We start from the raw sequence: 57,671 nt of genomic DNA, 5'->3' as shown, positions 1-57,671 counted from the left end.
CACCAGGCTGAACGCTGAGATGATCACACCGGCACCGGTATTTTTCGGCATATGAATTTCTTCATATTTTGCCGGTTTGCGATAGGCTTCGCCTTTTTCCTTGGTTTCCCAGAATGCATCACGTTCCTGAACATGTGGTACGATAGCAAAGTTGTAGAACGGCGGCGGCGAGGAGGTTGCCCATTCAAGAGTACGGGCATCCCACGGATCGCCGGTCAGATCGCGGTTCTGGTTACGGTCGCGGATACTGACGGCAAACTGGATAACCTGGCATACCACTCCCAGTGCAATCAGGCCAGCACCAATAGAGGCCACGACTAACAGTGGATGGAATTCCGGGTTGATCTGTTGGCTCAGACGGCGGGTCATTCCCATGAAGCCCAGTGCATACAGCGGCATAAAGGCAACGAAGAAACCAATGAGCCAGCACCAGAAGGCACGCTTACCCCAGGTTTCATTCAACTTGAAGCCAAACGCTTTCGGGAACCAGTAAGTGATACCGGCAAAGCAGCCAAATACTACGCCGCCGATGATGACGTTATGGAAGTGGGCGATTAGGAACAAACTGTTATGCAGCACAAAGTTGGCGCCCGGCACAGCCAGCAGTACCCCAGTCATACCACCGATGGAGAAGGTAATGATGAAGCCTGTCGTCCACAGCATGGCGGAGTGCGGTTGAATGCGCCCCTGATACATGGTGAACAGCCAGTTGAAGATTTTAACCCCGGTCGGGATTGAAATAATCATCGTCGCTATACCGAAGAAAGCGTTGACGTTGGCTCCTGATCCCATAGTGAAGAAGTGGTGCAGCCAGACGATGAACGACAAAACGGTAATGGCGATAGTTGCCCATACCAGCGAGGTATAACCAAACAGACGTTTCTTACAGAAGGTCGCCACCACTTCGGAGTAAATACCGAAGACCGGCAGAACCAGAATGTACACTTCCGGATGGCCCCAGGCCCAAATCAGGTTGATGTACATCATCATGTTGCCACCCATATCATTGGTAAAGAAATGGGTGCCGAGGTAACGGTCCAGCGTCAGTAACGCAATGGTCACCGTCAGAATCGGGAACGCAGCAATAATCAGTATGTTGGTGCACAGCGCCGTCCAGGTAAACACCGGCATTTTCATCAGGCTCATGCCAGGCGCGCGCATTTTCATGATAGTGGCGAAGAAGTTAACACCAGTCAGCGTGGTACCTACGCCGGAAATCTGGAGACTCCATATCCAGTAGTCTACCCCCACACCGGGACTGTACTCCTTACCCGACAACGGCGGATAGGCCACCCAACCGGTCTGGGCGAATTCCCCAATCCCCAACGACAGGTTGATCAGGATAACGCCGGCAACAAACAGCCAGAAGCTCAGTGAGTTCAGGAAGGGGAAGGCCACATCACGTGCGCCTATCTGCAATGGCACGGCCAGGTTCATCAGACCGACAACAAACGGCGTCGCCACGAAGAAGATCATAATCACGCCATGCGCGGTGAAGATCTGGTCATAATGGTGAGGGTTAAGAAAACCTGCCTCACCGGCAGAAGCCAGTACCTGCTGTCCACGCATCATGACGGCATCGGCGAAGCCACGCAACATCATCACCAGACCGACGATGATATACATGATACCGATTTTCTTGTGGTCCACCGAGGTGAACCATTCGGACCATAGCCATTTCCATTTACCAAAGTAGGTAACGGCAGCCAGCAGCGCTAATCCGCCTAGAATGATTGCTGCCACCGTGACCATGATAATCGGTTCATGGTAGGGGATCGCATCAAGAGTTAATTTTCCGAACATCGTTTATCCCTCGGCTCCTTTTAATGAGAGGAGTGCTCGCTCATGTTCATGCCTTGGTGGTTCTGCATACCTTCTACTTTCTTAGGCTCGCTTTCTGCACCGTGCTGCATGTTCATGTTGTTGCCAATGAACTTGGTAATGATCTGGCTAAACAGTTCAGGTTGAACCTGAGAGTAGTACTCTACCGGATGGTACTCGGTAGGTTGCGCCAGTTTGTTAAAGTCATTCATCGTACTCAGCGTCTTGGATGACTTGCGTACATTTTCAACCCATTGGTCAAACGCTTGCTGATTCGGGGTCGCAATGGCGGTGAATTTCATGCCAGAGAACCCTTTACCGCTGTAGCCGCCGGAGATACCGTCATACTTGCCAGGTTCGTTGGCGATTAAGTGTAACTGCGTCTGCATCCCTGCCATGGCGTAAATCTGACCACCAAGACGTGGAATAAAGAAGGAGTTCATCACCGTATCGGACGTAATCTTGAAGTTGACCGGAACGTTGGTCGGGAATGCCAGTTCATTAACCGTGGCAATGCCAAGATCCGGGTAGATGAACAGCCATTTCCAGTCAAGAGACACCACTTCAACATTGATGGGTTTGACATTGGAGTCCAAAGGCTTGTAAGGATCAAGCGAATGGGTGGTCTTCCAAGTGATTGTCCCAAGGATGAGGATAATGATGATGGGAACCGTCCAGACAACGGCTTCGATTTTGTTAGAGTGCGACCAATTTGGCGTGTACTTCGCTTTTTCGTTGGAGGCTCTGAACTTCCAGGCGAAGGCAATCGTCATAATGATCACCGGGATAACAACGATCAACATCAAACCGAGTGCTGTCAGTATCAACGAACGTTGCTCTAACCCGACTTGTCCTTTGGGGTTTATTAATGCCATATCGCAACCACTGAGAAGCAGTGTGGTGGCGATTAAAGACAACATCCCAAAAATTTTATTGTATTTCCTGAGTCTCATCTAGCGACCTCAATTACAAGGGCTCTATTGTCATTTCACGCGAGCGGGCATTTTACGGGAAGGTTACCACACTGTAAACATCATTAAAGAGATGTCAGTCTGTTGTTTACAGCTTTTGCCTGACATATCACATTTGAGATGCATTTCTTAAAATTACTTTTAAAAACAGTGGGTAAACCGTCTATAAAAAAGTATGTATCGCTTTTCAGGAATTACAACTATTTCTGAACACTATTTTGTTTTATGTTAATGCTTCGTTTCTGTAACGTTGCATGAATTAACGTAATTGGACTGAATTATTAAAGGCGATAAAATAAATGTTTCTGAATCATCAAGAGTTGGGAAGAAAAATAATTTAATAAAGTGATAATAAATGACGAGGCTACGTTTTTTATCGATAGCCTGTTTTAATTGAGTTAAACCATCGGATTTAATGGCGATGCCAAGACAGATAGTCAAGCAGACCGCCAAGCAGAATCGCTATTGTTGCAAGTGTCGCTCCTGCAGTCATCAGCATGTTTTTTATATGGGTATTTTCTAGCCAGCCCAGACCTAGCATTCCCCAAAGAAGCAGACCGCCAGCAAACAAAATACAACCGACAAAAAACAGTCGGGAAGCCAGCATATAAAAATGCGGATAGGCATGTCGGCGCAGAAAAGTGCTGCCTGATTGCGCCAGTTCCAGCGATGATCGGCAAATGTTCAGCACAAGCAACCCCGGAATGGCGATGATGATAGATGACAGGTAAAACCATGCCCATCCGTACAGTTCCACAAACCAGCCGGCAATCGGGCCGACATAAACGCGTCCTACGGCTGAAAGTGCGGATAACAAAGCAAATTGGGTTGCTGAAAATGACTTGTTACAAAGTGTCATTAATAATGCCACAAAGGCAGTGGTTCCCATGCCGCCACATAGGTTTTCCAGAAATACCGCTGATGCCATGGTGAGCAACTGTTTGTCTGTGATAGCCAGTAACCAGTAACCGGCATTCGATACTGCCTGGAGCAGGCCGAACACAATCAGAGACCGGAACAGCGTCCAGCGCTGCATCAACACTCCGCCGTACAACGCACCGATAATTGTGGCGAACAACCCCAGCGTCTTGTTGACTAACCCTACCTCACCTGGATTGAAGCCGACTCCCCGAATCAAAAAAGTGGTGCTGAGGCTGACGGCAAACGCATCTCCCAGCTTGTACAATACAATCAGCATCAGAATCAGCCAGGCATTGTTGCGGCTGAAAAAATCTTTCAATGGTGCGATGACCGCCTGTTCAAGGGTGCGCGGTGCCGGCTCGCTGACGATGGGTTCTGGTGAAAGCAAGGTCGCTATTGTGCACAGCAACAAAAGACCGGCCATCAGCCAATACGTAGCGTGCCAGCCGAGAAAACGATCAGCAACCCATAATGCCAGACCGCCGGAAACCAGCATGGCCAGGCGATAACCCAGAACAGAAATGGCGGCGCCGTTGCCTCGTTCTTCAGGTGGCAATAAATCGGTTTTGTACGCGTCAAATACAATGTCTTGTGAGGCAGAGCAGAACGCAATGATGACAGCCAACAGCGCCAGCCACCATAGATGTTGAGATGGATCCAACGTGCCGATAAAGGCAATGGCTGCCGCCAGCAACAATTGCGTTACTAAGAGCCAGCCGCGGCGACGCCCCATAAATGGCGGCGTGTAGCGATCCATCAGTGGTGACCACAGAAATTTGAAAACATAAGCCTGCCCTACCAGAGAAAAGAATCCGATGGTTTTTAGATCCACATTTTCCACGGTCATCCATGCCTGCAACGTACCGGAGGTCAGTGCCAGCGGTAAGCCTGAGGCAAAACCCAGAATCAGAAGAATGGCTCGGTTGCGTTCACGGAAAGGCGAAAAAAAGCGGCTGAGCATATGAGGTCCTTGTTCCCTTGCCCTGTGGAGGGCAAGGGAGGTACGGCAGAATATACCGTTAGCGAGAGTTAGTTTTGATGAATGTGCTGATGCTGGTGTCCTGGGCCATATCATTGATAACATCACTCAGCACCTGATTAACCGACTCGGTAATCTTGCTGTTGGTGGCGGTAAGTGCGCCTTGTACATTATAGCTGGCGCGGTAGTTTTTGATTTGCTTATTGCCGTTGGCTGCCTGTGCGATGATGGAGATATCCGCTTTGGTGGTAATGTTGTAGCGCAAATTGCCTTCGGCGACATCGGCATACAGCGTGTTAACCACCACCTGCAGTGCGACTGGACCACCAGTGCCAATCATATAACCTCTGGCTGACATCTGTTTCTCCAGCACCTCTTGCAGCAGGAATCGCAGATCGCGCGATGGTGTCAGGGTAACCAGTTGACCATCTCGGTTGACTCGTGCCAGTGACTGGTCGGCACGCTGGTCGACGCCATTGATGCTAATGGTCACGCCCATTAAGGTTGGGTCCTGCGAGGGCAGTGTTATTTTTGGCGTGACATCCAGCGTGTTGCTTTTACTGGCGCATCCCGCCAGCACGAGTGCGGCGAACAACGGGAAAATAAATTTTTTTAACATGTGTGTCTTCTCGTCATAAAACGGTGGTTGGCTGATAAACATAGGGCAGTATAATAACATTGTCTTGGACAAGGGAAAGAGCAGAAAGTAGTCAGTATCCTGCTGAGCTGCATTCATTTTTTCCATTGAATCTGGCGTGAATGCGGTCTGAAATCGGATAATGTCGTACTGGAGTGACGTCTCTGCCGTCGCCGCGTATCCTGACGATCAGTTCTTCTCCATTAATAATCAAAAAATGACTAAAATTGAAGTGGATAAGTGCGCAATTCATGATAAAAACCGTTTTGTTGAGATTAATTTCACTAATCTCTGAAAAGGTAACCCTATGATTCGTGAAAAGATAGAAACTAAGTTGCGTGCTGAATTCGAACCGCAACACCTTGAAGTTACTGATGAAAGTCATCGCCACAATGTACCGGTCGGTTCTGAGAGCCATTTCAAGGTGGTGTTGGTTAGCGAGCATTTTTCTGGTGAACGGGCTATCAGTCGTCATCGCGCGATTTATCGCGTGTTAGCTGATGAGCTGGCTGGGACAGTACATGCACTGGCGTTGCATACTTATACGCCGAAAGAGTGGCTGGATTTGCAAATGACGGCGCCCTTGTCTCCTCCCTGCGGCGGTGCGGGGCTACAGCGCTGAATGCTGAATATAGCTCACTCACAGCATTTGCGGCGATTTACAGGTGACCTGCGGTGATTGAAGACAGAAAGTGTGAAAGTCCTCTGCCAATAGTCTGGTTACTCTCCTCGACTCGCTCTATTGATGCCGCTATAATGCTGCGTCTTATTTTCCGGAATGTATTCGGGACGCTTCTGACTAACTATAGGGAACTGGTCCGGTAAAGTGGCCATCCTGGTTCTGTGAGACTGTGATCAACAAGGTTGCCCCTGGGCGCTTTATGAAAACGGCCTCTGGGGTTGACCGAGCACTGTGATTTTTTGAGGTAACAAGATGCAAGTTTCAGTTGAAACCACTCAAGGCCTTGGGCGCCGCGTAACGATTACCGTTGCTGCTGACAGTATTGAGAATGCTGTTAAGAGCGAATTGGTCAGTGTGGCTAAAAAAGTTCGTATCGATGGTTTCCGCAAAGGCAAAGTGCCGGCGAAAATTGTTGAACAGCGTTATGGCGCCTCCGTCCGTCAGGACGTGTTGGGCGATCTGATGCAGCGTCACTTCGTTGATGCCATCATCAAAGAAAAAATCAACCCGGCTGGCGCGCCGAACTATGTTCCGGGCGAATACCAGATCGGTGGCGATTTTACTTACACTGTAGAGTTCGAAGTTTATCCGGAAGTTGAACTGAAAGGTCTGGATACCATCGAAGTTGAAAAACCGTTGGTAGACGTATCTGATGTTGATGTGGACGGTATGCTGGATACTCTGCGCAAGCAGCAGGCAACCTGGAAAGAAACTGATCGCGCTGCGGCAGCTGAAGATCGCGTAACCATCGATTTCAACGGTTCTGTTGGCGGTGAAGAGTTCGAAGGCGGTAAAGCTTCCGATTTCGTTCTGGCTATGGGTCAGGGCCGTATGATCCCTGGTTTTGAGGACGGAATTGTTGGCCACAAAGCGGGTGATGAGTTCACTATTGATGTGAAATTCCCAGAAGACTACCACGCTGAAAACCTGAAAGGTCAGGACGCCAAGTTCGCTATCGTACTGAAGAAAGTGGAAGAGCGTGAGCTGCCGGAACTGACTGCCGATTTCATCAAGCGCTTCGGCGTTGAAGACGGTTCTCTGGAAGGCTTGCGTGCTGAAGTGCGCAAAAACATGGAGCGTGAACTGAAAGGTGCGATTCGCAACCGTGTGAAATCTCAGGTTATCGACGGCTTAGTCAAGGCCAATGAGATTGACGTGCCGGCTGCATTGATCGACAACGAAGTTGACGTTCTGCGCCGTCAGGCGGCTCAGCGCTTCGGTGGCAACGAAAAACAAGCTCTGGAACTGCCGCGTGAACTGTTCGAAGAACAGGCTAAACGTCGTGTGGTAGTTGGCCTACTGCTGGGTGAAGTGATTGAATCTAACGAGCTGAAAGCGGATGAAGGTCGCGTCAACGCTCTGATCGATGAAATCGCATCTGCGTATGAAGACCCGCGTGAAGTGGTAGATTACTACAAGAAAAACAAAGAGATGATGAACAACATGCGTAACGTCGCGCTGGAAGAGCAGGCGATTGAAGCTTTGTTGTCCAAGGCGAAAGTGGTAGAGAAAGCGGTTAGCTTTAACGAGCTGATGAACCAGACTGCGACTGCCTAATCCCGATTTTTATCTAAAGTCGTCTCTTCAAAAGCCCACAGCTTGCGCTGTGGGTTTTTTGTTCCCTGAGGCGGCGAATTGCTCAGCGTATCGCTAGCGAGCTTCTGCTAAATCTGCACTATGATTAATAACGATTAATGCGTGATAGCCGTTAAATTAATCAGAGTGTAATCCAACCGGCTTTCGGTGCAGGATATCGCTTTAACCGACATGAATCGCTGGTGTAAGCTTGAAAGAAGATGCATCGGTCCCCAACTGGTTAAATAACCGCGTAGATTGCATCGTCAGGGAAATTCGCCTGATTCCGACAACGGCGAGATGGCTAACTGCGTGTCAGAGCATGGTCATCACTTTCTATCTCAAGTAGAATCAGGCCTTATGCGCCAAATGCATTTTATCTAGGAGACGTTAATGTCATACAGTGGCGAACAAGAAAAATTGGCCCCGCACATGGCTTTGGTGCCGATGGTGGTTGAGCAGACTTCGCGTGGGGAGCGTTCTTACGATATCTATTCCCGGCTTCTGAAGGAGCGAGTGATCTTTCTGACCGGTCAGGTAGAAGATCATATGGCTAACCTGATTGTGGCGCAGATGTTGTTTCTGGAAGCCGAAAACCCTGAGAAAGATATCTACCTGTATATTAACTCTCCGGGGGGCGTGATTACCGCCGGTATGTCGATTTACGACACCATGCAATTTATTAAGCCGGATGTTAGTACCATTTGTATGGGACAGGCAGCGTCAATGGGAGCGTTCCTGCTGACCGCAGGTACTAAAGGTAAGCGTTTCTGTCTGCCGAATTCCAGAGTGATGATTCATCAGCCATTGGGTGGGTTCCAGGGGCAAGCAACGGATATTGAGATTCATGCCAAAGAGATCCTCAAGGTGAAAGCTCGAATGAACGAGTTGATGGCCAAACATACTGGTCAGCCTCTTGAAGCGATAGAAAGGGACACGGAGCGTGACCGTTTCCTCTCTGCTGCCGAGGCAGTAGACTATGGGTTAGTGGATTCCATACTCACCCATCGTGAATAACGCCGTAGATACGAGATAGCCCGATGACGCGGGTTGCCGGCCATATGGCAGTAGGCTGGTTTTGTTGTGGCGCTATTGCTATGTGGTTGGCCTGCGGGCAAGAGACTAGAGAAGAGGTTTGACTCATGACAGATAAGCGCAAAGACGGTTCAGGGAAGCTGCTGTACTGTTCTTTCTGCGGCAAAAGCCAGCACGAGGTTCGTAAGCTGATTGCCGGGCCGTCAGTGTATATCTGCGATGAATGTGTTGACTTGTGTAACGACATTATTCGCGAAGAAATTAAAGAGGTTGCGCCACACCGTGAGCGCAGTGCGTTACCGACGCCACACGAAATCCGCCGTCATCTTGATGATTATGTCATCGGCCAGGAGCAGGCGAAAAAGGTGTTGGCGGTTGCGGTTTATAATCACTACAAACGTCTGCGTAACGGTGACAGTAATAGTGGTGTCGAACTGGGCAAAAGCAATATCCTGCTGATTGGGCCGACCGGTAGCGGGAAAACATTGCTGGCGGAAACCCTGGCCCGTTTCCTGGATGTCCCTTTCACCATGGCTGATGCCACTACATTGACCGAAGCGGGTTACGTTGGCGAAGACGTTGAGAATATCATTCAGAAGCTGTTGCAAAAGTGCGATTACGATGTGCAGAAAGCGCAGCGCGGTATTGTCTATATTGATGAAATCGACAAGATTTCCCGTAAATCCGACAATCCGTCCATCACTCGTGATGTGTCTGGCGAAGGTGTTCAGCAGGCGTTACTGAAGTTGATTGAAGGCACGATCGCCGCTGTTCCGCCGCAAGGTGGCCGTAAGCATCCGCAGCAGGAATTTCTGCAAGTTGATACCTCCAAGATCCTGTTTATCTGTGGTGGTGCATTTGCCGGGCTGGACAAAGTTATTGAGCAGCGTACGGATACCGGTCGTGGTATTGGCTTCAATGCGACAGTCAAAGGTTTGTCTCAGAAAGCGACAGAAGGCGAGTTGCTGGGGCAGGTGGAACCGGGCGATTTGATCAAATTTGGTCTTATCCCAGAGTTTATTGGTCGTTTGCCGGTAGTAGCCACGCTCAAAGAGCTGGATGAAGAAGCCTTGATCCAGATCTTGCGTGAGCCGAAGAATGCACTGACCAAGCAATATCAGGCACTTTTCAAACTGGAAGGTGCGGAATTGGAATTCCGTGACGAAGCGTTGACCGCCATTGCTAAAAAAGCGATGGCACGCAAGACTGGTGCGCGTGGTTTGCGCTCTATCGTGGAAGCGGCGTTGTTGGAAACGATGTACGATCTGCCTTCACTGGAAAACGTGGATAAAGTGGTGATCGATGAGTCTGTTATTTCGGGGCAAACCGAACCGCTGCTGATTTACGGTAAGCCCGAAGCACAGCAAGCATCTGGTGAATAATTAGCCTAAAAAACAACGGTAAACGACAAAGTGGGGGGTTTTAGCCCCCCATTTTTTTTTACACACGTTCAGTCGTTGAATGTGAGGTATTTATCCCCATATACTCGAATACCTATAGGCGAAAACCGTGATGCCCGCGTTTCACGGATTCCCTTAACCTGGCGGAAACGAAACTAAGAGAGAGCTCTATGAACCCTGAGCGTTCCGAACGCATAGAAATCCCCGTATTGCCGTTGCGCGATGTGGTGGTTTATCCGCACATGGTCATTCCGTTGTTTGTTGGGCGGGAGAAATCAATTCGGTGCCTTGAAGCGGCTATGGATCACGATAAAAAGATCATGCTGGTGGCACAGAAAGAAGCCTCAACGGATGAGCCTGGTGTTAACGATCTTTTCTCGGTAGGGACGGTCGCCTCTATTCTTCAAATGCTGAAACTGCCTGATGGAACCGTTAAGGTGCTGGTGGAAGGCTTGCAGCGAGCACGCATCACGACACTCTCTGACAGCGGAGAGCATTTTGCGGCTCAGGCCGAATACCTGGAGTCGCCGGCAATTGAAGAGCGTGAGCAGGAAGTGCTCATGCGCACGGCTATTAATCAGTTTGAAGGCTACATCAAACTGAACAAGAAAATTCCCCCTGAAGTATTAACATCGCTTAACAGTATTGATGATGCCGCACGTCTTGCCGATACCATTGCCGCGCACATGCCGCTGAAGCTGGCGGATAAGCAATCGGTACTGGAAATGTCCGACGTAACCGAGCGTCTGGAATACCTGATGGCGATGATGGAATCCGAGATTGATCTGCTACAGGTGGAAAAACGTATCCGTAGTCGTGTCAAAAAGCAGATGGAAAAAAGTCAGCGTGAGTATTACCTGAATGAACAGATGAAGGCCATTCAGAAAGAGCTGGGCGAAATGGATGATGCACCTGACGAGCAGGAAGCGCTGAAACGTAAAATCGATTCTGCGAACATGCCGAAAGACGCGCGCGAAAAAGCCGAAGCGGAGTTGCAGAAACTGCGCATGATGTCACCGATGTCGGCGGAAGCGACCGTGGTACGCAGTTACATCGACTGGATGGTGCAAGTGCCGTGGCAGGCGCGTAGCAAAGTGAAGAAAGATCTGGTCAAAGCCCAGGAAATGCTGGACAGCGACCACTATGGACTGGAACGAGTCAAGGAACGCATCCTTGAATATCTGGCGGTACAGAGCCGGGTCAGCAAGATAAGAGGGCCGATTTTGTGTCTGGTTGGTCCGCCGGGGGTAGGTAAAACCTCTCTGGGTCAGTCGATTGCCAAAGCTACCGGTCGTAAGTATGTTCGTATGGCGCTGGGCGGTGTACGCGATGAAGCGGAAATCCGCGGTCATCGTCGTACCTATATCGGTTCCATGCCGGGCAAACTGATTCAGAAGATGGCGAAGGTGGGCGTAAAAAACCCGTTATTCTTATTGGATGAGATCGATAAGATGTCTTCCGATATGCGCGGCGATCCTGCTTCTGCCCTGTTGGAAGTACTGGACCCGGAACAGAACGTGGCATTTAACGATCATTATCTGGAAGTGGATTACGACCTGTCCGACGTCATGTTTGTGGCAACGTCCAACTCCATGAACATTCCGGCACCGCTGCTGGATCGTATGGAAGTGATCAGGCTGTCCGGCTATACCGAGGATGAAAAACTCAATATCGCGCGTCAGCACTTGCTGCCGAAGCAAATTGAGCGTAATGCCCTGAAAAAAGGTGAGCTGACGGTCGAAGATAGTGCCATTATCGGCATCATTCGCTATTACACCCGCGAAGCTGGGGTGCGTAGTCTGGAGCGTGAAATCTCCAAGCTGTGCCGTAAGGCGGTAAAAGCGCTCATGATGGATAAGGCTATCAAGCATATCCTTATTACTGGCGACAATCTGAAGGAGTATCTCGGCGTTCAACGCCACGACTATGGTCGTGCAGACGAGGAGAATCGTGTTGGTCAGGTAACGGGGCTTGCCTGGACGGAAGTCGGTGGCGATCTGTTGACAATAGAAACTGCCAGCGTACCGGGCAAAGGTAAGCTGACTTACACCGGTTCTCTGGGTGAAGTTATGCAGGAGTCGATTCAGGCTGCACTGACTGTGGTACGAGCCAGAGCTGAAAAGCTGGGAATTAATTCCGACTTCTATGAAAAACGTGATATTCACGTTCATGTGCCTGAAGGGGCGACACCGAAAGATGGTCCGAGTGCCGGTATTGCAATGTGTACCGCATTGGTGTCTTGTTTAACCGGTAACCCGGTGCGTGCTGATGTAGCGATGACGGGTGAAATCACGCTGCGTGGGCTGGTGTTGCCAATTGGCGGGTTAAAAGAAAAATTGCTGGCTGCACACCGCGGCGGGATCAAGACCGTGCTGATTCCGGAAGAGAACAAGCGCGATCTGGAAGAAATTCCGCAGAATGTGATTGCCGATTTGGACATTCACCCAGTCAAACGCATTGAGGAAGTGCTTACTCTGGCCTTGCAGAACTCACCTTATGGCATGGATGTGGTAAAGTCGGTGGCTAAAAAATAGTGACCTATAGCAAAAACCACTGAGAAAATAAGGGTTGGTAAGTAAATTGGTGCTTGCCAGCCTTTTTTCGTGCCGCTAAGTTAGAGCACTGTCGAGACTGCAGGCCGGTAACCGGGGTTTTGACTGAATTAATAAAGCTACATGCTGCGCTGGACACCCTAGCGTAATGACAGTATTTCAGAGGGGATGATAGTGTGAACAAGTCACAATTGATCGACAAAATTGCCGCAGATGCTGATATTTCCAAAGCGGCAGCAGGGCGTGTGTTGGATGCAATTATTGGGTCTGTTACCGAATCTCTGAAAGCAGGGGATGACGTTGCTTTAGTTGGTTTTGGTACGTTTTCTGTTCGTGAGCGTGCGGCGCGTACTGGCCGTAACCCGCAAACCGGGAAGGAAATCAATATTCCTGCCGCTAAAGTGCCGGGTTTTCGCGCTGGTAAAGCACTGAAAGATTCAGTGAATTGATGATTAATTAGCAAAATCTGAGTCGGGACGACTTTCCAGTCCAAACACTACCTGACTCAATGTGATGGGTAAGGTAAGATATGAGGCGCATCATGGCATGATGTGCCTTTTTTTACAGCTAATTGAGATTACTGTTATCAGGCAAATACTTGAATGCGCCCTAGCCGAAGACGGCTATAGCAATAGCAGGGAAGTATGGCTACGGCCTGCGCAGGGGAAGTGTTATCCATTCTACAGCGGAGTGTTGTCACATTATGATGGACAATTTACGCGCGGCCGCTAACAACGTCGTGCTGAAAATTATTCTTGCCTTGATTATTGGTTCATTCGTGTTGACCGGTGTGGGAGATTACCTGATACGAGGTTCAGGTGATTACGCGGCCAAGGTAAATGGCCAGGAGATTACCCGGTCCCAGCTTGAGCAAGGGGTTCAGAATGAGCGTAGTCGCCAGCAGGAGATGTTGGGAGATAATTTCTCTGCACTGGCCGCTAATGAGGGGTATATGCAGCAGTTGCGCAAGCAGGTGCTGTCACAGCTCATTGATGAAACGCTGGTTGTGCAGTATGCCCATACCTTGGGGCTGAGTATCAGCGACGATCAGGTCAAACAGGCGATTTTCGCTGTGCCTGAATTTCAGACCAATAACCGTTTCGATAATGACAAATACTTGTCACAGGTGCGTCAACTGGGGCTGACGACAGATGCTTATGTGCAATTTCTGCGTAAGCAATTGTTGACTCAACAATTGATTCGCGGGTTAGGTAACACTGACTTCGTACTGCCGCAGGAGCTTAATAATCTGGTGGCGATGGCAGCACAAGATCGCACCATTCGTACGGCAACTATCGATCTCAATGCCAGAGCCAGGAATCAGACGGTTTCTGATGAGGAAGTGAAAAACTTCTACGATCAGAACAAGGGCCGTTATCTGGCGCCAGAGCAGTTCAAAGTCAGCTATATTATGCTGGATGCTGCTGCCATCATGGACAAAACCAAGGTGGATAGTAGTGATACCGCCGCGTACTACGAGCAGCATAAGAGTGAGTTCACCCAGCCGGAACGCAAAAAATACAGCGTCATTCAGTTAAAAACTGAGGCGGATGCTAAAGCAGTACTGGAGCAGTTGAAGAAAGGCGCTGATTTTGCGGCGCTGGCTAAGGAAAAATCTACCGATATTGTTTCCCGTCGTAATGGCGGTGACTTGGGTTGGATGGATGATGGCTCTACAGTCGATGAAATCAAACAGGCTGGTCTGAAGCAGAAAGGCCAATTGTCTGATGTTGTTAAATCTTCGGTAGGTTACCTGATTATTCGACTGGATGATATTCAGGCTCAGCGTGTTAAAGCGTTGGATGAGGTTCGTGCTGATTTGGCTGAAAAGGTAAAACGTGAGAAATCGCTGGATGCGTTTTACGCTTTACAGCAGAAGGTGAGTGAAGCGGCCAGCAATGATAATGAATCGTTGATTTCTGCTGAGAAAGTCGCCAACGTCAAGGCAGTTCAGACAGACTGGTTCACGCGTGACAACGTACCTGCCGCATTGAACTTCCAACCGGTGACTCAGGCTATTTTGGGTGGTTCGCTGGTTGGCGAGAATGGCACGCCGGGTAACAATTCAGATGTGATCAGCGTCGAAGGTGATCGTGCGTTCGTATTGCGCGTGACTGACCACAAGCCGGAAACGACTCAACCGTTGGATCAGGTGCGCGAGCAGGTCGTTCAGGCGTTGAAACGTCAAAAAGCAGAGCAACAAGCCAGAGTTGACGCTGAAAAGATTCTCGCTGATCTCCATCAGGGTAAAACCGACAGCATGAAAACCGCTGGCCTGAGTTTTAGTGCAGCGAAAGAGATGTCCTCTGTTGGTCAGACTGATGCGCTGGCGGAAACTGTGTTTGCGATGCCGCAGCCGAAGAAAGACCAACCGTCTTACGCAGTGGCTCAGGATCAGGCTGGTAATATTGTTTTGGTTGCATTGAATGCTGTGAAGCCACATACCTTGTCTGATGAACAGAAGAAGCAGTTCGGTACCCAGATTGAGCAAAGCTCTGTGGGGGCGTTGTTTGATACTTTGCTGACCAGCTTGCGTAGTCAGGCGAAGATTAAGTTCGGTAACGCTGCACAAGAAGTGCAATAACCCTCGCAGAGTTTTGCAAATCACTGCAACATTTAAAGGCCGCTTTCGCGGCCTTTTCCACATTTTCAGTTTGCTGTTTGTCGTGTGTCTAGTGCTCAGGCATTGTAGCCGTGCTGTCAAACACAAGGAGGAAACAGCATGAAAAACTCAGGAATCAAAGCGTTATGTCTTATTGTCGGGATGAGTCTCTCCGGTGTCTCAACGTGGCTTCATGCCTCGCCCGGCACTACCACGCCGGAGAAAACCGCGGCAACTGCAGTGAAACCCTCTTCGCCGGAGCAGAAAACTGAAAAATCGGCTAAGCCCGCTACAACGTCAGATGAAGAGGAAGTGAGCATTAACACCGCAACGGCAGAACAACTGGCTGCAGCACTTAATGGCGTTGGGCTAAAAAAGGCTCAGGCGATAGTGTCTTATCGTGAGCAAAATGGTCCGTTTACCAAGATCGAGCAGCTACAGGAGGTTCCGGGAATTGGCAGTGCGCTGATCGAACGCAATCAGTCCCGCTTGCGTCTGTAACTCGTTTTATCGTTGGGGAAAGCTGGCGAGAATGCCATTCCACAGCGGCAGGCAGGATAAAATGTGAAAGGCCAGTACCAGACAAGCATTGTCTTGTCTGGTACCCGGTGGGTCTACTTCAGCCCGGTTTTGTGTTTCAACGAAGCCATTACGGCTGATGGATTATGCTGGTACTCCGCCAGCCCTTTTGCCCGCAGATGACACGCAGCACATTGCCCACACCCCGTTCCTTTGATGCCGTTGTAACAGGTGAGTGTATGGTTTTTGACGATATCAAGCTGTTGATAGTAGTCCGCCAGCGCCCAGGTTTCAGCTTTATTGAGCCACATCAGCGGCGTCACGAAGCGAATGTCTTTGGCCAACCCCAACGCTACTGCCTGATTCAATGCCTTGACGAATTCATCGCGGCAATCAGGATAGCCGGAAAAATCGGTTTCACAGACGCCGGTAATAACAGTATTGGCTCCCACCTGATAGGCATAAATCGAAGCCAGTGTCAGAAAGAGGATATTGCGACCGGGAACAAAGGTACTCGGCAAACCATCACTCGTAGCGTCAAATTCGGGCACAGGGATATTGTCGCGGGTCAGGCTGCTGACCGCCAGTTCGTTGAGCAAACTGACGTTCAGTACTTTATGCGCTTTTGCTCCCAGCGTTTGCGCCAGTTCAGCGGCAACATCGATTTCAGCGCGGTGGCGCTGCCCATAGTCAAAAGTGACGCAATGGACGTCATCGTACTGCTGCAATGCTTGTATCAGACAGGTGGTAGAGTCCTGACCACCGCTGAAAACTACAACTGCGCTTGTCATTCTTGTTTACCCTCATGCGTGGGAGCCGCCAGTTGGCCGCTGTTCGTCAAACCTATTCTGGCGCTTATGGTACCTGAAATCCCGGTGCGGTTCAGTGCAAGGAGCGTGCAGCCGCTCAGGATGTCATCATGGAAGGCGATATTTTTCGGTCAGTTGCTGGAGATAGGGCGTGACATCACCGATGTGGCTTTTTACCCAATCCTGATTGTAATAAGTATCAAGATAGCGCTCACCACTGTCGCACAGCAAGGTAACGATTGCCCCACGTCGTCCTTCTGCCACCATTTTTGCGGCCAGTTGCAGCATACCCCAGACGTTAGTCCCTGTGGACGGTCCGACCTTGCGCCCCAGAATCTGTTCCAGCCAGTACAAGGTAGCAATACTGGCGGCATCAGGTACTTTTATCATGTCGTCGATAACGCCAGGAATAAACGATGGCTCGGCGCGCGGGCGACCAATGCCTTCAATAAGACTGCCGCATTTTCCGGTGAGTGTGCGATCCTGCTGACGATAGCAGTCGTAGAATACCGAGTTTTCAGGGTCCACCACCACCAGTTGCGTATCCAGTCCTTTGTAACGGATATAGCGCCCCAGCGTAGCGGAGGTGCCGCCTGTACCAGCGCTCATCACCAGATAATCTGGTGTTGGGAATGGTTCGCGCTCCATTTGTCGGTAGATGCTGTCTGCAATGTTATTATTGCCGCGCCAATCGGTGGCACGTTCTGCATAAGTGAACTGATCCATGTAGTGGCCGCGCAATTCTTTGGCCAGTTCTTCGGAGGCCGCGTAAATCTGGCCGGATTGTTCGACGAAATGGCAATTCCCGCCGTAGAACGTGATCTGTTCAATTTTTCGTCTGGCTGTACAGGATGGCATCACGGCAATGAACGGTAGTCCTAGCAGGCGGGCGAAATAGGCTTCCGATACGGCTGTACTGCCGGATGACGCTTCAATAATTGGTGTACCTTCGTTAATCCAGCCATTGCAAAGACCGTACAGAAATAGGGACCGAGCAAGGCGATGCTTGAGACTACCGCTGGGGTGTGTGCTCTCGTCTTTAAGGTAAAAGTAAATACCGGGATAGTCCGGCAGAGTCAGACGAATCAGATGAGTATCTGCTGAGCGTTGAAAGTCGGCCTCAATTGCACTGACGGCATCACGTACCCAGGTGCTGGTCATGTTAGTTGTCCTGCTGAAAAATAGTCATGTTCTCACGCGGTGTTCCACCAACTGATGTAGTACGTACATGAGCTTGGAGGGATATGATTTAGCGTATCGGTTTTTACAGAAAAAAAGATTGCTTTTTTGTCTGTAAAGAGCGCTAACTAGAGAAAATTTTTCTCTTTTATATCACTATGCTGGATAAAACTGATCGTATTTTGCTGTCATTGCTACAGCAGGATTGCACTCTTTCACTGCAGGCGTTGGCTGAGGCAGTGAACCTGACTTCCACCCCGTGCTGGAAACGGCTTAAACGGCTGGAGGATGAGGGATATATCAAGTCGCGCGTCGCGTTGCTGGATAACGAAAAATTGGGGTTGGGGCTAACGGCATTTGTGTTATTGAAGACACAGCAACATAACAGCGCCTGGTATCGTGAATTTTCCCGTTTTGTTTCCGATATGCCTGAGGTGCTGGCGTTTTATCGCATGGCGGGAGAATACGACTATCTGATGCAGGTTCAGGTAGCTGATATGAAAAGCTACGATGCTTTTTACAAACGTTTGGTCAATGGCATACCGGGGCTGGTTGATGTCACCTCCAGTTTCGCCATGGAGTGTATTAAACAAACAACAGCCTTGCCCCTGCAGGTATAAAATTAATTCACTATTCACTTTATGTATAATGACCCGTTTACTGCATTCTACTTTGCTATGTAGCTGATGGACTGAAAACGCGTGAGACTCTTTGTTCAACTGGGATGGTATTTCCGCCGTGAATGGAAGCGCTATATGGGGGCGGTAATCCTGTTGATTGTGATTGCTATCCTGCAATTGCTGCCGCCCAGACTGGTTGGCATTATTGTTGATGGCGTAACACAGCATCAAATGGCCACATCCTCGGTGCTGTGGTGGATTGGCGGAATTCTGCTGGTCGCCTTATTGACCTATCTATTGCGCTATTTCTGGCGTATATGGCTGTTTGGTGCAGCCTATCAATTGGCCGTTGAACTGCGTGAAGATTTCTATCGCCAACTGAGTCGGCAGCATCCTGCCTTTTATCTTCGCCACCGTACTGGAGACTTGCTTGCCCGTGCCACCAATGACGTGGATCGGGTTGTGTTTGCCGCCGGTGAAGGGGTGTTAACGCTGGTTGATTCCATGGTGATGGGATGTGCGGTACTGGTAGTGATGTGTACCCAACTGAGTTGGCAGTTGACGCTAATAGCGCTGGTGCCAATGCCATTGATGGCTGTGATCATTAAGCGTTATGGCACCCAGTTGCATCAACGTTTCAAGGACGCACAGGCTGCTTTTTCCTCACTCAATGACCATGCTCAGGAGAGCCTTACCAGTATTCGCATGATCAAAGCCTTTGGACTAGAAGATCATCAGTCGGGTCGTTTTGCTCAGGTCGCTGCTGACGCCGGACAAAAAAATATGCGAGTGGCGCGTATAGATGCGCGTTTCGACCCGACCATTTATATCGCGGTAGCGATTTCTAATTTGCTGGCCGTCGGTGGCGGTAGCTGGATGGTGATTAATGGTGCCCTGACTCTGGGGGCATTAACCAGCTTTGTGATGTATCTGGGGTTGATGATTTGGCCGATGCTGGCGTTAGCCTGGATGTTTAATATTGTTGAGCGAGGTAGCGCTGCTTACGGTCGAATCCGTCAATTATTGTCTGAAGAACCGGTAGTGGTAGATGGTTTTCAGGCATTACCCGCTGACTCTGGAACGTTGGTTGCCAGGATTGACGCATTCCACTATCCGGGGAGTGCGGCGTTGGTGCTCAATGATGTTCGCTTTACATTGGCGCCGGGAAAAACGCTGGGGCTTTGCGGTCCAACCGGTTCTGGCAAGAGTACGTTGCTGGCATTGCTTCTGCGTTATTTTGATGTTGAGCAAGGGCAGATTACCTATCATCAGCAACCATTGCACCACATTCAGTTGGATGCACTGCGCAGCCGCTTTGCGGTAGTGAGTCAGACGCCGTTCCTGTTTTCGGATTCAGTAGCTAATAACATCGCGCTGGGCCGCCCTGATGCTTCCCAACAACAAATAGAAGAAGCGGCGCGGTTGGCAAATGTACATGATGACATCCTTCGCCTGCCGCAGGGATACCAAACTGAGGTGGGTGAACGGGGAGTCATGCTGTCTGGTGGTCAAAAACAACGCATTGCCATTGCTCGCGCGCTGTTGCTGGAAGCTGAAGTGCTGGTGCTGGATGATGCATTGTCAGCGGTAGATGGACGCACGGAACACCAGATTTTGAGCAACTTGCGCCAGTGGGGGCAGAAACGGACCCTGATTATCAGTGCACATCGCTTGTCGGCACTGGTAGATGCCGATGAAATTCTGGTGTTGCAGCAAGGATATGTGGCGCAGCGTGGCGATCATGCGTACCTGTCGCAGCAGGCTGGATGGTATCGTGATATGTTCCGCTATCAGCAACTGGAAGCCGCGCTGGATGATTCACCCTGTGAGGAACAATCGAATGAATAATCCCCGTGCGTTATGGCCGACACTGAGACGGCTATTGGCTTACGGGCTGCCGTGGAAGAAAACGCTCGGAACCGGTGTGTTGCTATTATGGGTAGCGGCTGGAGCAGAAGTCGCAGGTCCGGTGCTGGTCAGTTATTTCATTGATCATGTGGTGAGTAAAGGCGAGTTTCCATTGCTGATTGCGGCCAGTCTGGCGACAGTATATGTCCTGTTACAGATCATGGCGGCGCTGTTGCACTATATTCAGGCGTTGATGTTCAATCGTGTTGCGGTTGGTGTCGTGCAGCAGTTGCGCATTGATGTAATGGATGCCGCTTTGCGTCAACCCTTGTCGGTGTTTGACACCCAACCCGTCGGGCAGTTAATTTCCCGCGTGACTAATGATACGGAAGTGGTTCGGGATCTGTACGTGATGGTGGTGGGCAGTGTACTGCGCAGCGCCGCGCTAATTGGGGCGATGCTGATTGCCATGTTCAGCCTGGACTGGCGTATGGCGCTGGTGGCCACCACAATTTTTCCGGCAGTAGCAATTGTTATGGCGATTTATCAACGCTACAGCACGCCTGTCGTTCGCCGGATGCGTAGTTACCTGGCGGATATCAATGATGGCTTCAACGAATCCATCAGTGGCATGAATATTATCCAACAGTTTCGTCAACAGATAAGGTTTGGTAAAAAGCTTAGCGTCGCCAGTTGGTCGCATTATGACACGCGTATGCAGACACTGAGGTTGGATGGGTTCCTGTTGCGCCCACTGCTAAGCCTGTTTTCGGCACTGGTGATGTGCGGTCTGTTGCTACAATTTGGGTTTAGTGCTGTCGGTTCTGTAGGCGTTGGGGTGTTGTATGCCTTTATCAACTATTTAGGCCGGTTGAATGAGCCACTGATTGAATTGACCACCCAGCAATCGATGTTGCAGCAGGCCGTTGTAGCCGGAGAGCGTATTTTTGAATTGATGGATGGTGCCTGTCAGCAATACGGTGATGATATTCGTGCGTTAGAGAGTGGGCGCATTGATATCAATAAAGTGACGTTTTCTTATCATAAAGACAGGCCGGTGTTGCATCACATTGAGCTGCATGTGCCGGATCGGGGATTTGTCGCGTTAGTTGGGCATACCGGGAGTGGTAAAAGTACGCTGGCAAACCTGCTGATGGGGTATTACGCACCAGATAGCGGGGAAATTCGTCTGGATAATCGTCTGTTGCCGAGCTTATCGCATCAGGTATTGCGCCAGCATGTGGCGATGGTGCAGCAGGATCCAGTGGTGTTGGCCGATTCTATGTACGCGAATGTCACACTGGGGCGTGACATCAGTGAGGAAATAGTTTGGCAGGCGCTGGAGATGGTGCAACTGGCATCGCTGGTGCGTGACATGCCGGAAGGCATTCATAGTCGGATTGGCGAGCAGGGCAATAACCTGTCCGTTGGGCAAAAGCAACTACTGGCGTTGGCCAGGGTGCTGGTGGCGACTCCAAGAATTTTAATTCTGGATGAAGCGACCGCCAATATCGATTCCGGTACTGAACAGGCTATCCAGCGAGCGTTGCGGCTGGTGCGTTCCTATACAACATTGGTGGTGATTGCGCATCGTTTGTCTACTATTGTCGAAGCAGACAATATTCTGGTGCTGCATCATGGCAGAACGGTGGAGCGGGGAACGCACGAACAATTGCTGGCAAAGGAAGGCCGATACTATCAGATGTATCAACTGCAGCAGGCGGGCAAGGAATTAACTTTTTCGCAGCCACATGACTCCGTCGCACTGATCTCTCAGGCACCATGACTGCCAACGCAGTGCAGCATTTCGCACCATAATTTGGCAGATCATTCCTTGTTGTACAGTGTGTTGCACTGAAACTAAGCGTGATGCACTATTTTTGTGCGTCACGCGCTCCTGTTTTTCCCATTTAGTGTTCATACTTCATCCAGTCATCTTCTTTTCTGTCTTTAAAGCATCACGTTTCATCGCTTTTATATCGGTGTGGGATTTGTGGCACACGATTTGCTTTAAGTGATGCGTGGAGATATTGAGAGTGACGGGCAATAGCCTGAACTTACATGGTTAGGGGGATGAGGATGAAACTGGTTACTGTGGTAATTAAACCGTTCAAGCTGGAAGATGTACGTGAAGCACTGTCTTCTGTGGGCATCCAGGGGCTTACCGTCACTGAGGTGAAAGGGTTTGGGCGCCAGAAAGGGCACGCAGAATTGTATCGCGGCGCAGAGTACAGCGTTAATTTTTTGCCAAAGGTGAAGATCGATATTGCGATCGCTGATGACCAACTGGATGAAGTTATTGATGTGATCAGCAAAGCCGCTTACACGGGTAAGATTGGCGATGGCAAAATTTTTGTTGCGGAACTGCAGCGTGTCATCCGTATCCGTACCGGCGAAACTGATGAAGCCGCACTATAACTATTACCTGATTTAGCCTTATTAAATAGGGATGAATGAAAAAATGAAGAAATTTTCCTTGTCGTTAGGTTTAGGGGCGGCAGCCATGCTTCCAGCATGGGCTATGGCGGATACGCCGGCACCTGTAGTGGATAAGGCGGACAACGCGTTCATGATGATTTGTACGGCATTGGTACTGTTCATGACGCTTCCTGGTCTGGCGTTGTTCTACGGTGGTTTGATTCGCAGCAAAAACGTGCTGTCTATGCTGACCCAAATAACAGTAGCTTTTGCCCTGGTCTGCATCTTGTGGGTGATTTATGGCTACAGTGTGGCATTTAGCACCGGCAGCCCGTTCTTTGGTGGTCTGACTAACTTCATGCTGAATGGCATTGATATCAACTCAGTCAGCGGTACTTTTTACCAGTTTATTCATGTGGCGTATCAGGCGTCCTTTGCTTGTATCACAGTAGGCTTGGTGCTTGGTGCTTTGGGTGAACGCGTGCGTTTCTCTGCTGTGTTGATCTTCTCTGCACTGTGGTTCACGTTGTCTTATTTGCCGATGACTCATATGGTATGGGGTGGAGGTTATCTGGCGGCAGATGGTGCGCTGGACTTCGCCGGTGGTACGGTGGTGCATATCAATGCTGCAGTGGCTGGTCTGGTTGGCGCATTACTGTTGGGCAAACGTGTCGGTTTCGGTAAAGAGGCGTTCAAACCACACAATCTGCCGACAGTGTTTTTAGGTACCGCTATCCTGTATATCGGCTGGTTCGGTTTTAACGCGGGTTCTGCTGCCGCCGCTAACAATATTGCTGGTCTGGCGTTCCTGACCACTGTGGTGGCTACTGCCGCTGCAATCCTGGCATGGGTGCTGGGTGAGTGGGTTACTCGTGGCAAACCCTCTCTGTTGGGTGCCTGTTCCGGTTGTATCGCGGGCTTGGTTGCCATTACACCAGCAGCGGGTACTGTGGGTATCGGTGGCGCAATGGTGATCGGCTTTGCTGGTGGTTTTGCTGGCCTGTGGGGCGTGACCGTGCTGAAGAAATGGCTGCGTGTTGACGATCCTTGTGATGTGTTCGGTGTGCATGGCGTGTGTGGTATCGTCGGATGCTTGCTGACTGGCGTGTTTACTGCTTCATCACTGGGTGGTACTGGTTATGCTCAGGGTGTGACCATGGCTCATCAGGTATGGGTTCAGCTGTTTAGCGTGATTGTTGCTATCGTATGGTCTGGTGTTGCTGCGTTCATCTCTTTCAAGGTTGCGGATATTGCGGTTGGTCTGCGTGTTCCGGAAGAACAGGAGCGTGAGGGATTGGACGTCAACAGCCACGGCGAAAACGCGTACAACCAATAATTTTTCTCGTTCGGTAACGGATATCACTGTTACCCTAATGAACTCAAAAAAACCACCTTGAAAAAGGTGGTTTTTTTACATCTCAAATTAGCGATTATTGCCCATGCCGCCGGATGACGCCTTCCTGTGCACTGGAGGCCACCAGCACACCTTCACGGGTGTAGAAATGGCCGCGTACAAATCCGCGAGCACCAGAGGCTGAGGGGCTTTCAACGGTGTAAAGCAGCCAATCATCCAGACGGAACGGTCGGTGGAACCACATGGCATGGTCAATGGTGGCGACTTGCATACCTTGCTCAAGGAATCCTACGCCATGCGGTTGCAGCGCCGTAAGCAGGAAGTGGCAATCGGAGGTATAGCCGAGCAGATATTGGTGGGTTCTCTCGTCATCAGGCATGGTGCCATTGGCACGAAACCATACTTGTCTGACTGGAGGAGAAACTTCGCCTTTTAATGGGTTATGGAATGTTACCGGACGAATCTCAATCGGTCTGTCAGCAGTAAAAATTTGTCGCATAGCCGGCGGAATCAAATGTTCCATGCTACGGGCAATATCCTGTTCAGATGGGAGTTCTTCAGGTGGTATTACTTGTGGCATCTCATTTTGATGTTCAAAGCCGCTTTGACGAGTCTGAAAAGAGGCTGTCATGTAAAAAATCGAACGGCCATTCTGAATGGCACTGACGCGTCTGGCACTAAAGCTGTTACCGTCTCGCAGTGTCTCTACATCATAAATAATCGGTTTCTGGCTATCGCCAGGGAGCAGAAAGTAGCTGTGAAACGAGTGGACGAAGCGTTCCGCGGGTACGGTTTGTCTGGCAGCTGACAATGCCTGGCCGACTACCTGCCCACCAAATACCTGACGTAATCCCAGATCCTGACTTTGACCACGGAATAGTCCTTCTTCCAGTTTTTCCAGATTCAGCAGATCGAGAAGATTTTGTAATGCCTGACCCATAGTTCAGCCTTTAGAGTAATGTGATTACGTAACTAATTTACCGCAATAAGAAACCGGTTTTCGTCAAAACACCTTGGCAGAGCCTGAGCAGCAAATTGAGATAGTAATGGACAGCGCCATAACTATCGGAATTTTCCACCATAATTGTCATGCTGGTTGGTTCATACTTATTAACAGATGCGGTATTAGCTGACCGTCATCTTGAATAGAATAATATTAAGGAGGCTTAGCCTATGAGATTATGGCATATCTTTGGCGGTATTACGGTATTGTCCGCACTTTCCGGATGCGTGAATAACCATAGTACTGTTTCTGAGGCGGCTGCACCGGCAATAGGGCAGGTTCAGAGGCTTTCCCAACCTGTTAGCGGAATGCCCACTGTGACTGGCACAATCAATATTCGCCAAAAAATCGCGTTGCCACCAGATTCGGTGCTGACGGTAACGGTATCTGATGCGTCTATTCCAGATGTACCCTCAAAAGTTATCTCCCAGCGGGTTATCCGAACTGAAGGCCAGCAGGCACCATTCCGGTTTGTACTGCCTTATAACCCGTCAGAGATTCGGCCTGATGCCCGAATTCTGCTAAGCGCCGCTGTTGCTATTAACAACCGGGTGACACTGATTACTGAACATGTGATGCCAGTGGTCAGCAATGGGGTGAATAATGCCGATCTGACCTTGATACCGGTGCCAGCCGTGCCGGTACCTGCGAAACCTGCTGGGTTTTTAACACCTAATGAGCCGGAGACATCGGGTGATAGTTCTGGTTCATTATTGCAATCTTATTAATGTCTTCTCTCGCTGGCGGTCAGTATTAACGGCCTTGCATGTACCGCCAGCGGAATTTGTCCAGATCGATCTTCCCTTCCGAATTCAATATTATTCCTTCAGATTGAAGGGCTGATTTTTGCCGCTGAAAATCTGGACCTGTAAGTGAAATCTCACCTTTCCGGTTAATTACCCGGTACCAGGGTAACTCGCTGCCAGCGGGTAAGCCCCGTAATATACCGCCAACTTGTCGTGCTGCGCGCGATGAACCGGCAAGGAGTGCAACATCGCCATAGGTAACAACACATCCGTAAGGAATTGCGGCGATAACGTGGATGACGCGCTGTCGAAAATTATCCACCTCAGTAGTCATGGATGGGGTCAACATGTTGGAAACGGATAAAAAAATGACCAATACTAGCAGTATAAAAGCTGATGATGAGTAAGAAAACAGCGGTTAAGCGCCGTTTTCTTGCAATTGCTCAGTCCATCACCGATAATGCCCCCGCTCCACGACAGTGGGGCTGTCAATGGAGGCCCTGTTGGTTCTCCCGCAACACTAACCTGTGGACCCGGTCAGGTCCGGAAGGAAGCAGCCGCAGCAGGCGACGTGTGTGCCGGGATGTAGCTGGCGGGGTCTCCACCACTTCATTTTCTCAAACTTTCCTTTGATGGCGTTGATGCCATGTCAACTATTTAATCTCCTGACACTCATTAGTGCAATAATGGCGCTTTTTAGATGAGCGGGACAGCAGCAAGAATTTTTAGTAAGACAATTAAATTTAATTCTGAGTATCAGGGCAATCAATAAAGAGAACTTTAGGTAGTGATGAACAAAGTTGCAGTGAACAATTTTTGTTACAAACGGGCGATTTTTTCTTGCTGCTAAAAAACAAAGGCCGACGGCATATCGGCACAGTGTCTTTATGTTTATGCATTGAACTGCTGTTTTTACTACTTATCGAACATATTTCCACACAGCAGTTGGTACTTTGTCGTAAAGTTTATTCATCGTTAGCTCTGCAAGACGGTGGTCTGCGGCTGAATAGAACATTTCAAGTTCATCGTTAGAAAGCTCGTACTTGTTTTTTTCTATAACACGCTCAAGCGTATCGATGGTTGTGCATTTACGCAAACGCATAAGATAGTCGATTTTTTTCATAGTGACCTTATTAGTTTTCCTGGATTCAAATTAAGACTTAGATAAATTATTACTTAAGTTTTTACTACCGTACAGATGCTCTTTTCTGAGAACATTCTGAATAATTGTGACTTAGATTTTTGCCATTTCCGCAACTCTGCATCATTTATACCGTAGTTGCTGAAAAGAATATAAGTATCGTCTAGATATTTCTCAACTCGTTCACATAACGCCGCTTCATGCGGGTATTTTATTTTGTAGGTAACAACAAATGCTGCAATGTGTTCGATAAGTTCGTTTAGTTGAAGATTAACCGCAGAGGTCGGATCATTCACCCATCCACGGTTACTGTCACCTAATGTAGCAATACTTTCATCGTGCAGATTTTCACATAAGAATCTGAGTTGGGCAATATCATAATGTTGGGGTGTATACTCATCCATTTCTATCCCTCCGTAAGCTACGATTCAGTTTCACTTAGGGTCACCACGTTGCCAGACTGGTGGTGTAATGAAGTGCAGAAGATAGATGCCCCCTCAGTATGCCTCAATGTCCCTTAATCTTAAGACGAACAGGGGTAACACGGTGAATGTCAGGGAATGACGCAACATCACTGTTATCAATCATTCTGAATTCATTATAGCAAAAAAGCCAACATTTACGGTGTGGTCGAACCATTTTTATGACGATAGCTGCCATTGATGGGCCGCTTCCAGTGAGCCTTGATATATTTATCGACATTTGACACGAGTATATTTAATTTTTTTTGGCGTTAGCAAGAATCACTGTGTTAATTAATCTTTCTGGTTTGTCTTTATTTGTAAAGATTCTGGATGGATGAGAAATTAATTATTTTATCATTTTGTTTTTAAAGGGGATTTTGTTTTTTGGTTAAGGAGGGTGCGGTGATGCGCACCTTCCAATAATTTTTCTTCTAATAATAATTAACGTTTTTTCTTTTTCCTGCCCTGCACGGCATTGAAACGTGGATTGGTTTTACAGATGACATAGACACGACCCCGTCGTTTGACCACGATGCAGTCTTTGTGACGTGTTTTGGCGCTGCGCAGAGAGCTTAATACCTGCATGAATAATTCCTCATATTATGATTTCAGAAAGCGACCGAAACGCTGTTGGAAACGCGCTGCGCTCCCCTCTTTGGCGTATTCTTTTTGTTTGCCGGTATAATAAGGATGAGAGGCAGAAGAGACGTCGATAGTGACGTAAGGGTAGATTTCGCCTTCGTACTCGTAGGTTCTATCAGTTTTGATCGTAGACCCAATTTTATAAAACACATTCTCACTCGTATCGTGAAACAGAACAGGACGGTAGTGAGGATGAATGTTCGCTTTCATAATTGCCTCATTTGTTATGTTATAACATAACTTAATTGTGCGCTTTTTTAGCGTGATAATCAACGCTATGGTTTGCAAGGAGATGTAAGGTGAGTGAAATTGCAAGGGGCGTGCCTGACATCTGAAAAAACGCTTGAAAAAAAGGCCGCAAAGCGGCCTTTTGAAGAAAAGTAATGTGTTAGTGATTGGGCTGCGAGTGCTCGCGGTGTGATTCGTCCGTTTCTTTCTTTTTGCTGAAGCGGCGACGTACCACCACAAAGAACACTGGTACGAAGTAGATAGCCAGTACGGTAGCGGTAATCATCCCGCCCATTACACCGGTACCAACCGCGTTCTGCGCGCCAGAGCCTGCACCACTGCTGATAACCAGCGGCACCACGCCCAGAATGAACGCCAGTGATGTCATCAGAATTGGTCGCAAACGCATACGCACGGCATCCAGCGTGGCCTCGACCAAGCCTTTTCCTTCTTTTTCCATCAAATCCTTAGCGAACTCGACGATCAAGATAGCGTTCTTGGCGGATAAGCCGATGGTTGTCAGCAGACCTACCTTGAAGTAGACGTCATTTTCCATACCACGTATGCCTGCTGCCATCACCGCGCCAAACACGCCGAGTGGGACAACCAGCATAACGGAGAAGGGGATTGACCAGCTTTCATAAAGTGCAGCCAGACACAGGAATACCACAATGGCGGAGATAATAATCAGCGCCGGTGCCTGGTTACCTGCCAGTCGTTCCTGATAGGACATGCCAGTCCAGTCGAATCCGATCCCCGGCGGTAATTGAGACGCCAGTTGTTCCATCAGCGCCATGGCTTCACCTGTACTCTTACCGGGAGCTGCTTCACCCACCAGTTCTACTGCCGGTAGACCGTTATAACGCTCCAGGCGTGGCGAACCGTATTCCCAACGTGCAGAAGCAAAAGCCGAGAACGGGACCATCTGACCTGAGGCGCCACGGACATACCATTTTTGGATATCGCTGGGCAGCATACGGAATTTGGCTTCAGCCTGAACGTATACTTTTTTCACCCTGCCGCGATCAATGAAGTCATTGACGTAAGAACCTCCAAGCGCAGTAGTGAGTGTGGCATTAATAGTCGAAATCGATACACCGAGCGATTGTGCTTTTTCCTGATCGATCTCAAGCCGGTATTGCGGCATATCTTCCATCCCGTTGGGACGGACACGTACCAGCGTATCGGGATGTTGAGCGATCATTCCCAGCAGTTGGTTACGAGCAGCCATTAGCTTATCGTGGCCGAGGTTGTTTTGATCGATCAGTTCAAAGTCAAAACCACTAGCAGTACCGAGTTCAACGATTGCTGGTATGTTGAACGGGATAACTATCGCTTCCTTGATTTGGGAGAGGGCGCCAAAAGCACGACCGATAATCGCATCGACTTTATTGGCAGCACCGCTTCGTTCATCCCAGTCTTTCAGGCTGGCGAAAGCGATACCCATGTTCTGGCCGCGACCAGCGAAGCCGAAGCCGTTAACGGTAAAGACCGATTTAACGTTTTCTTTTTCGTTTTTCAGGTAGTAATCATTCACCTTATCAAGCACTTTCTGCGTGCTTTCCTGGGTGGATCCTACCGGCAGTTGCACCATTGTCAGCAATACGCCCTGATCCTCCTGAGGCAGGAAGGAGCTTGGCACACGGGTAAATCCAAAAGCCAGAACCAGAACAATAATCAGATATAACACGACGTAGCGGCCAGTGCTGCGCAGGATATTCGCAACACTGCTGGTGTAGTGATGGGTGCTCTTGTCGAACAAGCGGTTGAACCATCCGAAAACACCTTTTTTCTCGCCATGGTTAGCGATAGGTTTCAGGATAGTTGCACACAGCGCCGGCGTCAGGATCAACGCAACCAGTACCGACAGCACCATGGAAGACACGATGGTGACGGAAAACTGGCGGTAGATAGCGCCGGTTGAACCGCCGGAAAACGCCATGGGTATGAATACTGCGGACAGCACCAGCGCGATACCGACCAGCGCGCCCTGAATCTGTCCCATGGATTTACGTGTGGCTTCTTTGGGCGGCAATCCTTCTTCCGCCATGACACGTTCCACGTTTTCCACTACGACGATGGCATCATCCACCAATAGGCCGATGGCCAGTACCATAGCGAACATGGTCAAGGTGTTAATCGAATAGCCGAAGGCGGACAGAATAGCGAAGGTTCCAAGCAGTACCACGGGGACGGCAATAGTGGGAATCAGCGTGGCACGGAAATTCTGCAAGAACAGATACATCACCACGAACACCAGCACGATGGCTTCCAGCAGCGTTTTCACCACCTCGTAAATGGAGATTTTTACGAACGGCGTCGTGTCATACGGATACACCACCTTCAGCCCGGCCGGGAACGTCGGTTCCAGTTTGGCGATTTCTGCTTTTAGCGCTGCCGCGGTATCTAACGCATTGGCGCCTGTGGCAAGTTTAATCCCCAGGCCAGCAGCAGGGCGGCCATTATAACGTGCAATAACGTTGTAGCTTTCACCGCCAAGTTCGATGCGGGCAACGTTATTCAGGCGAACTTGCGAGCCATCCTGATTGACTTTCAACAGAATCTTACCGAACTGCTCCGGCGAATTCAGTCGGGTCTGCGCAATAATGGACGCATTCAGTTTCTGGCCGGGAACCGGTGGTGTACCGCCCAACTGACCAGCAGCAATCTGGTTATTCTGTACCTGAATCGCTGAGATAACATCGCTGGTGGTCAGCTGGTAATTGTTTAGTTTGTCTGGGTCCAGCCAGATGCGCATGGCGTATTGCGCACCAAACAACTGCGTATCGCCTACACCACGTACGCGACTGATAGGATCTTTGATGCTGGCGCCGACAAAGTCCGCGATATCCTGCTGGGTCACGTTATTGTTATCGCTGACAAAACCAAGCACCATCAGGAAACTGCTGCTGGATTTTTGCACGCTAACGCCTTGTTGCTGCACTTCCTGCGGCAACAGCGGCATTGCCAGTTGCAGTTTGTTCTGTACTTGTACCTGCGCGATGTCTGGGTTGGCGTCAGCATCAAACGTCAGTGTGATCTGTACGGTGCCGGACGAGTCACTGTTAGAAGACATATACAGTAACTTGTCGATCCCGTTCATGTTCTGCTCGATCACCTGTGTGACGGTATCCTGCAGGGTTTTCGCATCAGCGCCTGGATAGTTTGCGGTGATCTGAACCGCAGGTGGAGCTATCGTCGGGTACTGCGCAATGGGCAACTTCAGGATTGCCAGTGTCCCGGTGAGCATCACCATAATGGCGATGACCCAAGCAAAAATCGGGCGATCTATGAAAAACTTGGCCATGGATTACCGGCTCCCTGTTAAGACTTAGCGGGTTGGGACTGCGGTTGCGGCTGTTGCGCATTGCCTGCGGTCGCTTCCTGCACTTTTACCTGCATACCCGGTCTGACTTTTTGCAGGCCTGTCACGATGATGCGGTCACCCGGCTTAACGCCTGAGGTTACCAGCCATTGGTCGCCGATAGCCTGGCCGGTAGTGATAGGATGGACCTCTACCTTGTCGCCAGCTCCGACCACCATCACAGTGGCATCGCCACGTGGTGTGCGGCTGACTCCCTGCTGTGGCACCAGAATTGCGTTGGGATTCACACCTGAATCTATCTGTGCACGAACAAACATACCTGGCAGCAGGTTGTGATCCGGGTTCGGGAATACGGCACGCAGTGTAATGGAGCCTGTGGTTTCATCGACAGTGACGTCGGAGAATTCCAGCGTCCCGGTCTGGTTGTAATGGGTACCGTTATCCATCGTCAACTGGACGTTGGCTTTGCCATTGGTTTGTTGCAGGGTACCGTTTTCCAGTTCTTTTTTCAGACGCAGGAAATCGTTACTGGACTGAGTGACATCGACATAGATCGGGTCCAACTGCTGGATTGTCGTCATCGCTGTCGTCTGCCCATTAGCCACCAGCGCCCCTTCTGTCACGGTGGATTTTCCTACCCGACCGGTAATAGGGGCTGTTACGCGCGTATAGTTCAGGTTGATCTGGGCGCTGTCGAGCGTGGCTTTGGCGGCTGCGACTGAGGCTTCAGTCTGACGTGCCGTCGCAACGGCCTGATCGTAATCCTGCTTACTGACGTAATTAGTGCCGAGCAGCGGTTTGTAGCGATTAACCGTCAACTGTGCAATTTCAGCATTCGCCTGAGCCTGAGACAGGGCCGCCTTGGCGTTGTTGTACTGGGCCTGGTAGGTTGCCGGATCGATCTGATACAGCGATGTACCCACTTTGACATCGCTGCCTTCAACAAAGTTACGCTTCAGAATAATACCATTTACCTGAGGGCGTACTTCGGCAATACGATAGGCGCTGGTGCGTCCCGGCAGTTCCGTGGTGATATTCAGAGTTTGTGATTTTATCGTAACGATGCCGACTTCCGGTGCGCCCCCCTGATGGGCACCCCCTTGAGAGGCCTGATTGTCACATCCTGTGAGTACGAGGCCGCCAGAAAGCATCAGCATTGTTGCCAGAGGCGTAAGCCTTCTGTTTTTATTCATAGATAAACCCCAAGTATCCGATTTTTAATTGACCAATGGATCACACGCTATTAAACCCATTGCTGCGATAAATTCAGGTTCGTGCTATGTTACATACATCCGTGAATGTATGTAAATCTCACATCTCTTGAAAGTCAGCGCTATGGCACGAAAAACCAAACAACAGGCTCATGAGACCAAATGCCAGATTATGGACGCGGCAATGCGTCTATTTTCCGAGCGTGGTGTTTTCTCAACATCATTGTCCGATATTGCGGTTGCTGCCGGCGTGACTCGAGGTGCTATTTATTGGCACTTTAAAAACAAAGCTGAACTATTTGATGAGATATGGGCGAGATCAGAAGCCAAAATTTCTGATTTCGAAGCTGAGTATCAGGCAAAATTTCCTGATGATCCACTGCATGTACTCAGAGAATTGCTAATTTATATGCTGAAATTGACCGAATTCGATGCCGAGTGGCGCTCGATGATGGAGATCATTTTCCATAAGTGTGAGTTTGTTGGCGAATTACTGCCAACCTTCAATGCCCGCAAAGATTTGTACTTTGATTGCTACGATAAAATAGAAACCTCGCTGACAAACTGTATTCAGAAAGGGATGCTGCCGATGGACGTTAATCCACGGCGCGCAGCAGTAATTATGCGTGCTTATCTGTCGGGGATTATGGAAAACTGGTTGTTCTTACCGGAAAGCTTTGACCTGCAAAATGAAGCGCCGTATCTGGTTGACGGACTTATCGATATGTTGCGTACCAGCCCGGCCTTACGCCAAAGTGATTGATACACGAGTGTATGAGCACTGTAAGTAAGGCTCAACATTCGATACGCAGAAATACAGCCTGACATACCTTGTCTTTCAGCAGACATGATAGACTGCGCCATCTTTGTAAAACTGATGATGCATTATGAGCCGCTGTTTCACCGTTTCTGGTTTGTTTGCCGTTCTTTTTCGTTCTTTTCTTGATAAATGTGTTCGCTGCCGCTTGCCTTACGTCTGGGTGTTTTTGTTTGGAATGGCGCCGTTATGGTCTACGTTTGCCGCTGGCAACGATTTGCCGACCCGCGCTGAGATCCAAAATCGTCTTGATACCCTCAACAGGCAGAAGAGCCTGACCTCGGTAGATAAACTGACCCAGCAGGATCTCACTCAGACTCTGGATGTACTGGATTCTATTGATCGCGTCCGGCAGGAAACCAACCAACTGAAGCAGCAGGCGGCGCAGGCACCGGCCAAACTCAAGCAGGTAAATGAAGATCTGGTGTCATTGGGTGGGGCGGCACAGGTGTCTCAGCAAGCGCTGGAATCGCTATCACTAAAACAACTGGAAGCCCGCCTTAATGCAGCGCTGGACGACCTGCAGTCCGCACAGGAAAACCTGTCTACTTACAATAGCCAGTTGATTTCACTTCAAACTCAGCCTGAACGGGTACAGAGCGCGTTATATTCTGCTTCTCAGCGCAGTCAGCAACTGCGCACCCAGCTCAGCGGACTTGACCCGTCACTGGAGCCGTTACGGCCAAGCCAGCAGATAATGTTGCAGGCGGAGCAGACGCTGGTCGGGCTGCAAATGGAGCAGCAGCGTAAAAGCCTGGAAGTGAATACCACCTTGCAGGATCTGTTGCAAAAACAGCGTGATTATACCGCTGCACAGATAGGCCAACTGGAACACATGGTGCAGACGTTGCAAGGAATAATTAACAACAAACGTCTGAATCTATCGGAAAAAACGGCCAAAGAGGCGCAAAATTCGGATGAGTTACAGCGTATTCAGGAAAACCCGCTGGTTAAAGCGGAAATGGAGACGAATCGTCAACTCAGCCAGCGTTTAATCAAAGCGACGGAAGCCGGCAATACACTGGTTCAGGAGAGCATTCAGGTAAAAAACTGGCTGGATCGGGCCACACAGTCAGAACGCAACCTGAAAGAGCAGATTACGGTGTTAAAAGGCAGCTTGTTATTGTCGCGTATTCTTTACCAGCAACAGCAAAACCTGCCATCGGCTGACGCGATGGGCAATATCAGTACGCAGATCGCCGATCTGCGTCTGGAGCAGTTCGATATTAACCAGCAACGTGATGTGCTGTTTCGTGGCGATGAATATATTCAGCAACTGGTCACGCGCAGCAATGCCAAAGTAGATGCCGAGGTGACTGATGCGCTGGAGCAGATTCTGGATATGCGCCGTGAATTGCTCGATCAGCTCAATAAACAACTCGGTAACCAACTGATGCTGGCTATCAACCTGCAAATAAGCCGCCAGCAACTGATGAGCGTGAACGATTCGCTGCAACGTACTCTGACCCAGCAGATTTTCTGGGTTAGCAGTAATAAACCGATGGATTGGAACTGGCTGAAAGAGCTGCCATCGACCTTGAAACAGCAGGTAAAAAACCTGCATTTCAATCTGAAAGGCGGGCAGTTACGTCAGGGATTCATGGATTCGCTGGTGCTGATCATTCCGACGCTGTTGATTGTCGGTCTGCTGTGGTGGCGGCGTAAAAGTATCGATACTTATATGGGGAAACTGGCGGAAGATGTCGGGCAACTCAAGCGCGATAGCCAGTTACACACACCAAAAGCCATTCTGTTGTTGATTTTGAACACCTTACCGGGCGTGCTGGTAATACTGTCGTTGGGGTTATGGCTGAAACGGGCCGATAGTCAAATCAGTAGTTTTGCCTGGTTGTTAAGTGAACATCTGGCATTGTTCTGGGCCGTTTTCGCCACTGCCTGGTTTAGCCTCAAACCTGGGAGCCTGAGCGAGCGCCACTTCAATATTCCGGCATCCCGTTGCGCACATTATCAGCGTCAGACGCTGCGACTTGGTGGTGCGCTGCTGCCGCTGATGTTCTGGTCGGTGGTAGGTGAGAAAGCACCGTTATATCTGGTGGACGATGCCATTGGGCAGATAATTATCGTTTGTAACCTGTTGCTGCTGACCATTCTGGTATTTCCGGTATGTCGTGACTGCTGGCGAGAAAAAGAACGTCATACGGTGCAGCTGATCGTGGTGACGATGATGGCTGCCATGCCGCTATTTCTGATCGGGTTAATGCTGAACGGGTTTTTCTATACTTCGCTACGGTTGGCTGGCCGTTGGATTGACAGCCTGTATTTGCTGATCGTCTGGAATATCGTTTATTTCGCTACTATCCGTGGATTAAGCGTTGCGGCACGCCGTCTGGCTTATCGCCGTGCGGTGGCGCGACGCCAGAGTCTGGTCAAGGAAGGGGCGGAAGGCAGTGAACCGATGCCGGAAGCGCCGCTGGCGTTAGAACAGATCAGCCAGCAGTCTTTGCGGCTGACAACGATGGTGCTGTTTTTGGCGTTCTCCGGTGCGTTTTACTGGATCTGGGCCGACCTGGTGACGGTATTCTCCTATCTGGACAGTATTACGCTGTGGCATTACAGCACGGCGAATGCCAGCGGCACGGTATTGCAACCGGTAACCTTGGGTAATCTGCTGGTGGCGTTGGTGATTGGCGGCGTGGCTTATGTGATGACCCGCAACCTGCCGGGGTTGCTGGAAGTTCTGGTGCTTTCGCGTTTGCAACTGCGGCAGGGCACTTCTTATGCCATTACCACGGTGCTGACCTATTTGATTACTACTGTCGGTGCGGTTACGTCGCTCAGTTCGCTCGGCGTTTCCTGGGACAAGCTGCAATGGCTGGTCGCGGCATTATCCGTAGGGTTGGGATTTGGTTTGCAGGAGATTTTCGCCAACTTTGTGTCGGGCTTGATTATCCTGTTCGAACGGCCAGTGCGCATCGGTGATACCATTACCATTGGCACGTTCTCCGGTTCAGTCAGCAAGATCCGTATTCGTGCCACTACAATTACTGATTTTGACCGTAAAGAAGTGATCATTCCCAACAAGGCATTTGTCACCGAGCGACTGATTAACTGGTCGCTGTCAGATACCATCACGCGTGTATTGATCCGTATTGGCGTCGCCTATGGTTCCGATCTGGACAAGGTGAAAGAGATATTGTTGCAGGCTGCGCGTGATAACCCGCGTGTCATGATCGATCCTGAGCCACAGGTGTTTTTCCTGTCGTTTGGTGCGAGCTCGCTGGAGCATGAACTGCGTCTGTATGTACGTGAACTGCGTGATCGCAGCTATACCGTTGATGAGTTGAACCGCACTATTGATCACTTATGTCGTGAAAATAATATCGATATTGCTTTCAACCAACTGGAAGTTTATCTGCATAACCCGCAGGGCAAGGAAGTACAGGAAGTCTCTCGCGTGCTGGCTCAGCCGCGAAATGAGGTGCAGCCTGATAATTAACGTCGTGGTAAAACTAACGTTGTCAACGTTATTGGGTAAAAGAACAGACGCCGGAGCGTGACTGCTCCAGCGTCATACTGAGGCTTGTTGGGGGCGCGAGTCAGCTTTTAGCTGGTAATCCCGACGCACTATTTCCAGCGCCGCCAGCACGACCTCCGGTGCAATCTGATTTTCTTCCAGTAGCATAATGAGATCGACCGCCAGCTTAACGTCTGGCGTTTCATTTTCCAGAGACATGATGTTGCTACCTCACTCCGAGCCTGCTTCGTTTTTTCTAAAACATAGCAGAGAATAGTGAACGAGGGTTACGAAAGGTTAAAAACCCTGTTCCTGACGTTCAATCTGGCGCTCCAGTTTTGAGAGCGCCTGACGGCAACGTGCCAGCCGGCCTTCCAGCGCAGCCAGCTCGCGTTGCAAACGTTGCTGCTCGCTGAGTTGGCTCTGAGACGCCAGCAGGCTTTCCCTGTCCTGAATCATTGCCAGCAGGCGACGCTCATAGCCCTGATATTCCGCCAGTTTCTGATATCGATCCTGCGGTGCCGGCATTGAAGGCTCTTGTTCCCGCAACGGTTGAGTCGCCAGTTCCCGCTGTAAGGCTGTTATTTGCGCCAGCAATTTTTCTGCCATAAACGTGACCCGATCCAGACGTTGTTCCTGTACATATTGCTGCAAATGCTGGTAGTTAAGACGAATCTCGTCGAGATAATCGCCTAACCGGGTGCCGTAACAACTGAATAACTGGCGGTCAAAACGTGATCGCGGCGCTTGTCGCGCGGCGATCGGTTCGACATGTTGTGCCAGCGTATCAATCTGGCGCGCCAGTGCGGCTAGCAATGCCTGGGTTTCCATGGTGTTTCCTCCATCAGGTCGACTGCGGTATCCGTAAACCGCAGCAGGTGGAACACGGGCCGGTTCAGTGCGCCGGTTTGCCGCTGTGGAATTTGAAATCGTTATCCGGACTGGTAATCAACAGCGCTTCTGTTTGCGCAAAAAAAGCGATGCGTGCGCGAATATCTTTACCGGCAATCTGTTCCGCCAGCGCCAGATAATCCTGATAGTGGCGTGATTCAGAGCGCAGCAGGGAAATATAGAACTTGCGTACGTCTTCTTCCAGATATGGTGCCAGTCTGGCAAAGCGTTCACAGGAGCGCGCTTCGATAAAAGCGCCGATAATCAACTTGTCTACCAGCGCATCCGGCTCATGTGTTTTCATGTGTTGTGTCATACCGCTGGCATAACGACTGGCGGGTACGCTCTGATAGGCGATGCCTTTTTGCGTCATTACTTCCAGCACCTGATAAAAGTGGTGCAGTTCTTCACGGATCAACAGCACCAGTTTATCGATAATGTCCTGACTATAGTGGCAGTCAGCGCGTGCAGTAATCTGGCGGGAAACCAGTCCGCTCGCTTTGAGTGTCTGCATGTCGCCTACTCCTCGGTAGGCAAAATTCTCATACGGGGCAATCCAGTCCTGCAATTGGTGCCGGATTTCCTGATCCACCGCGTAACGTCGGAGCAGAAACAGGGCACTCTGGGCTGCTTTCAATTCGCACAGCAGGTGATCGCGCAGCAGTATGGGCAGATTTTCCGGTTTACGCGCTTCATTAATCCATTCATCTGGTGTGGCGGCGCGAAGAAAAGCATGAATCGGGTCGAGGATGGAATGATCAAACATGTACGGAGACGGGTTGAGTTAACGTGGCGGTATGATACAACGGTTCATGTGGATTGTGATCGGGTCAACCGGGCTGGGCTGCCGGAGGCTGATGAGGGCCGGGAAGACAAGGAGACGATATGTATCGGGTCGTGTTGATAACCGTGGGGTGGTTGGCGGTGGTGCTGGCGGCATTGGGCGTGGTATTGCCGTTGCTGCCTACCACGCCGTTTTTGTTGTTGTCGGCATGGTGTTTTGCTCGCTCGTCGCCGCGTTTCCATGACTGGTTGCTTTACCGTTCCTGGTTTGGCAGTTATTTGCGTCACTGGCAGCGGCATCGAGCACTGCCGCCGGGGGTGAAAACCAAAGCGGTGTTGGTGATTGTCGCTACCTTCGCCTTGTCATTGTGGATGGTGGAAGTGAGCTGGGTTCGGGGGCTGTTGCTGGTGATTCTGGCCGTGTTGCTGACGTTTATGCTGCGTTTGCCGGTTATTGATCCGAAGCAATAGCCCGCGATAAAAATGCGCAGAACTGTGCAGGCCAGTTGCATTTACCCGTCAGTTTGACTAGATTTGAGCGTTTTCGTGCGCGAGCCGCCACCGTATTTTTATTGTTAACCGTTAACGCCAGTGGGCGGCATGGTTAAAGGCCGTGGCGGTGTTCAGTGAATATAAGGTTTTATCAGGCACAACATTATGACCGCAACTCAGCAGCCAGAATTGATTAAAAACAGTATCAAGAGTATTCCGGATTACCCCAAGCCGGGCATACTGTTTCGTGATGTGACCAGCCTGCTGGAGAATCCTCAGGCCTATGCGGCAAGCATCGACATGCTGGTTAAACGCTATCAGGGCACTGGCATTACCAAAGTCGTCGGTACCGAAGCGCGTGGTTTCCTGTTTGGTGCGCCGGTGGCATTGGCGCTGGGCGTCGGTTTTGTTCCGGTACGTAAACCGGGTAAACTGCCGCGTGCGACGTTGAGCGAAAGCTACGAACTGGAATACGGCAGCGATACGCTGGAAATTCACGCCGATTCCATTACCGCCAGCGACAAGGTGTTGGTGGTAGACGATCTGCTGGCGACCGGCGGCACGATCGAAGCGACGGTCAAATTGATTCGCCGCCTCAGTGGTCAGGTTTCCGATGCCGCTTTTATTATCAATCTGTTTGACCTGGGTGGACAGCAGCGCCTTGAGAACATGGGCATCACCTGCTACAGCCTGGTCGATTTCCCCGGCCATTGATGACGGCAGTCTCGCCGATGGCGGCGAGACTGTGTTAGCATCACCTCCTCAATAACTCAACTGTTGCGGTATTGATGAGCTATCAGGTTCTTGCCCGTAAGTGGCGTCCCCAAACCTTTGCTGATGTGGTAGGACAGGAACATGTCCTGACCGCGTTGGCCAATGGTCTTTCGTTAGGCCGCATCCACCATGCCTACCTGTTTTCCGGTACACGGGGCGTAGGTAAGACCACTATCGCCCGTTTGCTGGCGAAGGGGCTGAATTGCGAAACGGGGGTGACGGCGACGCCTTGCGGCCAGTGCGATACTTGCCGGGAAATTGAACAAGGGCGTTTTGTCGATCTGATTGAGATTGACGCGGCATCCCGCACTAAAGTGGAAGATACCCGTGATCTGCTGGATAACGTGCAATATGCTCCGGCTCGTGGCCGCTTCAAGGTTTACCTGATCGACGAAGTGCACATGCTCTCCCGCCACAGTTTCAACGCATTGTTGAAAACGTTGGAAGAGCCGCCGCCGCACGTGAAATTCCTGCTGGCAACGACCGATCCGCAAAAACTGCCGGTGACTATTTTGTCCCGCTGCCTGCAGTTTCATCTTAAAGCGCTTGATGCCGAGCAGATTCGCCAACATTTGCAGCATGTGCTGGAGCAGGAACAGTTGGCTACGGAGCCGCGTGCATTGCAGTTGCTGGCTCGTGCTGCCGATGGCAGCTTGCGTGATGCGCTAAGCCTGACTGATCAGGCCATTGCTATGGGGCAAGGTCAGGTCACCGCCGCTGCCGTCAGCCAGATGCTGGGTTCATTGGATGATGAGCAGCCGCTGGCGTTGATCGAATCGCTGGTGAAAGGCGATGGCGCTGGGGTGATGGCGCAGATGGAGCAGGCGGCGGCACGCGGCGTTGACTGGGAAGCGTTGTTGGTGGAAACCCTGACGCTACTGCATCGCATTGCCATGCTGCAGTTGCTGCCTTCCGCGTTGGGGGACGAATACAATCAGGTCGCGCCCCGGTTGCGTGAGTTGGCGCGGGTGATCCCGCCTGCCGAGGTACAACTCTATTACCAGACGTTGTTAGTCGGGCGTAAGGAGCTGCCGTACGCACCGGATCGCCGAATGGGCGTAGAAATGACGCTGTTGCGGGCGCTGGCGTTTCATCCAGGTCAGGTGATCGCCGAGCCGGTTCCGGTTGGCGCGCCGCTCACTGCACCTATGAACGAGACTCCGCTAGTCAGTGACGCGGCGCCTGCACAGTCACCGGTTCGAACCGCTGGGATGATGCCAGCCGCATCCGGTGGTGAGTCCGTGGCCAATCGTGCGCCGACGACGGACAGCGAACCGGCGGCACCGTCAGCAGCAGAGAACAATTTGCCGGATGCGACCGCGCAACTGCTTCAGGCGCGTAGTCAGTTGTTGAACCGGCAGGGAAATACTCCCGCAAAAAAGACTGAACCGGCGGCGTCAGGAAAAACGCGGCCGGTCAACTCGGCACTGGAGAGGCTGGCTTCAGTGACGGAGCGTGGTCAGCAGCAAATGGCGGCGAAAGCCGTTGCACAGGAAGAGCAGAAAAAGCAAGAGGCTTACCGCTGGCGGGCACAGAAGAAAACTGAGCAAGTTGACGTTACACCGGTGACCACGCCTAAGGCGTTGCGCTCGGCGCTGGAATATGAAAAAACGCCGGAACTGGCGGCGCGACTGGCGGTGGAAGCCATTGAGCGTGATCCTTGGGCAGCGGAAATTGATCGTTTGACGCTGCCTAAACTGGTGCAGCAACTGGCGCTTAATGCGTTTAAAGAGATGCCGGAGGAGGGGGTGATTCACTTGCACTTGCGCTCTTCGCAACGTCATCTGAATTCGGCGGCGGCGCAGAAAACGCTGTCGGAGGCGCTGGCAGCGCACTATGGTCGAGCTATCAGCCTGACGATTACTGAAGATGATACGCCAGCGGTCCGTACGCCGCTGGAGTGGCGACAGGTCATTTATGAAGAGAAGCTGGCGCAGGCGCGCCAGTCCATAATGGCTGATGCTAATATTCAAACGCTACGGCGTTTCTTTGATGCGGAACTGGATGAAGAGAGTATCCGCCCTGTTTAACCCCGCTGCCTGTCGGCAGCACGAAGTAGTAGAGAGAGCGATATGTTTGGTAAAGGCGGTTTAGGCAATCTGATGAAGCAAGCTCAGCAGATGCAGGAAAAAATGCAGAAAGCGCAGGAAGAGATCGCCAATCTGGAAGTGACCGGGGAGTCGGGCGCTGGGCTGGTGAAAGTGACGATTAATGGCGCTCACAACTGCCGTCGCGTTGAAATCGACCCCAGTCTGATGGAAGACGATAAAGAGATGTTGGAAGACCTGATTGCTGCGGCCTTCAATGATGCGGCCCGCCGTATCGCTGAAGTCCAACAGGAAAAAATGGCGTCGGTTTCCAGCGGTATTCCGCTGCCGCCCGGCTTCAAGATGCCGTTCTGATGCAAACCAGCCCGCTTCTTGAGGCGTTGATGGAGGCGCTGCGCTGTTTACCCGGCGTGGGGCCAAAATCGGCGCAACGCATGGCGTTTCATCTGTTGCAGCGTGATCGCAGCGGCGGTATGCGTCTGGCGCAGGCGCTTACCCGCGCCATGTCAGAGATTGGTCATTGCGCCGACTGCCGGACTTTTACCGAGCAGGACGTTTGCACTATTTGCGCCAACCCACGCCGTCAGCAAAATGGTCAGATTTGTGTAGTGGAAAGTCCGGCGGATATTCATGCCATTGAGCAGACCGGGCAGTTTGCCGGGCGCTACTTTGTGCTGATGGGGCATCTGTCGCCGCTCGATGGTATCGGTCCCGGCGATATTGGTCTGGATAGACTGGAAGAACGTCTGGCGACGGAAACCATCAGTGAAGTGATTTTGGCGACCAATCCGACGGTGGAAGGTGATGCAACAGCTAATTATATTGCCGAGTTGTGCGCCGAACATGGCGTCATGGCCAGCCGTATCGCCCATGGCGTACCGGTAGGCGGCGAGCTGGAAATGGTGGATGGCACCACCTTGTCTCACTCGCTGGCCGGGCGTCATCCCATTCGTTTCTGATTTCTCTGGCCGTCGGTCGGCGGCCTCTGTCTCTCCCGGTGCTGTCCGTACCGTCAATCGCAGGCTGCCTCTTGAAACCTTATCGGTTTATCCCCATTTATTGCTTATACCCCGTTAAGTCAGCCTGAATAAATACATATTGAGGTAAGTAATAATGAGTATGAAAGGCCAAGAGACCCGTGGCTTCCAGTCAGAAGTAAAGCAACTGCTGCACCTGATGATCCATTCGTTGTATTCCAATAAAGAAGTGTTTCTGCGCGAATTGATCTCCAACGCATCCGATGCGGCGGATAAATTGCGCTTTCGCGCGCTGTCTGCGTCGGAGCTGTATGAAGGTGATGGGGAGTTGCGTGTTCGGGTGTCCATCGATAAGGAAAAACGGACCCTGACCATTAGCGACAACGGTATCGGCATGAGCCGCGATGACGTTATTGACAACCTGGGGACTATTGCCAAATCCGGCACCAAAGCGTTTCTGGAGTCTCTTGGCTCTGATCAGGCTAAAGATAGTCAGTTGATAGGCCAGTTTGGGGTCGGTTTCTATTCCGCATTTATCGTTGCCGATAAGGTGACGGTGAAAACCCGTGTCGCGGGCGCTAGCGCCGAACAGGGGGTGTTCTGGGAATCTGCTGGTGAAGGTGAATACACCATTGCTGATATTGCCAGAGCGGAACGCGGTACAGAAATTACCCTGCACCTGCGGGAAGGCGAAGATGAGTTTCTCGACAACTGGCGCGTACGTTCGGTAATCAGCAAGTATTCCGACCATATCGCGTTGCCGGTGGAAATTGAATCCCGTACTGAAAGCGAAGAAGAGGGCGGTGAAGAAACCGTCACCTGGGAAAAAATCAACAAAGCCCAGGCACTGTGGACCCGAAGCAAGTCTGAAATCAGCGATGATGAGTACAACGAGTTCTATAAGCACATCGCCCATGACTTCACCAACCCGTTGAGCTGGAGCCACAACCGGGTAGAAGGGAAGCAGGAATACACCAGCCTGCTCTATATTCCTTCACAGGCCCCCTGGGACATGTGGAATCGTGATCACAAACATGGCCTGAAATTGTATGTGCAGCGTGTGTTCATTATGGACGATGCTGAACAGTTCATGCCGAACTACCTGCGTTTTGTGCGTGGCCTGATCGACTCCAACGACCTGCCGCTCAACGTATCGCGCGAAATTCTGCAAGATAACCGCGTCACGCAGAACCTGCGTACTGCGCTGACCAAGCGTGTACTGCAGATGCTGGAAAAACTGGCCAAAGATGATAGCGAAAAATACCAGACATTCTGGCGTCAGTTCGGTCTGGTGCTGAAAGAAGGCCCGGCTGAAGATGGCGGTAATCGTGAAGCTATCGCCAAACTGCTGCGTTTTGCCACCACTCATAATGATAGTGATGCCCAGACCGTGTCGCTCGACGACTACATCAGCCGCATGGTGGAAGGTCAGGACAAGATCTATTACATCACCGCCGACAGCTACGCCGCTGCTAAGAGCAGTCCGCATCTGGAACTGTTCCGCAAGAAAGGCATTGAAGTACTGCTGCTCTCTGATCGCATCGACGAATGGATGATGAGCTACCTGACCGAGTTTGACGGTAAATCGTTCCAGTCGGTCAGCAAGGCTGACGAGTCACTGGACAAACTGGCCGATGAAGCTAACGAGTCGCAGAAAGAAGCGGAAAAAGCGCTGGAGCCGTTTGTCGAGCGCGTCAAGACACTGCTTGGCGAGCGTGTGAAAGAGGTGCGCCTGACTCACCGTCTGACCGATACTCCGGCGATTGTCACCACCGATGCTAACGAGATGAGCACTCAGATGGCGAAGTTGTTTGCTGCCGCAGGCCAGCAGGCGCCGGAAGTGAAGTACATCTTTGAATTGAATCCGGAACATGCGCTGGTGAAACGCGCTGCCGACACGCAGGATCAGGCGCAGTTCGGTGAGTGGGTTGAGCTACTGCTGGATCAGGCGCTGTTTGCCGAGCGCGGTACACTGGAAGATCCTAACCAGTTCATCCGCCGTATGAATCAGTTGCTGATCGCCTGATTCGTATTCCAGTGAGTAAATCGATGTGGCGCTCCGGTTAGCCGGGGCGCTTTTTTTCCGCTTGCCGCCTCGAATGTGAAGACCATTTCCCGCCTGACTCTCTGTCGTCTACACTCTCAAAACCGGGTGAAAAGTTATACGCCATCACGAATTTTAGTTTTACCGCGCCGGCTGAAGCGTGCCCGTTCCTTGAGGAAGCGCCTCTGGAATGGTATGGTTTATCGTTTTTCAAATTTTTTTTAAAAAACTACATAGCAAGGGGAATTACGCAATGCGTATTATTCTGCTGGGCGCTCCAGGCGCAGGCAAAGGTACTCAGGCTCAGTTCATCACGGAGAAATATGGCATTCCGCAAATTTCCACCGGTGATATGTTGCGTGCGGCGGTAAAAGCCGGTAGCGAACTGGGCAAGCAGGCAAAAGAGATCATGGATGCGGGTAAACTGGTGACAGACGAGCTGGTGATCGCCCTGGTTAAAGAGCGTATCACACAGGATGACTGCCGCAATGGTTTCCTGCTGGATGGTTTCCCGCGTACCATTCCTCAGGCTGATGCGATGAAAGATGCCGGTATTAATGTTGATCATGTTATTGAATTCGACGTGCCTGATGAGCTGATCGTTGAACGTATCATTGGCCGCCGCGTACATGCCGCTTCCGGTCGCGTATACCACGTGAAGTTCAATCCGCCTAAAGTGGAAGGTAAAGATGATGTTACCGGTGAAGATCTGACTATCCGTAAAGATGATCAGGAAGACACGGTGCGTCAGCGTCTGGTGGAATATCACAAGCAGACCGCGCCGCTGGTGAATTACTATCAGCAGGAAGCGGCGGCTAACCGTACTCGTTACCACAAAATTGACGGTACCAGTCCGGTCAGCGAAGTCAGCGCAGAGCTGGCCCGTATTCTTGGCTGATCCTGTTTTTGGGCAGCGCCATTAGTATTTGATGGCGCTTGTTCCCTCGTTATCCGGTTATTCTCCTGTTGTGCTCTCTTCGCTCTATTGCTCCCGACAATTGCTGGTATCGGCCTTAACTGCGTGGCTGCCGGTTTCTCACTGCGATGTTTCCGCTACAATGCTATTCCATTCCCATCTAAATGATGATGCCGACGCGGCAGCAGAGGAAAACGTTGATGAAAAAAGAAAAACGCGGTGTGTTGATGGTGAATCTGGGCACGCCGGATGCGCCGACGCCGCAGGCGGTAAAACGTTATCTGGCCGAATTCCTGCATGACAGACGAGTGGTTGATCTGAGTCGATGGTTATGGTGCCCATTGCTGCATGGCATTATTCTGCCGATCCGTTCGCCGCGGGTAGCAAAACTTTATCAGTCGGTGTGGATGGAGGAAGGCTCACCACTGTTGGTTTACAGCCGTCGGCAGCAACAGGCACTGGCAGCAAGCCTGCCTGATGTCCCTGTGGCACTCGGCATGAGCTATGGTTCGCCGAGTTTGCAATCCGCGCTGGATGCACTATTGGCGCAGGGCGTTACCGAGGTGACGGTATTACCGATGTACCCGCAATACTCCTGTTCCACTAGCGCTGCCGTGTGGGATGGCCTGGCGAAGCTGCTGAGCAGGCAGCGCCAGGTGCCGGGTATCCGTTTTATCCGTGATTATGCTGAGCATCCGACTTATATCGTCGCGCTGAAGCATCGTGTTGAGCAATCATTTGCGGAACATGGCGTGCCGGATAAGCTGATTATTTCATTTCACGGCATTCCGCAGCGCTATGCTGATGAAGGCGATGATTATCCTAAACGCTGTGCTGCTACGGCACAGGCGCTCACTGTTGCGCTTGGACTATCACCGGAACAGGTAATGATGACCTTCCAATCGCGTTTTGGTCGTGAAGCCTGGCTGACGCCTTACACCGATGAAACGATGCAGGCATTGCCGAAGCAAGGCATCAAGCGAATTCAGGTGATTTGTCCCGGTTTTGCGGCGGATTGCCTGGAAACGCTGGAAGAGATCAAAGAACAGAATCGGGAGCTATTTCTACATGCCGGCGGTGAGTCTTTTCAGTATATTCCGGCGTTGAACGACGACCCGCTGCACATTGCTTTGCTAACGCAGTTGGTGAATGAGCGATAGGGCACTACGCTGCGAAGCCTGCTGGTGATGTCAGGCGCCACCGAGCGCCTGACAACGATGGCATTAGAGAGAGCAGGCTTTGGCGGTGGCTATTTCGTCGATGTTCAACATGGCTATCATAGTTTCGGCGATTTCCCGCTCGCCCATAACGACATGATCAGCACCATGATCGGTGATATAGGTGACTTCATCGTCATAGTGCGCTCTGGCGATGATTTTCAGGTCAGGACGCCGTGCTCTCGCCGCCGCTACGATTTCTCCAGCTTCGTAGCCGTTGGGAATAGTCAGCAACAGCCAACTGGCGCAATCAAGGCGGGCAATATCCATGATATCGGGCCGGGTGGCGTTGCCCAGCACCGTTTTGAGGCCTTGTTCCCGCAATCCATCAACGCGTGCGCGTGAGGTTTCAATCACCACCATGGGTATGCCGGCCTGATGCAACTGGGCGCCGATCAGGCTGCCTACGCGGCCATAGCCTATCAGTAACGCATGGTTGCACAGCTCAATCGGAATCTGCTTTTCTTCTTCGATCACTTCTTCAACGATTTGTTCTTCAATGCTTTCGTGCCTGGCCAGATAGCGCTCCAGCAGTGTAAACAGCAGCGGGTTGAGCATAATCGACAAAATAGCGCCGGCCAGCACCAGATTACGGCCATTTTCTGACAATATGCCGAGTGAAATACCCAAACCAGCCAGAATAAAAGCGAATTCGCCAATCTGCGCCAGACTGGCGGAAATAGTCAGCGCCGTACGTCTTGAGTGCCCAAACAGGTGTACCAGCAGGAAGGCGGCCATTGATTTGCCTATCACGATAATCAGCAGCGTTGCCAGTACTGCCAGCGGTTCACGTACCAGAATCATCGGGTCGAACAACATACCGACTGAAACGAAGAACAGTACGGCGAATGCATCGCGCAGTGGCAGTGTATCGTGTGCGGCACGCTGGCTGAGTTCTGATTCGTTCAGCACCATGCCGGCAAAAAATGCGCCCAACGCGAACGAGACATCAAACAGTTTTACCGCACCGAATGCGATGCCGAGCGCCATCGCCAGCACGGCCAGCGTAAATAATTCGCGCGAACCGGTGCTGGCGCTTTTTGCCAATACCCACGGCACCACGCGCCTGCCTACCACCACCATCAGCGTGATGAACGCCACCACTTTGCCTAGCGTAATCGCCAGGTCCTGCAATAACCTGGCGGTATTGGCACTATCAGTTTTCAACATGTCGGCAAAAGCGGGTAACAACACCAGCGTCAGCACCATCGCCAAATCTTCAACAATCAACCAGCCAATAGCGATTTGCCCGCGCTGACTGTCAATCAACTGGCGTTCTTCCAGCGCGCGTAGCAGCACCACGGTACTGGCGGTGGACAGACACAGACCAAATACCAACCCCTCCGGCAGGCTCCAGCCCAGCAACGATGACAACCCGGCACCCAGCAGGGTTGCCATCACGATTTGCGCCACAGCACCGGGAATGGCAATCGACTTTACCGCCATTAAATCTCGCAATGAAAAATGCAGTCCGACGCCAAACATCAGCAAAATCACACCTAATTCGGCAATTTCCGGCGCTAGTTGGGTGTCGGCGACAAAACCCGGCGTAAAGGGGCCGACCAGCACACCCGCCACCAGATACCCGACCAAAGGGGATATACGCAGCCGGTTAGCCAGAATGCCCAGCAGAAAGGCCAGCACCAGACCGACGGACATCGTGGATATTAAGGGGGTGGTGTTATCATGCATTCCGACTCCTTTGCCATGCGTAACGAGAATGAGCGGATATTCCTGAGCCGTTAGTAGGTGGTGGCTCCTGAATGCTTATCTATATCTGCCGTTTCAGACGATTTCCTATCTGCATATTGATGGTGTTGTGCAACGTTTGCAGGAGAAAAACGTCATGAAATCGTGCTGATTGATGCATAAATGATGTCTTTCACTTGTTTATATAGTGTAACATAAATTTTTAGTTAATTTGTTGCTTTTATCATTGATATATAGAGCTAATTCAGTTTCTCTTATTACAGAGAAATGCCATCGGTTACCTTATCATCACCTCCTTGTCGCTATCCAATTGACGGATTATCAGCTTGATAACGTTGATGGTGTTGTAATGGCGCAAGGCGCTTTAGGATCATCATAACGTCAGCTATCCTGCCCCAGGTTCGTGCTAAATTTGTGCGCGATGCTGCAAGTTTACTGTAACAATTCTACAAGGAATTTTATTGCGGAGAGTGGCTATGCGTTTTTTTGTCAAAAATCTGGGATGCCTGATAGCGGTAACACTGGGGTTGTCGTCGTCCGCTGCACTGGCATGGGAAAAAGATAAAACTTACAACATTACGATTTTGCACACTAATGATCATCATGGTCATTTCTGGCATAACGATTACGGCGAATACGGTCTGGCGGCGCAAAAAACGCTGGTAGATCAGATTCGTCAGGATGTTGCAGGCAACGGTGGTAGTGTGCTGCTGCTGTCGGGGGGCGATATTAACACCGGTGTGCCGGAATCAGACTTACAGGATGCCGAGCCGGATTTTCGCGGCATGAATCTGGTCGGTTATGACGCGATGGCTGTCGGCAACCATGAATTCGATAATCCGCTCACCGTATTGCGTCAACAGGAAAAATGGGCGCATTTCCCGTTACTTTCCGCCAACATTTATCAGAAAGGTACCAAAAAGCGATTGTTCAAGCCTTATGCGTTGTTTGATCGTCAGGGGATCAAGATTGCTGTTATCGGCCTGACGACTGACGACACGGCCAAGATCGGTAATCCAGAGTACTTCCACGATATTGAGTTCCGTAAGCCAGCCGATGAGGCAAAAAAGGTGGTGGAACAGCTACGCAAAAAAGAGCAACCGGATGTCATTATCGCCGCTACTCACATGGGGCACTACGATAATGGCGATCACGGCTCTAACGCGCCGGGTGACGTGGAAATGGCGCGCAGCCTGCCTGTGGGATATCTTGCTATGATCGTCGGCGGCCATTCGCAGGACCCGGTGTGCATGGCCAGTGAGAATAAAAAACAGGTAGATTATGTGCCCGGTACACCCTGTGCACCGGATCGCCAGAACGGCACCTGGATTGTGCAGGCGCATGAGTGGGGAAAGTATGTTGGCCGGGCTGATTTTACTTTCCGTAACGGCACGCTGACGCTGGAGCACTACCAGCTGATTCCCGTCAACCTAAAGAAAAAGGTTGAGAAAGCGGATGGCACCAGCGAGCGTGTGTATTACACCCAGGAAATCAGCCAGAACCCGGATATGATGAAACTGCTGACGCCATTTCAGGAAAAGGGCAAGGCGCAGTTGGATGTAAAAGTCGGTAGCGTGAATGGTCGCTTAGAAGGTGACCGTAATAAGGTTCGGTTTGTACAGACTAACCTGTCGCGCGTATTGCTGTCTGCACAACTGGAACGAGCCAAAGCGGATTTCGCGGTAATGAGTGGGGGTGGTGTTCGGGATTCGATTGATGCCGGGGATATTACCTACAAGACGCTGCTCAAGGTGCAACCATTTGGCAATACGCTGGTATACGTTGACCTAAAAGGCAGCGAGGTAGAAAAGTACCTGACGGTAGTCGCCAACAAGAAGGTGGATTCCGGCTCCTATGCTCAGTTCCTGAATGTTAGTCTGGAAGCAGACGGTACTGGCGTGAAGAACGTGAAGATCAAGGGAGAACCGCTGCAGGCAGACAAGGTTTACCGTATTGCCACCCTGAGCTTTAACGCCAACGGCGGCGATGGCTACCCGAAACTGAGCGACTTGCCGGGTTACGTCAATACTGGCTTTGTGGATGCAGACGTGTTGCGCCAGTATGTCGAAAAGCACTCTCCATTACAGGCGGCAGACTATGAGCCGAAAGGTGAGATTGTTTATAAGTAATTAATCTGTACGGTGGAATCTGTTCTGCTATTGAGAATAGATTCCGCCTTTCTTAGTTGAAAAACGTATTCATGCAATTATTTGTGCTCAAACGAGTGAGACTAATTAGGTCTATTGGGATAGATTCTTATTTCCTTACAGAGCTGCGCTGCTATCCCTCTGTTATTCGACCACAAAATGCCGATAGTAACGTCCTGAAGACGATTACTTACATTGTTTATTGTTACCCTATTTAATAATGCTGATTATGCAGAGAGATAAGATAAATTTATTACATGTGACTCTGTTAAAATTATCTTTTTTAGCGCGTTGTAGAATACATTTTATTATTTTTTACAAATAAGTGACGTTGGCATCAGTTTTACCATGTTATCCGGGAATATACACGTAACGCTATGGTACTGTTGGGCCATAGTGCTTGAGGAGCGCACTTTTCACAGCACGGGGTTTGCTTATGTATGCAGGGGTTGCTATGCCATGTAAGGAGTAAACCGGATTTATTGATAAATAATCTTTTTTATGATTAAAAAATATATGAGTGATTTTTATGCCTTCTGCTATTAAGAAAGGGGATGCTGATTTATTTGAAATAGTGTTGTGAATGGTAAGTGTGACATAACAAATTAATAACACAACCTCCTGAAAGGTGTTAAAAGAATGAAAATATCTCTTGCCAGGAAGCTTTGGCTTCCACTTATTATTAGCTTGCTGTGTCTGGCGGGGACACTACTTTATGGCTCGATAAAAATTAAGCAAGATCAATTATCTCTCAGAGAAATGGAATTAATGCATGTGACGCAGTTGGCATTGGGGATTGTCAAAACCAATGCAGAGCTAGCCAGCACGGGTTCGATTTCTTTGGAAGAGGCACAAAAGCGTGCAATGAAAGGGATAAAGGATTTGCGTTATGGTGATTCAGGGTATTTCACTATCCTCAATTCCCAACCGCAGGTCTTAATGCATCCCGTTAATGAAAAGATGGTTGGTCAAGGACCGGATGTAAAAGATGCCAACGGCAATTTTATTTACCGGGATATGGTCGCCGTCACAAGAAACAATCAAGCAGGTTATACGGCTTACGCGTTTCCCCGGCCTGGTTCTACGGTTGCACAACCTAAATCCGCTTATAATTTACTCTACGCCCCTTGGGATTGGATAATCACTACCGGGCTTTATATTGATGATATTAATGAGGCATTTATTCATTCACTTTATCACAATGGCATCGTTTTTATATTAATTAGCGTTCTGCTTTCATCGCTGGTGTATTGGATAAATCGCAGTATTTTGCGTGTCTTGGGGGGCGAGCCGTCTTATGCCGCGGAAGTGACGGAACGTATTGCCGCTGGCGATTTATCTTATCCAGTCACAACGTTACCCAGTGACAAGGTCAGCTTGCTGCATGGAATGGAGATGATGCGCAAACAGTTGATTACTGTCATCGAAGACATTCGCTCTGGCGCTGAGGTGATTGATGCCAGTAGCAGTGAAGTGATTGCCGGCAACAGTGATTTGTCATCCTATACGGAACGGCAGGCTGCGGCGCTGGAGAAAACATCGGCGAGCATGGAGGAGATTACTTCCACGGTTAAACAGAATGCTGAAAATACGGAGCAGGCTCGTCAACTGGCGCACTCTGCACTCAAGGTCGCTTCCAGAGGCGGTGAAGTGATGCGGGAAGTTAACGATACCATGGATGGGATTTCTGAAAGCTCTGACAAAATCGCCAATATTACCGAGGTAGTGAATAACATTGCTTTTCAGACCAATATTCTGGCTCTGAACGCCGCCGTAGAAGCCGCACGTGCCGGTGAACAAGGGCGTGGTTTTGCCGTTGTGGCTGGTGAAGTGCGCAGTCTGGCTTTACGTAGTGCGCAAGCGGCAGGAGAGATAAAAAGCCTGATAGAAGAGTCGGTTTCTCGCGTGAATAGTGGTTCTGCGAAGATAAAACTGGCGGATAGCAGCATCAGAGATGTGGTCAGTTCGGTGCAGCATGTCGCTGATATTGTCTCGGAGATTGCAACGGCGACGAGTGAGCAGGGGAAAGGCATTAGCTATATTAACGAGTCAATTGTTCAAATTGATTCAATCACCCAGCAGAACACGGCTCTGGCTCAACGGGCTGTTGCCTCAGCAAATGAACTGGAAGCACAAGCGCATCGGTTGAAAGCCTCGGTTGCCTATTTCAGGACTGAACATAGCTATTCGGGTCAGGATACACTGCATCTTGGGCATACACGGTAATGCCGAGAAACGGGTAGAAGTGAGTAGGTGAAGTAAGCGAGTAACAATTAAGAGGGGCGGCAGAGAGTTATCTGCCGCTTTCATTTTTAATGGATTACAGTGAGTCACTTTTGGCGATGTCGGCAAACTGCGCTTTCAGTACGCCAGCCAGGTCAGTTGCGGCCAGCTCGATGTCCAACCCACGCTTGCCACCGGAGATAAAAATCGTGCCGAATTGCTGCGCTCCGTTGTCGATCACCGTGGGTAGCAGCTTTTTCTGCCCCAAGGGGCTGATACCACCTACCAGATAGCCTGTTACGCGTTGGGCGATTTGTGGGTCTGCCATATCCGCTTTTTTGGCTGCCAGCGCTTTGGCCACTTTTTTCAGGTCCAACTGACTGGCGACCGGGGTCACCGCTACCGCCAGTTGTTTGGCATCGCCGTTGAGCGATACCAGCAGCGTTTTGTAAACCTGCTGTTTATCGAGTCCCAGCTTGCGGGCGGCTTCTTCGCCAAAATTGGTTTCATCAGCATCATGATGGTAGCTGTGAAGCGTAAACGTGATATTTTGTTTCTCAAGCAGCTTTACTGCGGGCGTCATAGTGTACTGTCCTTACTTCAAAAGGTAGCCGCATGGGCCTGTAATAAATCGGGCAGGTTGTTTTCGCCGTACAAATGCAGGGCGCCGACAGACACAACATAATTTCCCTGCGGCAGCGCGGTCAGTTGTTGTTGCCAGCGTTGATTGCGATGATTCATCAGCATTTCTGTGATCTCGTTGCTGAACGTGGGCGGCATGTTGTCTGACCAGGTGGGTTTGTGGTTCATCCACCAACTGACCATGGTTTGTAGCAAACGTGCGTTGGTATGCCAGTGGATCAGCGTATCTTCCAGCAACGGCAGGCCGCCTTGTGGCAATTGTAACAACAGATCGATCTGCGTCTGCTGGCCTTCCAGCTCAATGATGTTCACCCCATTATTCCGGGCGGCGTTAATCAGCTGGTAATCAATACCATAGTCTGGACGTAACCCCAGCATCATCGCCTGACGTGCCTGTAGCATCAGCGCCGCCTGCCAGGCAGGCACCCGGTCAAGGCTGTCGTAGTTGAACGACAATTCGCGGCATAACTGCTGTAAACGCTGCAACGTGTCTGCGTCCAGACGTTCTGCCAGTGGCGGCTCCGCGCCTACCGAATCAAACGGCGAGTCGCTGCCGGAAATATCCGCTTCCACGATGAGCGCTGTTGCCTGCTCAAGTCGCATCAGTAATTCAGGCGGCAGGGGAAACATATCCACTGTGCCCATGTGAATACTGCCTACCAAATGGAACTGGCGCTGGTTGACGATTTCGATATCCAGCGCTGGGTAACGGTAACCTGTGGGCGAGAGAAGGCCGAGGAACGAGGCAATCTGGTGTATCAGCCGTTTCATATCGACATCTCCGGTAGTGGCGACTCAGGACGTTATCCTGTAATCAGGCATCACGCTATTGCAGGACGTGCGCTTTAGCATCGTCAGGTTTCTATGCTAAACGGTTCAGCCAGCAAGTTGTATCGCTAATTCGGCATGTGCTGGGGAGCATAACAGGGAATTCTGCTGTGGAACCTGGCGCGAGCTGGCAAAAAGCATCGCGCCTGGGCGGTTTTCCGATTTAGTCATTCCTGACTGGTGCGTCAGGCGGGGTGAAACGTAGTAGCCGGTTGGCGTTGCTGACCACGGTAATGGATGAGAGCGCCATCGCCGCACCGGCGACGACCGGGCTTAGCAGGGTTCCGGTTAATGGATAGAGTATGCCGGCGGCAATCGGAATACCCAGCGTGTTATAGATAAAAGCGCCCAGCAGGTTCTGTTTCATGTTGCCCAATGTTGCTTTGGAAAGCGCCAGTGCATCGGCGACGCCGTGCAGGCTGTGGCGCATCAGCGTCATAGCGGCGGTTTCGACCGCGATATCGCTGCCGCCGCCCATGGCTATCCCCACGTCGGCTTGCGCCAACGCGGGTGCGTCGTTGATGCCATCACCAATCATGGCGACTTTTTTCCCCTGCGACTGCAGGTGGCGAATAGCCTCGGCTTTGCCGTCCGGCAATATTCCGGCGATAACCTGTTCGATGCCGACTTCGTGGGCAATAACCTGTGCAGTCGCTGCATTATCGCCAGTCAGCATCACCAACTGGTAGCCTTGACGATGGAGTCGCTGCAACGCACTAACGCTGTCCTGACGTAGGGTATCCTGTACCGAAAACAGCGCCGCCACCTGACCGTTCGCCGCCAACAACACCGGTGTCATGCCGAGCGCTGACTGTTTTTCCAGCCAGTCACGGGGTGAGTTTTCACCGTCAGCCAGTGAGATCTGATGCGCTGCCAGCAGGGCCGGATTGCCGAGCAGCAACGGCGTGCCTTCGACCAGCCCACTGACGCCCAGACCGGGCAAGGTGCGAAATTGCGTGACTGTGCTCAGCGTTACACCGTCAGCACGCTCGATGATGGCCTGGGCCAGCGGATGACTGGCACCGTGTTCCAGCGACGCAGCCCAGCGCAACGCCTGCGATTCGCTGATATCGCCAACAGTGTGAATTGCCACCACGCGTGGTTTGCCTTGCGTCAGTGTTCCGGTTTTATCGAACACCAATACATCAAGCTGGCTGGCTTGCTGCAGTGCATCGGCATCCCGTACCAGAATGCCCAGCTCGGCAGCCCGCCCGACACCGGAAATAATCGACATCGGCGTCGCCAGCCCCAGTGCGCAGGGGCAGGCGATGATCAGTACCGTGGTCACAATCACCAGCGTGTACACGATATGAGGGGTTGGACCAACAACGTACCAGATGGCGCCGCTTAACAACGCTATCGCTACCACGGCCGGTACAAAGACGGCAGAAATTCGGTCAGTCAACCGGCCTATTGCGGGTTTGCTGCTCTGAGCCTGACGCACCAGATGGATGATGCGCGCCAGCGTGGTCTGGTTACCGATAGCCCCCGCGTGCAACGTAGCGCTGCCATCCTGTACCAGGGTACCGGCGTGCACCTTGTCGCCTGCCGCCTTTTGTTGGGGGATCGGCTCGCCGGTGAGCATGGCTTCGTCAATCCACAGTTCTCCTTGCTCAAGCAGACCGTCCACCGGAACGCGGTCACCGGTGGTCAGGCGCAGCGTCATGCCCGTTTGTACCTCTGCCAGCGGGATCACGCGGTCACCTTGCGGGGTGACCATACGCGCTGTTGGCGGCGTTAAGTCCAGCAAGCGTTCTAACGCCTGTGATGAACGTTGGCGGGCACGTTGTTCCAGCGCATGGCCGAGATTGATCAGGCCAATAATCATGGCGCTGGCTTCGTAATAAAGATGGCGTGATTCTATCGGAAATGCTGTCGGCCACAAGTTGACAGTAATAGAGTAAAGCCAGGCTGAGCCGGTGCCGAGCGCCACTAGCGTATCCATAGTAGCGCTGCCGTTTATCAGGCTGCGCCAGGCATTACGATAAAAATGCCCGCCAGCGGCGATCATAACCATCAGCGTTCCGGTCCCGACCAGCAACCAGCCAGAGCGGTTGTTGTCGGTGAGCATCATATTATCGCCGATCATTCCCCAGACCATCAGCGGGATGCCGAGCGCCAGCGCCAAAGCAGCCTGCCAGCGAAAACGCCGAATAGCCTGACGCGATGTCTGCTTCTGCCGGGCACGCCGTTCAGCCTCATCAAGAATGATTTCCGCACCATAGCCTGCGTTTTGTACGGCAGCGATTAGCGCCTGATGTGACGTGCTGCCGTTGACCAGCGCGCTACGTTCAGCCAGGTTGACGCGTGCCTGCGTAACGCCGGGAACGCTTTGTAGTGCTCGTTGTACCCGGCTGACGCAACTGGCGCAACTCATGCCACTCAGCAATAGCTGGACGCTGTCATCATTATGGATAACGTCGTTAGCAGGTGGGGTGTGTGCCGGAACGTGATTGAAAGCCGCTGACAGCCTGTCCGGCGAGGAGGCGTGGGGTGTCAGCGGCTCAGATTTTGGGAGGGTGTTCTCTTGTGCCAGCGTGGCATGAAAACCGGCCTGCTCAACCGCAGTCACCAGCACCTGCGGTTCAACCTCGCCATAAACTGCCGCCTGTTGCAGGGTCACGTCTGTTGCCACTACGCCCGGTATGGCTTCCAGCGCTTTGCGGGTTGAGGCCACGCAGTGCTGGCAGTTGAGACCGGAGAGTTGCAGGGTGACAGTCGGCGCGACAGCCGGGCTGGCTTCGTAGCCTGCTGCTTCAATGGCGGCTACCAGCGACTGTTTGTCGGCTTCGCCAGTGACTTTGGCGTATTTCAGCGATACCTCGGCCAGTTCTACATCCGATCGGGATTCCAGCGCTTTTTTTACCCTACCGATACAGTGTTCGCAGGATAGTCCCTGCAATGAAAGCAGTATAGTTTGCGACATAATAATACTCCTTGGTGATCACGACCAAACGTCAAAGACATTGACCACAAGCGTGATTTTGATTAGTTCTAAACACTGC

General features: G+C 50.9%; 47 protein-coding genes, 1 other RNA gene and 1 other annotated feature (1 of these 49 running past the window's edge). Of the genes, 27 read left to right on the top strand and 21 right to left on the bottom strand.

Going from position 1 to position 57,671, the window contains the following annotated elements:
* The 4 genes from cyoB to Dpoa2040_RS11280 form a co-directional block, all read right to left on the bottom strand.
* Nucleotides 1–1,803, bottom strand: the 5' portion of a protein-coding gene (gene cyoB / locus Dpoa2040_RS11295) for a cytochrome o ubiquinol oxidase subunit I (RefSeq protein WP_168641302.1). It extends 189 nt beyond the left edge of the window; 1,803 of the gene's 1,992 nt are visible here — the first part of the coding sequence; its start codon is at nucleotides 1,801–1,803; its stop codon lies beyond the left edge, outside the window.
* Between the two features lie 20 nt (nucleotides 1,804–1,823).
* Nucleotides 1,824–2,774 carry a cytochrome o ubiquinol oxidase subunit II gene (cyoA, locus tag Dpoa2040_RS11290; RefSeq protein ID WP_168641301.1) on the bottom strand — a complete coding sequence of 317 codons (951 nt, stop codon included), beginning with the start codon at nucleotides 2,772–2,774 and terminating at the stop codon, nucleotides 1,824–1,826.
* A gap of 430 nt (nucleotides 2,775–3,204) precedes the next feature.
* Nucleotides 3,205–4,674: a muropeptide MFS transporter AmpG gene (gene ampG / locus Dpoa2040_RS11285; protein WP_168641300.1), complete on the bottom strand. Its 1,470-nt coding sequence runs from the start codon at nucleotides 4,672–4,674 to the stop codon at nucleotides 3,205–3,207.
* A gap of 58 nt (nucleotides 4,675–4,732) precedes the next feature.
* Nucleotides 4,733–5,311 carry a lipoprotein gene (locus Dpoa2040_RS11280; RefSeq protein WP_146411450.1) on the bottom strand — a complete coding sequence of 193 codons (579 nt, stop codon included), beginning with the start codon at nucleotides 5,309–5,311 and terminating at the stop codon, nucleotides 4,733–4,735.
* A gap of 325 nt (nucleotides 5,312–5,636) precedes the next feature.
* Between Dpoa2040_RS11280 and bolA the strand changes: the two genes are divergently transcribed.
* The 8 genes from bolA (at nucleotide 5,637) to Dpoa2040_RS11240 (ending at nucleotide 15,676) form a co-directional block, all read left to right on the top strand.
* The gene (gene bolA, locus Dpoa2040_RS11275) at nucleotides 5,637–5,951 is read left to right on the top strand and encodes a transcriptional regulator BolA (RefSeq protein WP_168641299.1); all 315 of its coding nucleotides are present in this window, start codon (nucleotides 5,637–5,639) and stop codon (nucleotides 5,949–5,951) included.
* 312 nt (nucleotides 5,952–6,263) lie between these two features.
* A complete protein-coding gene (gene tig, locus Dpoa2040_RS11270) occupies nucleotides 6,264–7,568 on the top strand; it encodes a trigger factor (RefSeq protein ID WP_168641298.1) in 1,305 nt (434 codons plus the stop codon).
* A 411-nt stretch (nucleotides 7,569–7,979) separates the two neighbouring features.
* Nucleotides 7,980–8,603, top strand: a complete 624-nt coding sequence (gene clpP / locus Dpoa2040_RS11265; protein ID WP_042869294.1) for an ATP-dependent Clp endopeptidase proteolytic subunit ClpP — start codon at nucleotides 7,980–7,982, stop codon at nucleotides 8,601–8,603.
* Nucleotides 8,604–8,728: 125 nt separating this feature from the next.
* Entirely contained in the window at nucleotides 8,729–10,003 is a 1,275-nt protein-coding gene (clpX, locus tag Dpoa2040_RS11260) for an ATP-dependent protease ATP-binding subunit ClpX (protein ID WP_042869296.1), read from the top strand.
* A gap of 188 nt (nucleotides 10,004–10,191) precedes the next feature.
* Nucleotides 10,192–12,555, top strand: coding sequence for an endopeptidase La (gene lon / locus Dpoa2040_RS11255; RefSeq protein ID WP_042869298.1), 2,364 nt, complete (start codon nucleotides 10,192–10,194; stop codon nucleotides 12,553–12,555).
* A gap of 194 nt (nucleotides 12,556–12,749) precedes the next feature.
* Nucleotides 12,750–13,022: a nucleoid-associated protein HU-beta gene (gene hupB, locus Dpoa2040_RS11250; protein WP_042869301.1), complete on the top strand. Its 273-nt coding sequence runs from the start codon at nucleotides 12,750–12,752 to the stop codon at nucleotides 13,020–13,022.
* Nucleotides 13,023–13,276: 254 nt separating this feature from the next.
* Complete coding sequence (gene ppiD, locus Dpoa2040_RS11245; RefSeq protein WP_168641297.1) at nucleotides 13,277–15,157, top strand: peptidylprolyl isomerase; 1,881 nt, start codon at nucleotides 13,277–13,279, stop codon at nucleotides 15,155–15,157.
* Between the two features lie 138 nt (nucleotides 15,158–15,295).
* On the top strand, nucleotides 15,296–15,676 hold the full coding sequence (locus tag Dpoa2040_RS11240) for a helix-hairpin-helix domain-containing protein (RefSeq protein WP_168641296.1): 381 nt from the start codon (nucleotides 15,296–15,298) through the stop codon (nucleotides 15,674–15,676).
* Between the two features lie 113 nt (nucleotides 15,677–15,789).
* On the opposite strand, the gene queC is transcribed toward Dpoa2040_RS11240, so the two are convergent.
* Both queC and Dpoa2040_RS11230 read right to left on the bottom strand, forming a co-directional pair.
* Nucleotides 15,790–16,485, bottom strand: coding sequence for a 7-cyano-7-deazaguanine synthase QueC (gene queC / locus Dpoa2040_RS11235; RefSeq protein ID WP_168641295.1), 696 nt, complete (start codon nucleotides 16,483–16,485; stop codon nucleotides 15,790–15,792).
* Between the two features lie 126 nt (nucleotides 16,486–16,611).
* A complete protein-coding gene (locus Dpoa2040_RS11230; protein WP_168641294.1) occupies nucleotides 16,612–17,664 on the bottom strand; it encodes a PLP-dependent cysteine synthase family protein in 1,053 nt (350 codons plus the stop codon).
* A gap of 176 nt (nucleotides 17,665–17,840) precedes the next feature.
* Here Dpoa2040_RS11230 and Dpoa2040_RS11225 point away from each other — a divergent pair, with 176 nt between their 5' ends.
* The 5 genes from Dpoa2040_RS11225 to amtB all read left to right on the top strand — a co-directional run bounded on the left by Dpoa2040_RS11225 (nucleotide 17,841) and on the right by amtB (nucleotide 23,904).
* Nucleotides 17,841–18,302 (top strand): Lrp/AsnC family transcriptional regulator, encoded by a 462-nt coding sequence (locus tag Dpoa2040_RS11225; RefSeq protein WP_042869310.1) that lies wholly within the window; start codon nucleotides 17,841–17,843, stop codon nucleotides 18,300–18,302.
* An 81-nt stretch (nucleotides 18,303–18,383) separates the two neighbouring features.
* The gene (locus tag Dpoa2040_RS11220; protein ID WP_168641293.1) at nucleotides 18,384–20,150 is read left to right on the top strand and encodes a SmdA family multidrug ABC transporter permease/ATP-binding protein; all 1,767 of its coding nucleotides are present in this window, start codon (nucleotides 18,384–18,386) and stop codon (nucleotides 20,148–20,150) included.
* Nucleotides 20,143–21,936 carry a SmdB family multidrug efflux ABC transporter permease/ATP-binding protein gene (locus tag Dpoa2040_RS11215; RefSeq protein WP_168641292.1) on the top strand — a complete coding sequence of 598 codons (1,794 nt, stop codon included), beginning with the start codon at nucleotides 20,143–20,145 and terminating at the stop codon, nucleotides 21,934–21,936. Before Dpoa2040_RS11220 ends, Dpoa2040_RS11215 begins: the two co-directional genes overlap by 8 nt.
* A gap of 293 nt (nucleotides 21,937–22,229) precedes the next feature.
* Nucleotides 22,230–22,568 carry a P-II family nitrogen regulator gene (gene glnK, locus Dpoa2040_RS11210; protein WP_002208627.1) on the top strand — a complete coding sequence of 113 codons (339 nt, stop codon included), beginning with the start codon at nucleotides 22,230–22,232 and terminating at the stop codon, nucleotides 22,566–22,568.
* A gap of 43 nt (nucleotides 22,569–22,611) precedes the next feature.
* Nucleotides 22,612–23,904: an ammonium transporter AmtB gene (gene amtB / locus Dpoa2040_RS11205; protein ID WP_042869316.1), complete on the top strand. Its 1,293-nt coding sequence runs from the start codon at nucleotides 22,612–22,614 to the stop codon at nucleotides 23,902–23,904.
* A 94-nt stretch (nucleotides 23,905–23,998) separates the two neighbouring features.
* On the opposite strand, the gene tesB is transcribed toward amtB, so the two are convergent.
* On the bottom strand, nucleotides 23,999–24,862 hold the full coding sequence (gene tesB / locus Dpoa2040_RS11200) for an acyl-CoA thioesterase II (protein ID WP_042869318.1): 864 nt from the start codon (nucleotides 24,860–24,862) through the stop codon (nucleotides 23,999–24,001).
* Nucleotides 24,863–25,095: 233 nt separating this feature from the next.
* Here tesB and Dpoa2040_RS11195 point away from each other — a divergent pair, with 233 nt between their 5' ends.
* Entirely contained in the window at nucleotides 25,096–25,653 is a 558-nt protein-coding gene (locus Dpoa2040_RS11195) for a YbaY family lipoprotein (protein ID WP_168641291.1), read from the top strand.
* A 25-nt stretch (nucleotides 25,654–25,678) separates the two neighbouring features.
* Here Dpoa2040_RS11195 and Dpoa2040_RS11190 read toward each other — a convergent pair whose 3' ends face one another.
* A complete protein-coding gene (locus tag Dpoa2040_RS11190) occupies nucleotides 25,679–26,005 on the bottom strand; it encodes an MGMT family protein (RefSeq protein WP_071604286.1) in 327 nt (108 codons plus the stop codon).
* A 167-nt stretch (nucleotides 26,006–26,172) separates the two neighbouring features.
* Here Dpoa2040_RS11190 and ffs point away from each other — a divergent pair.
* Nucleotides 26,173–26,269: signal recognition particle sRNA small type (gene ffs / locus Dpoa2040_RS11185), an RNA gene on the top strand.
* A gap of 321 nt (nucleotides 26,270–26,590) precedes the next feature.
* Here ffs and Dpoa2040_RS11180 read toward each other — a convergent pair.
* From Dpoa2040_RS11180 to Dpoa2040_RS11155, 6 genes are all read right to left on the bottom strand, one after another.
* Entirely contained in the window at nucleotides 26,591–26,794 is a 204-nt protein-coding gene (locus tag Dpoa2040_RS11180) for an HHA domain-containing protein (RefSeq protein ID WP_009114000.1), read from the bottom strand.
* A gap of 53 nt (nucleotides 26,795–26,847) precedes the next feature.
* Nucleotides 26,848–27,216, bottom strand: coding sequence for an Hha toxicity modulator TomB (tomB, locus tag Dpoa2040_RS11175; RefSeq protein ID WP_042869322.1), 369 nt, complete (start codon nucleotides 27,214–27,216; stop codon nucleotides 26,848–26,850).
* Nucleotides 27,217–27,717: 501 nt separating this feature from the next.
* Nucleotides 27,718–27,861 carry a type B 50S ribosomal protein L36 gene (ykgO, locus tag Dpoa2040_RS11170; protein WP_012770724.1) on the bottom strand — a complete coding sequence of 48 codons (144 nt, stop codon included), beginning with the start codon at nucleotides 27,859–27,861 and terminating at the stop codon, nucleotides 27,718–27,720.
* Nucleotides 27,862–27,876: 15 nt separating this feature from the next.
* A complete protein-coding gene (locus Dpoa2040_RS11165) occupies nucleotides 27,877–28,128 on the bottom strand; it encodes a type B 50S ribosomal protein L31 (protein WP_042869325.1) in 252 nt (83 codons plus the stop codon).
* A gap of 178 nt (nucleotides 28,129–28,306) precedes the next feature.
* A complete protein-coding gene (locus tag Dpoa2040_RS11160; protein WP_146411447.1) occupies nucleotides 28,307–31,453 on the bottom strand; it encodes an efflux RND transporter permease subunit in 3,147 nt (1,048 codons plus the stop codon).
* Nucleotides 31,454–31,470: 17 nt separating this feature from the next.
* Nucleotides 31,471–32,664, bottom strand: a complete 1,194-nt coding sequence (locus tag Dpoa2040_RS11155; RefSeq protein ID WP_168641290.1) for an efflux RND transporter periplasmic adaptor subunit — start codon at nucleotides 32,662–32,664, stop codon at nucleotides 31,471–31,473.
* Nucleotides 32,665–32,806: 142 nt separating this feature from the next.
* Between Dpoa2040_RS11155 and acrR the strand changes: the two genes are divergently transcribed.
* Nucleotides 32,807–33,445, top strand: coding sequence for a multidrug efflux transporter transcriptional repressor AcrR (acrR, locus tag Dpoa2040_RS11150; RefSeq protein ID WP_168641289.1), 639 nt, complete (start codon nucleotides 32,807–32,809; stop codon nucleotides 33,443–33,445).
* A 124-nt stretch (nucleotides 33,446–33,569) separates the two neighbouring features.
* Entirely contained in the window at nucleotides 33,570–36,956 is a 3,387-nt protein-coding gene (gene mscK / locus Dpoa2040_RS11145; RefSeq protein ID WP_168641288.1) for a mechanosensitive channel MscK, read from the top strand.
* Between the two features lie 72 nt (nucleotides 36,957–37,028).
* On the opposite strand, the gene rsmS is transcribed toward mscK, so the two are convergent.
* The 3 genes from rsmS to Dpoa2040_RS11130 all read right to left on the bottom strand — a co-directional run bounded on the left by rsmS (nucleotide 37,029) and on the right by Dpoa2040_RS11130 (nucleotide 38,631).
* Nucleotides 37,029–37,193, bottom strand: a complete 165-nt coding sequence (rsmS, locus tag Dpoa2040_RS11140) for a pleiotropic regulatory protein RsmS (protein WP_071604287.1) — start codon at nucleotides 37,191–37,193, stop codon at nucleotides 37,029–37,031.
* A gap of 78 nt (nucleotides 37,194–37,271) precedes the next feature.
* Entirely contained in the window at nucleotides 37,272–37,805 is a 534-nt protein-coding gene (gene priC / locus Dpoa2040_RS11135; protein WP_168641287.1) for a primosomal replication protein PriC, read from the bottom strand.
* Nucleotides 37,806–37,869: 64 nt separating this feature from the next.
* Complete coding sequence (locus tag Dpoa2040_RS11130; RefSeq protein ID WP_168641286.1) at nucleotides 37,870–38,631, bottom strand: tRNA-(ms[2]io[6]A)-hydroxylase; 762 nt, start codon at nucleotides 38,629–38,631, stop codon at nucleotides 37,870–37,872.
* Between the two features lie 119 nt (nucleotides 38,632–38,750).
* On the opposite strand from Dpoa2040_RS11130, the gene Dpoa2040_RS11125 reads away from it, so the two are divergent.
* From Dpoa2040_RS11125 to hemH, 8 genes are all read left to right on the top strand, one after another.
* Entirely contained in the window at nucleotides 38,751–39,119 is a 369-nt protein-coding gene (locus Dpoa2040_RS11125) for a DUF454 family protein (protein WP_168641285.1), read from the top strand.
* A 186-nt stretch (nucleotides 39,120–39,305) separates the two neighbouring features.
* The gene (gene apt, locus Dpoa2040_RS11120) at nucleotides 39,306–39,854 is read left to right on the top strand and encodes an adenine phosphoribosyltransferase (protein WP_042869337.1); all 549 of its coding nucleotides are present in this window, start codon (nucleotides 39,306–39,308) and stop codon (nucleotides 39,852–39,854) included.
* Between the two features lie 74 nt (nucleotides 39,855–39,928).
* On the top strand, nucleotides 39,929–41,944 hold the full coding sequence (dnaX, locus tag Dpoa2040_RS11115) for a DNA polymerase III subunit gamma/tau (protein ID WP_168641284.1): 2,016 nt from the start codon (nucleotides 39,929–39,931) through the stop codon (nucleotides 41,942–41,944).
* Nucleotides 41,271–41,335, top strand: a sequence feature (DnaX frameshifting element). Its footprint overlaps the gene before it by 65 nt.
* A gap of 42 nt (nucleotides 41,945–41,986) precedes the next feature.
* Nucleotides 41,987–42,316: a YbaB/EbfC family nucleoid-associated protein gene (locus Dpoa2040_RS11110; RefSeq protein WP_016942050.1), complete on the top strand. Its 330-nt coding sequence runs from the start codon at nucleotides 41,987–41,989 to the stop codon at nucleotides 42,314–42,316.
* On the top strand, nucleotides 42,316–42,921 hold the full coding sequence (gene recR / locus Dpoa2040_RS11105) for a recombination mediator RecR (protein WP_042869341.1): 606 nt from the start codon (nucleotides 42,316–42,318) through the stop codon (nucleotides 42,919–42,921). Before Dpoa2040_RS11110 ends, recR begins: the two co-directional genes overlap by 1 nt.
* A 160-nt stretch (nucleotides 42,922–43,081) precedes the next feature.
* On the top strand, nucleotides 43,082–44,965 hold the full coding sequence (gene htpG, locus Dpoa2040_RS11100; RefSeq protein ID WP_168641323.1) for a molecular chaperone HtpG: 1,884 nt from the start codon (nucleotides 43,082–43,084) through the stop codon (nucleotides 44,963–44,965).
* A gap of 271 nt (nucleotides 44,966–45,236) precedes the next feature.
* Nucleotides 45,237–45,881 (top strand): adenylate kinase, encoded by a 645-nt coding sequence (gene adk, locus Dpoa2040_RS11095; protein ID WP_042873836.1) that lies wholly within the window; start codon nucleotides 45,237–45,239, stop codon nucleotides 45,879–45,881.
* Nucleotides 45,882–46,099: 218 nt separating this feature from the next.
* Nucleotides 46,100–47,059, top strand: coding sequence for a ferrochelatase (gene hemH / locus Dpoa2040_RS11090; protein WP_168641283.1), 960 nt, complete (start codon nucleotides 46,100–46,102; stop codon nucleotides 47,057–47,059).
* A gap of 63 nt (nucleotides 47,060–47,122) precedes the next feature.
* Here the strand turns inward: hemH and ybaL are convergent, their stop codons facing one another.
* Nucleotides 47,123–48,808, bottom strand: coding sequence for a YbaL family putative K(+) efflux transporter (gene ybaL, locus Dpoa2040_RS11085; RefSeq protein WP_168641282.1), 1,686 nt, complete (start codon nucleotides 48,806–48,808; stop codon nucleotides 47,123–47,125).
* Between the two features lie 494 nt (nucleotides 48,809–49,302).
* Between ybaL and ushA the strand changes: the two genes are divergently transcribed.
* Both ushA and Dpoa2040_RS11075 read left to right on the top strand, forming a co-directional pair.
* On the top strand, nucleotides 49,303–50,955 hold the full coding sequence (gene ushA, locus Dpoa2040_RS11080) for a bifunctional UDP-sugar hydrolase/5'-nucleotidase UshA (protein WP_168641281.1): 1,653 nt from the start codon (nucleotides 49,303–49,305) through the stop codon (nucleotides 50,953–50,955).
* 657 nt (nucleotides 50,956–51,612) lie between these two features.
* Nucleotides 51,613–53,199: a methyl-accepting chemotaxis protein gene (locus Dpoa2040_RS11075; protein ID WP_042869351.1), complete on the top strand. Its 1,587-nt coding sequence runs from the start codon at nucleotides 51,613–51,615 to the stop codon at nucleotides 53,197–53,199.
* Nucleotides 53,200–53,293: 94 nt separating this feature from the next.
* Here the strand turns inward: Dpoa2040_RS11075 and ybaK are convergent, their stop codons facing one another.
* From ybaK to copA, 3 genes are all read right to left on the bottom strand, one after another.
* Nucleotides 53,294–53,779, bottom strand: a complete 486-nt coding sequence (gene ybaK, locus Dpoa2040_RS11070) for a Cys-tRNA(Pro)/Cys-tRNA(Cys) deacylase YbaK (RefSeq protein ID WP_042869353.1) — start codon at nucleotides 53,777–53,779, stop codon at nucleotides 53,294–53,296.
* 17 nt (nucleotides 53,780–53,796) lie between these two features.
* A complete protein-coding gene (locus tag Dpoa2040_RS11065; protein WP_168641280.1) occupies nucleotides 53,797–54,609 on the bottom strand; it encodes a TraB/GumN family protein in 813 nt (270 codons plus the stop codon).
* Nucleotides 54,610–54,829: 220 nt separating this feature from the next.
* Complete coding sequence (copA, locus tag Dpoa2040_RS11060) at nucleotides 54,830–57,592, bottom strand: copper-exporting P-type ATPase CopA (protein ID WP_168641279.1); 2,763 nt, start codon at nucleotides 57,590–57,592, stop codon at nucleotides 54,830–54,832.
* Between the last annotated feature and the right edge of the window lie 79 nt (nucleotides 57,593–57,671).

The organism is Dickeya sp. CFBP 2040 (assembly GCF_012273755.1).
In the GTDB taxonomy this organism is placed as follows: domain Bacteria; phylum Pseudomonadota; class Gammaproteobacteria; order Enterobacterales; family Enterobacteriaceae; genus Dickeya; species Dickeya poaceiphila.
Note: the sequence above shows the minus strand (reverse complement) of the source record. Positions and strands in the feature narration are given on the sequence as shown.

Excerpts from the sequence above, each read along its gene's own strand:
- Dpoa2040_RS11215 (WP_168641292.1), top strand. The coding sequence starts at position 20,143 with ATGAATAATCCCCGTGCGTTATGGCCGACACTGAGACGGCTATTGGCT.
- ppiD (WP_168641297.1), top strand. The coding sequence starts at position 13,277 with ATGATGGACAATTTACGCGCGGCCGCTAACAACGTCGTGCTGAAAATT.
- amtB (WP_042869316.1), top strand. The coding sequence starts at position 22,612 with ATGAAGAAATTTTCCTTGTCGTTAGGTTTAGGGGCGGCAGCCATGCTT.
- ybaK (WP_042869353.1), bottom strand. The coding sequence starts at position 53,779 with ATGACGCCCGCAGTAAAGCTGCTTGAGAAACAAAATATCACGTTTACG.
- cyoA (WP_168641301.1), bottom strand. The coding sequence starts at position 2,774 with ATGAGACTCAGGAAATACAATAAAATTTTTGGGATGTTGTCTTTAATC.
- priC (WP_168641287.1), bottom strand. The coding sequence starts at position 37,805 with ATGGAAACCCAGGCATTGCTAGCCGCACTGGCGCGCCAGATTGATACG.
- Dpoa2040_RS11195 (WP_168641291.1), top strand. The coding sequence starts at position 25,096 with ATGAGATTATGGCATATCTTTGGCGGTATTACGGTATTGTCCGCACTT.
- Dpoa2040_RS11125 (WP_168641285.1), top strand. The coding sequence starts at position 38,751 with ATGTATCGGGTCGTGTTGATAACCGTGGGGTGGTTGGCGGTGGTGCTG.
- Dpoa2040_RS11110 (WP_016942050.1), top strand. The coding sequence starts at position 41,987 with ATGTTTGGTAAAGGCGGTTTAGGCAATCTGATGAAGCAAGCTCAGCAG.
- Dpoa2040_RS11225 (WP_042869310.1), top strand. The coding sequence starts at position 17,841 with ATGCTGGATAAAACTGATCGTATTTTGCTGTCATTGCTACAGCAGGAT.
- tomB (WP_042869322.1), bottom strand. The coding sequence starts at position 27,216 with ATGGATGAGTATACACCCCAACATTATGATATTGCCCAACTCAGATTC.
- copA (WP_168641279.1), bottom strand. The coding sequence starts at position 57,592 with ATGTCGCAAACTATACTGCTTTCATTGCAGGGACTATCCTGCGAACAC.
- ybaL (WP_168641282.1), bottom strand. The coding sequence starts at position 48,808 with ATGCATGATAACACCACCCCCTTAATATCCACGATGTCCGTCGGTCTG.
- glnK (WP_002208627.1), top strand. The coding sequence starts at position 22,230 with ATGAAACTGGTTACTGTGGTAATTAAACCGTTCAAGCTGGAAGATGTA.
- ushA (WP_168641281.1), top strand. The coding sequence starts at position 49,303 with ATGCGTTTTTTTGTCAAAAATCTGGGATGCCTGATAGCGGTAACACTG.
- ampG (WP_168641300.1), bottom strand. The coding sequence starts at position 4,674 with ATGCTCAGCCGCTTTTTTTCGCCTTTCCGTGAACGCAACCGAGCCATT.
- hemH (WP_168641283.1), top strand. The coding sequence starts at position 46,100 with ATGAAAAAAGAAAAACGCGGTGTGTTGATGGTGAATCTGGGCACGCCG.
- ykgO (WP_012770724.1), bottom strand. The coding sequence starts at position 27,861 with ATGCAGGTATTAAGCTCTCTGCGCAGCGCCAAAACACGTCACAAAGAC.
- Dpoa2040_RS11165 (WP_042869325.1), bottom strand. The coding sequence starts at position 28,128 with ATGAAAGCGAACATTCATCCTCACTACCGTCCTGTTCTGTTTCACGAT.
- tesB (WP_042869318.1), bottom strand. The coding sequence starts at position 24,862 with ATGGGTCAGGCATTACAAAATCTTCTCGATCTGCTGAATCTGGAAAAA.
- apt (WP_042869337.1), top strand. The coding sequence starts at position 39,306 with ATGACCGCAACTCAGCAGCCAGAATTGATTAAAAACAGTATCAAGAGT.
- queC (WP_168641295.1), bottom strand. The coding sequence starts at position 16,485 with ATGACAAGCGCAGTTGTAGTTTTCAGCGGTGGTCAGGACTCTACCACC.
- recR (WP_042869341.1), top strand. The coding sequence starts at position 42,316 with ATGCAAACCAGCCCGCTTCTTGAGGCGTTGATGGAGGCGCTGCGCTGT.
- tig (WP_168641298.1), top strand. The coding sequence starts at position 6,264 with ATGCAAGTTTCAGTTGAAACCACTCAAGGCCTTGGGCGCCGCGTAACG.
- Dpoa2040_RS11280 (WP_146411450.1), bottom strand. The coding sequence starts at position 5,311 with ATGTTAAAAAAATTTATTTTCCCGTTGTTCGCCGCACTCGTGCTGGCG.
- Dpoa2040_RS11190 (WP_071604286.1), bottom strand. The coding sequence starts at position 26,005 with ATGACTACTGAGGTGGATAATTTTCGACAGCGCGTCATCCACGTTATC.
- mscK (WP_168641288.1), top strand. The coding sequence starts at position 33,570 with ATGAGCCGCTGTTTCACCGTTTCTGGTTTGTTTGCCGTTCTTTTTCGT.
- dnaX (WP_168641284.1), top strand. The coding sequence starts at position 39,929 with ATGAGCTATCAGGTTCTTGCCCGTAAGTGGCGTCCCCAAACCTTTGCT.
- Dpoa2040_RS11065 (WP_168641280.1), bottom strand. The coding sequence starts at position 54,609 with ATGAAACGGCTGATACACCAGATTGCCTCGTTCCTCGGCCTTCTCTCG.
- Dpoa2040_RS11130 (WP_168641286.1), bottom strand. The coding sequence starts at position 38,631 with ATGTTTGATCATTCCATCCTCGACCCGATTCATGCTTTTCTTCGCGCC.
- Dpoa2040_RS11155 (WP_168641290.1), bottom strand. The coding sequence starts at position 32,664 with ATGAATAAAAACAGAAGGCTTACGCCTCTGGCAACAATGCTGATGCTT.
- Dpoa2040_RS11160 (WP_146411447.1), bottom strand. The coding sequence starts at position 31,453 with ATGGCCAAGTTTTTCATAGATCGCCCGATTTTTGCTTGGGTCATCGCC.
- clpP (WP_042869294.1), top strand. The coding sequence starts at position 7,980 with ATGTCATACAGTGGCGAACAAGAAAAATTGGCCCCGCACATGGCTTTG.
- rsmS (WP_071604287.1), bottom strand. The coding sequence starts at position 37,193 with ATGTCTCTGGAAAATGAAACGCCAGACGTTAAGCTGGCGGTCGATCTC.
- adk (WP_042873836.1), top strand. The coding sequence starts at position 45,237 with ATGCGTATTATTCTGCTGGGCGCTCCAGGCGCAGGCAAAGGTACTCAG.
- clpX (WP_042869296.1), top strand. The coding sequence starts at position 8,729 with ATGACAGATAAGCGCAAAGACGGTTCAGGGAAGCTGCTGTACTGTTCT.
- Dpoa2040_RS11180 (WP_009114000.1), bottom strand. The coding sequence starts at position 26,794 with ATGAAAAAAATCGACTATCTTATGCGTTTGCGTAAATGCACAACCATC.
- bolA (WP_168641299.1), top strand. The coding sequence starts at position 5,637 with ATGATTCGTGAAAAGATAGAAACTAAGTTGCGTGCTGAATTCGAACCG.
- Dpoa2040_RS11075 (WP_042869351.1), top strand. The coding sequence starts at position 51,613 with ATGAAAATATCTCTTGCCAGGAAGCTTTGGCTTCCACTTATTATTAGC.
- htpG (WP_168641323.1), top strand. The coding sequence starts at position 43,082 with ATGAAAGGCCAAGAGACCCGTGGCTTCCAGTCAGAAGTAAAGCAACTG.
- Dpoa2040_RS11230 (WP_168641294.1), bottom strand. The coding sequence starts at position 17,664 with ATGACCAGCACCTGGGTACGTGATGCCGTCAGTGCAATTGAGGCCGAC.
- lon (WP_042869298.1), top strand. The coding sequence starts at position 10,192 with ATGAACCCTGAGCGTTCCGAACGCATAGAAATCCCCGTATTGCCGTTG.
- acrR (WP_168641289.1), top strand. The coding sequence starts at position 32,807 with ATGGCACGAAAAACCAAACAACAGGCTCATGAGACCAAATGCCAGATT.
- Dpoa2040_RS11240 (WP_168641296.1), top strand. The coding sequence starts at position 15,296 with ATGAAAAACTCAGGAATCAAAGCGTTATGTCTTATTGTCGGGATGAGT.